Annotated in this window: 36 protein-coding genes and 1 tRNA gene; 28 read left to right on the top strand and 9 right to left on the bottom strand. The window is 74.3% G+C overall.

Features of this window, described 5'->3' with window-relative positions; genetic code table 11:
* Positions 1 to 207 (bottom strand): hypothetical protein (locus Y09_RS17990; RefSeq protein WP_234695749.1); only part of this gene is annotated, 207 nt, incomplete at its 3' end.
* A gap of 80 nt (positions 208 to 287) precedes the next feature.
* Here Y09_RS17990 and Y09_RS14035 point away from each other — a divergent pair.
* The 3 genes from Y09_RS14035 to Y09_RS14045 all read left to right on the top strand — a co-directional run bounded on the left by Y09_RS14035 (position 288) and on the right by Y09_RS14045 (position 2,814).
* On the top strand, positions 288 to 1,064 hold the full coding sequence (locus Y09_RS14035) for an ABC transporter ATP-binding protein (RefSeq protein ID WP_053918299.1): 777 nt from the start codon (positions 288 to 290) through the stop codon (positions 1,062 to 1,064).
* Entirely contained in the window at positions 1,061 to 2,422 is a 1,362-nt protein-coding gene (locus Y09_RS14040; protein WP_053918300.1) for an FtsX-like permease family protein, read from the top strand. The genes Y09_RS14035 and Y09_RS14040 overlap by 4 nt, the downstream gene beginning before the upstream one ends.
* Positions 2,423 to 2,487: 65 nt before the next feature.
* Positions 2,488 to 2,814 carry a rhodanese-like domain-containing protein gene (locus Y09_RS14045; RefSeq protein WP_010549566.1) on the top strand — a complete coding sequence of 109 codons (327 nt, stop codon included), beginning with the start codon at positions 2,488 to 2,490 and terminating at the stop codon, positions 2,812 to 2,814.
* 10 nt (positions 2,815 to 2,824) lie between these two features.
* On the opposite strand, the gene Y09_RS14050 is transcribed toward Y09_RS14045, so the two are convergent.
* A complete protein-coding gene (locus Y09_RS14050) occupies positions 2,825 to 3,592 on the bottom strand; it encodes a CPBP family intramembrane glutamic endopeptidase (RefSeq protein ID WP_053918302.1) in 768 nt (255 codons plus the stop codon).
* A 36-nt stretch (positions 3,593 to 3,628) separates the two neighbouring features.
* Between Y09_RS14050 and Y09_RS14055 the strand changes: the two genes are divergently transcribed.
* Positions 3,629 to 4,354 (top strand): SDR family oxidoreductase, encoded by a 726-nt coding sequence (locus tag Y09_RS14055; protein WP_010549568.1) that lies wholly within the window; start codon positions 3,629 to 3,631, stop codon positions 4,352 to 4,354.
* A 106-nt stretch (positions 4,355 to 4,460) separates the two neighbouring features.
* On the opposite strand, the gene purB is transcribed toward Y09_RS14055, so the two are convergent.
* Both purB and Y09_RS14065 read right to left on the bottom strand, forming a co-directional pair.
* A complete protein-coding gene (purB, locus tag Y09_RS14060) occupies positions 4,461 to 5,876 on the bottom strand; it encodes an adenylosuccinate lyase (RefSeq protein ID WP_053918304.1) in 1,416 nt (471 codons plus the stop codon).
* 148 nt (positions 5,877 to 6,024) lie between these two features.
* Positions 6,025 to 6,423 carry a phage holin family protein gene (locus Y09_RS14065; RefSeq protein ID WP_053918306.1) on the bottom strand — a complete coding sequence of 133 codons (399 nt, stop codon included), beginning with the start codon at positions 6,421 to 6,423 and terminating at the stop codon, positions 6,025 to 6,027.
* A 118-nt stretch (positions 6,424 to 6,541) separates the two neighbouring features.
* Between Y09_RS14065 and Y09_RS14070 the strand changes: the two genes are divergently transcribed.
* On the top strand, positions 6,542 to 7,651 hold the full coding sequence (locus tag Y09_RS14070; protein WP_053918308.1) for a histidinol-phosphate transaminase: 1,110 nt from the start codon (positions 6,542 to 6,544) through the stop codon (positions 7,649 to 7,651).
* A gap of 168 nt (positions 7,652 to 7,819) precedes the next feature.
* Here Y09_RS14070 and trpB read toward each other — a convergent pair whose 3' ends face one another.
* Complete coding sequence (trpB, locus tag Y09_RS14075) at positions 7,820 to 9,124, bottom strand: tryptophan synthase subunit beta (RefSeq protein WP_053918309.1); 1,305 nt, start codon at positions 9,122 to 9,124, stop codon at positions 7,820 to 7,822.
* Positions 9,125 to 9,495: 371 nt separating this feature from the next.
* Between trpB and Y09_RS14080 the strand changes: the two genes are divergently transcribed.
* The 14 genes from Y09_RS14080 to Y09_RS14145 all read left to right on the top strand — a co-directional run bounded on the left by Y09_RS14080 (position 9,496) and on the right by Y09_RS14145 (position 25,844).
* The gene (locus Y09_RS14080; RefSeq protein ID WP_053918311.1) at positions 9,496 to 10,830 is read left to right on the top strand and encodes a nitrate/nitrite transporter; all 1,335 of its coding nucleotides are present in this window, start codon (positions 9,496 to 9,498) and stop codon (positions 10,828 to 10,830) included.
* 74 nt (positions 10,831 to 10,904) lie between these two features.
* Complete coding sequence (locus Y09_RS14085) at positions 10,905 to 12,200, top strand: Gfo/Idh/MocA family protein (RefSeq protein WP_053918313.1); 1,296 nt, start codon at positions 10,905 to 10,907, stop codon at positions 12,198 to 12,200.
* A 413-nt stretch (positions 12,201 to 12,613) separates the two neighbouring features.
* Positions 12,614 to 13,906 (top strand): sugar ABC transporter substrate-binding protein, encoded by a 1,293-nt coding sequence (locus Y09_RS14090; protein ID WP_053918315.1) that lies wholly within the window; start codon positions 12,614 to 12,616, stop codon positions 13,904 to 13,906.
* Positions 13,903 to 14,877 (top strand): carbohydrate ABC transporter permease, encoded by a 975-nt coding sequence (locus Y09_RS14095; protein ID WP_010550570.1) that lies wholly within the window; start codon positions 13,903 to 13,905, stop codon positions 14,875 to 14,877. Before Y09_RS14090 ends, Y09_RS14095 begins: the two co-directional genes overlap by 4 nt.
* Positions 14,874 to 15,701, top strand: a complete 828-nt coding sequence (locus Y09_RS14100) for a carbohydrate ABC transporter permease (RefSeq protein ID WP_053918317.1) — start codon at positions 14,874 to 14,876, stop codon at positions 15,699 to 15,701. The genes Y09_RS14095 and Y09_RS14100 overlap by 4 nt, the downstream gene beginning before the upstream one ends.
* Before the next feature lie 3 nt (positions 15,702 to 15,704).
* On the top strand, positions 15,705 to 17,294 hold the full coding sequence (locus tag Y09_RS14105; RefSeq protein WP_053918320.1) for a glycoside hydrolase family 3 N-terminal domain-containing protein: 1,590 nt from the start codon (positions 15,705 to 15,707) through the stop codon (positions 17,292 to 17,294).
* An 11-nt stretch (positions 17,295 to 17,305) separates the two neighbouring features.
* Positions 17,306 to 18,496, top strand: coding sequence for an anhydro-N-acetylmuramic acid kinase (locus Y09_RS14110; RefSeq protein ID WP_234695750.1), 1,191 nt, complete (start codon positions 17,306 to 17,308; stop codon positions 18,494 to 18,496).
* On the top strand, positions 18,493 to 19,353 hold the full coding sequence (locus Y09_RS14115; RefSeq protein WP_053918322.1) for a MurR/RpiR family transcriptional regulator: 861 nt from the start codon (positions 18,493 to 18,495) through the stop codon (positions 19,351 to 19,353). Before Y09_RS14110 ends, Y09_RS14115 begins: the two co-directional genes overlap by 4 nt.
* A 106-nt stretch (positions 19,354 to 19,459) precedes the next feature.
* Complete coding sequence (locus Y09_RS14120) at positions 19,460 to 20,566, top strand: thiamine pyrophosphate-dependent dehydrogenase E1 component subunit alpha (protein WP_053918357.1); 1,107 nt, start codon at positions 19,460 to 19,462, stop codon at positions 20,564 to 20,566.
* On the top strand, positions 20,563 to 21,564 hold the full coding sequence (locus Y09_RS14125; protein ID WP_053918324.1) for an alpha-ketoacid dehydrogenase subunit beta: 1,002 nt from the start codon (positions 20,563 to 20,565) through the stop codon (positions 21,562 to 21,564). The genes Y09_RS14120 and Y09_RS14125 overlap by 4 nt, the downstream gene beginning before the upstream one ends.
* A 33-nt stretch (positions 21,565 to 21,597) precedes the next feature.
* Positions 21,598 to 23,088 (top strand): dihydrolipoamide acetyltransferase family protein, encoded by a 1,491-nt coding sequence (locus Y09_RS14130; RefSeq protein ID WP_053918325.1) that lies wholly within the window; start codon positions 21,598 to 21,600, stop codon positions 23,086 to 23,088.
* Positions 23,089 to 23,122: 34 nt separating this feature from the next.
* On the top strand, positions 23,123 to 23,686 hold the full coding sequence (locus Y09_RS14135; protein WP_234695751.1) for a CrcB family protein: 564 nt from the start codon (positions 23,123 to 23,125) through the stop codon (positions 23,684 to 23,686).
* Positions 23,683 to 24,093, top strand: coding sequence for a CrcB family protein (locus Y09_RS14140; protein WP_053918329.1), 411 nt, complete (start codon positions 23,683 to 23,685; stop codon positions 24,091 to 24,093). The genes Y09_RS14135 and Y09_RS14140 overlap by 4 nt, the downstream gene beginning before the upstream one ends.
* Complete coding sequence (locus tag Y09_RS14145; protein WP_053918331.1) at positions 24,090 to 25,844, top strand: cytochrome c oxidase assembly protein; 1,755 nt, start codon at positions 24,090 to 24,092, stop codon at positions 25,842 to 25,844. The genes Y09_RS14140 and Y09_RS14145 overlap by 4 nt, the downstream gene beginning before the upstream one ends.
* Before the next feature lie 79 nt (positions 25,845 to 25,923).
* On the opposite strand, the gene Y09_RS14150 is transcribed toward Y09_RS14145, so the two are convergent.
* Positions 25,924 to 27,351 (bottom strand): NAD(P)/FAD-dependent oxidoreductase, encoded by a 1,428-nt coding sequence (locus Y09_RS14150; RefSeq protein WP_053918333.1) that lies wholly within the window; start codon positions 27,349 to 27,351, stop codon positions 25,924 to 25,926.
* 173 nt (positions 27,352 to 27,524) lie between these two features.
* Entirely contained in the window at positions 27,525 to 28,559 is a 1,035-nt protein-coding gene (locus Y09_RS14155; protein ID WP_053918335.1) for an N-acetylglucosamine kinase, read from the bottom strand.
* A 108-nt stretch (positions 28,560 to 28,667) separates the two neighbouring features.
* Here Y09_RS14155 and Y09_RS14160 point away from each other — a divergent pair, with 108 nt between their 5' ends.
* From Y09_RS14160 to Y09_RS14190, 7 genes are all read left to right on the top strand, one after another.
* On the top strand, positions 28,668 to 29,636 hold the full coding sequence (locus Y09_RS14160; protein WP_053918338.1) for an N-acetylmuramic acid 6-phosphate etherase: 969 nt from the start codon (positions 28,668 to 28,670) through the stop codon (positions 29,634 to 29,636).
* Positions 29,637 to 29,733: 97 nt separating this feature from the next.
* Entirely contained in the window at positions 29,734 to 31,437 is a 1,704-nt protein-coding gene (locus Y09_RS14165) for an ABC-F family ATP-binding cassette domain-containing protein (protein WP_053918340.1), read from the top strand.
* A 33-nt stretch (positions 31,438 to 31,470) separates the two neighbouring features.
* Entirely contained in the window at positions 31,471 to 32,760 is a 1,290-nt protein-coding gene (locus tag Y09_RS14170; RefSeq protein ID WP_053918342.1) for an O-acetylhomoserine aminocarboxypropyltransferase/cysteine synthase family protein, read from the top strand.
* A gap of 64 nt (positions 32,761 to 32,824) precedes the next feature.
* Positions 32,825 to 33,538 carry an HAD family phosphatase gene (locus Y09_RS14175; RefSeq protein ID WP_053918344.1) on the top strand — a complete coding sequence of 238 codons (714 nt, stop codon included), beginning with the start codon at positions 32,825 to 32,827 and terminating at the stop codon, positions 33,536 to 33,538.
* Positions 33,535 to 34,212: an HAD family phosphatase gene (locus Y09_RS14180; RefSeq protein ID WP_053918346.1), complete on the top strand. Its 678-nt coding sequence runs from the start codon at positions 33,535 to 33,537 to the stop codon at positions 34,210 to 34,212. Before Y09_RS14175 ends, Y09_RS14180 begins: the two co-directional genes overlap by 4 nt.
* A gap of 80 nt (positions 34,213 to 34,292) precedes the next feature.
* Positions 34,293 to 36,197, top strand: coding sequence for an NHL domain-containing thioredoxin family protein (locus Y09_RS14185; RefSeq protein WP_053918349.1), 1,905 nt, complete (start codon positions 34,293 to 34,295; stop codon positions 36,195 to 36,197).
* A 32-nt stretch (positions 36,198 to 36,229) separates the two neighbouring features.
* A complete protein-coding gene (locus Y09_RS14190; RefSeq protein WP_053918351.1) occupies positions 36,230 to 38,683 on the top strand; it encodes a hypothetical protein in 2,454 nt (817 codons plus the stop codon).
* Between the two features lie 145 nt (positions 38,684 to 38,828).
* Here the strand turns inward: Y09_RS14190 and Y09_RS14195 are convergent, their stop codons facing one another.
* Entirely contained in the window at positions 38,829 to 39,404 is a 576-nt protein-coding gene (locus tag Y09_RS14195) for a TetR/AcrR family transcriptional regulator (protein WP_053918353.1), read from the bottom strand.
* A 215-nt stretch (positions 39,405 to 39,619) separates the two neighbouring features.
* A tRNA-Gly gene (locus tag Y09_RS14200) sits at positions 39,620 to 39,690 on the bottom strand.
* A gap of 141 nt (positions 39,691 to 39,831) precedes the next feature.
* On the opposite strand from Y09_RS14200, the gene dcd reads away from it, so the two are divergent.
* Positions 39,832 to 40,428 carry a dCTP deaminase gene (gene dcd / locus Y09_RS14205; RefSeq protein ID WP_010550549.1) on the top strand — a complete coding sequence of 199 codons (597 nt, stop codon included), beginning with the start codon at positions 39,832 to 39,834 and terminating at the stop codon, positions 40,426 to 40,428.
* Positions 40,425 to 41,231, top strand: a complete 807-nt coding sequence (locus Y09_RS14210) for a hypothetical protein (protein WP_053918356.1) — start codon at positions 40,425 to 40,427, stop codon at positions 41,229 to 41,231. Before dcd ends, Y09_RS14210 begins: the two co-directional genes overlap by 4 nt.
* The last annotated feature ends 216 nt before the right edge of the window (positions 41,232 to 41,447 follow it).

Genomic DNA, 41,447 nt, shown 5'->3' on the forward strand with positions numbered 1-41,447 from the left:
GACGTACTGGCGAGGAACGAGCCGGTAGGAGTTCAGCCAGGTGGACGGAGTCTGATCGACGTACTGGCGAGGAACGAGCCGGTAGGAGTTCAGCCAGGTGGACGGAGTCTGATCGACGTACTGGCGAGGAGCGCCGGGACCCTGGGCCGAGTGCCCGGGTCCCGGCGCTCCGTCGTCCCGGGGCCGACGGTCGCATCCGGGCGTCATCCCACGGTCTGACGCCGCCTGTGCGGAACCGATCCCCGGGTGGACGCGGTGGGAGCGGCCCGCGGCGGATCGTGGGGGACATGAACTTCGCACCCCCTGCCTCCCACCCCTCCGCCGCCTCGTCGGCGCCCGCCCATCCCACGCCGATCCTCTCCGCCCGCGGGCTCGTGCGCACCTACGGCAGCGACCAGACCGCCACCCGCGCCCTGGACGGCGTGGACCTCGACATCGCCCGCGCCGACTCCCTCGCCGTGATGGGCCCCTCCGGCTGCGGCAAGACCACCCTGCTGCACGTGCTCGCCGGCATCCTCGCCCCGACCTCCGGGACGGTGCGCCTGGACGGCGAGGCCCTCGCCGAGCTCGGGGACCGCCGGCGCACCCTGCTGCGCCGCAGCGAGTACGGCTTCGTCTTCCAGGACGGCCAGCTGCTGCCCGAGCTGACCGCGGTCGAGAACGTGATCCTCCCGCGCATGCTCGGCGGCACCTCGCGCCGTGCCGCGACCGCCGAGGCCACCGCCTGGCTGGACCGGCTCGGCCTCGCCGGGATGCACCACCGCCGTCCGACCCAGCTCTCCGGTGGTCAGGCCCAGCGCGTCGCGGTCGCCCGCGCGCTCGCGGGGCGTCCGTCGGTCGTCTTCGCCGACGAGCCCACCGGCGCCCTGGACCAGGAGACCGGACAGTCCGTCCTCGCGACGCTCGTCGACGCGTGTGCCAAGACCGGCGCGAGCCTGGTCATGGTCACCCACGACGCCAAGGTCGCCGCGGCCTGCCGGCGCACCGTCGCGATGCGCGACGGCCGGATCGCCCGCGAGTACGTGCGTCCCGAGGGCGCGCAGGGCACGGGGGACGCCCGATGAAGGCCCTGCTCGCCTCCGCCCCGCTCCTGCTGCGCCGTCGCGGCGCCCTCGCCGACGTCCTGTCCGTGATCGCCTTCGCCGCGGCGACCGCGATCACCGGGACCGTGCTCGGCGGCGCCGCCGCCTTCGTCGGCCGCCTCCCCTCCGATGGCGAGGTCGCCTTCGAGGGGGAGGCCTCGCTGATCCCCTTCCTGGTCTCCTGCGCGATGGTCGCCTCGGTGCTGCTGATCCCGAGCGCCGTGGGCCTCGGCGGCTCCGCGGCGCGGCTCTCGCTCGCCCGGCGCGAGCAGGACCTCGCCTCGATCCGTCTCGTCGGCGGCACCGCCGGTCAGGTCGGCGCCGTGGCGGTCCTCGACGTCGCCGCGCAGGCGGTGCTCGGCGGGCTGCTCGGCGTGGTGCTGCACCTGGTCGTGACCCCGCCCCTGACCGCGCTCGACTTCGGGATCGCCCCGTTCACCACCGCGGACCTGCTGATGCCGTGGTGGGCGTATCCGCTGCTGGTGATCGGCATGGTCCTGCTCGCCGCGGGCTCCGCCGCCGTCTCCCTCACCGCAGTGGTGCTCAGCCCCCTCGGCGTCGCCCGCGACTCCCGCACCGTGCGGATGTCCGTGCTCCGACTGGGGATCTGGGCGGCGCTGATCCTCGGCTTCCTCGTGTTCATGCAGGTGGGCGGCGCGATCTTCGGCGGTGTCGCCGACGGGATGCTGTTCCTCGGGATCATGATCGTGTTCATCGGCGCGGTCGTCGCCGGGGTGAACGTGGTCGGCCCGTTCCTCGTCTGGGGAGTCGCGCTGCTCGCGGCGCGCACGGCCCCGACCCCTGCGCTGATGGTCGGCGCGAGGCGCCTCGCCGCGGACCCGAAGTCCGGCTGGAGGGCCGTCTCAGGGATCACCTTCGCCCTGGTCATCGCAGGCTTCCTCACCACGCTCGCCACGATCGTCCCGGCCGACGGGGCCCGTGCGGTCGAGGACCGGATGATGGCCACCGCCATGTCCACCGGCGGTCTGCTCACCCTCGGCATCGCGGCAGTCCTGGCCGCGGTCAGCACCGGCGTCACGCAGACCGCGCGGGTGATCGACCAGGCCCCGGTGCTGCGCGCCCAGCACATCGCCGGCGCCGAGGTGGGTCAGCTGCACCGGGCCCGCATCGCGGAGATCACGCTGCCGGTGCTGCTGAGCTCGGTGCTGGCGACCTTCACCGCCCTGCTCGTCGTGCTGTCGGTGCTGGGGTCCGGCGCCGCCGATCCGAGTGCGGCGGTGCGCTACCTGGTCAGCGTCGCCGGGGCCTACGCCCTGGTGATCCTCGCCGTGCTCGTCGCCTCCCCGCTCGTGCGCCGGTACGCGATGCGCACCGCCTGAGCGGCACCTCCGCGTGCCCCGCCCCGCCTTCCCGTGGGGCGGGGCACGGCCGTTAGGCTGGGGCGATGGACATGCAGACCGTCGCCCCGCAGGACGTGCCCGAGGGTGCGCATCTCATCGACGTGCGCGAGCAGGCCGAATGGGATGCCGGGCACGCCCCCACCGCCCAGCACCTCCCGGCGAGCACGCTCCTGCAGAACCTCGAGCAGCTCCCGGAGACGGACGAGGACCTGTACATCGTCTGCCGCAGCGGCGGACGCTCCTTCCAGGTCGCGCAGTGGCTGAACGCCAACGGGTTCGACGCGATCAACGTCGGCGGCGGCATGGACCAGTGGTTCGAGTCCGGGCTGCCGATCGAGTCCGACGGCGAGGGCGAGGCCTTCATCCTCTGAGGCGCCTCCCTCAGAGCGGCAGCACGTCCTTCAGCAGCGCGTAGCCCACGAACGCGGCCACGTCGAGGAGGGTGTGCGCCACGACCAGCGGCATCGTCCGACGGGTGCGTCGGTACCACTCGCCGAACACCAGCCCCATCACCAGGTTCGCGAGCCCCGGACCCACCCCCTGATAGGTGTGGTATGCGCCGCGCAGCAGGGCCGAGGCGAGCAGGATACGACCCGGCGACCAGCCGAGCCGTTCGAGGCGCTGGTAGAGGTAGCCGACCACGATCACCTCCTCGAGCAGCGCGTTCTTCAGCGCGTGGAGGATCAGCACCGTAGTGGTCCACCAGTGGGTCGCGAGCGCCGCCGGGATCACCTCCACGGTCGCGCCCAGAGCCCGGCCCAGGTAGTAGACGGCCAGCCCCGGCACCCCGATCGCGGCGGTGAGCAGCAGCCCGTGGCCCAGGTCCCGCAGCGGCCTGGCGAGGTCCAGCCCGAGGTCGCCGAGCGCCTGGCGCAGCGAGCCCGCGGTCGCCGCCAGCAGCAGCACCACCAGCACGACCGGCACCAGGGCGAAGGCGATCGAGAGCAGCTGGTACAGCAGGTCCAGCCACGCATCCTCCCGCAGCGAGGAGTTCAGTGAGGTCGACTGGCCGGAGAGGGGGCCGGCGGCGAGGGCCTGGGCCAGCGCGATCAGCGAGTACACGGCGCTGCGCCCCAGCGAGAGCGCCAGCACGATCAGCACCTCGGCGCGCAGCCAGGCCGGGCTCGGTCTCCACGTCTCCACGCGCACATGCTCTCACCCCGGCTCCGTGCCAGACTCGATCCCATGACTGCCTCGCATCCCGCTGCCCGCACCTCCCGTCCCGTCGTCCTGGTCACGGGCGCGAACCGGGGGATCGGCCGCGCCGTCGCGCACGAGCTGGCCGCCGACCACCACCTGCTGCTGGGCGGGCGGGACGAGCAGGCGCTCGCCGCGCTCGCCGCCGAGCTCCCGTCGGCCGAGCCCTTCGTCGCCGAGCTCACCGACCCCGCCGATCTCGACCGGGCGCTGACCGGCCTCGCCCTCGAGGAAGGACTCGCGGGCCTCGTCCACTCAGCGGGGATCCTGGTCAACGGCTCCGTCGAGGAGCTGACGCCCGCGGACTGGGAGCGGAACTTCGCGGTCAACGTCACCGCCGTCTCGGAGCTGACCCGGCGCCTGCTGCCCGCGCTGCGCGCTGCGCGCGGCACCGTCGTCGCCGTGAACTCGGGCTCCGGCTACGCCGCGAAGGGGGACCGCGGCGCCTACTCCGCCTCGAAGTTCGCGCTGCGCGCCTGGGCCGACGCGCTGCGCCAGGAGGAGCTCGCCGCGGGCGTGCGGGTCAGCTCGGTCCACCCCGGCCGGGTCGACACCGACATGCAGCACGAGCTGCGCGCCGCCGAGCAGGGCGCCTACGAGGCCGAGCAGTACCTGCGCCCGGCCACGGTCGCCGCGGCGATCGGCTTCGTGCTGCGCGCCCCGGAGGACGCAGTGGTGACGAGCCTGGACCTGCGCCCCCGCGCGATCGGCTGACCCGGCGCGGCCGACGGGCCGGCCCGACCCGGGCCCCGTCCGCCGGAACCAGGACGACCCCTCCAGCTCGCCCGAGCAGGAGGGGTCGTCGGCCGTGCGGGGCGCGTCAGCCGCGCTGGTCGTCCAGGTGGCCGACGAGCTCGGCGGCGAGGCCCACGTAGGTCTGCGGGGTCAGGGCCAGCAGCCGCTCCTGCTCCGCCTCGGGAAGGCCGAGCGAGGAGATGAACTCGCGCATCCCCTCCCCGTCGACGCGGTGGCCGCGGGTGAGGTCCTTCAGCCGCTCGTAGGGGTTGTCCAGTCCCTCGTGGCCCTGCACGCCCAGGGTGCGCATCACGGACTGCACCGCCTCGCCGAGCACCTCCCAGTTGCCCTCGAGGTCCGCGGCCATCGCGTCGGCGTCGACGTCCAGGCCCGCCAGGCCCTTGCGGATGTTCGCGATCGCGAGCAGCGAGTGGCCCAGCGCCGGGCCGACGTTGCGCTGCGTGGTCGAGTCGGTGAGGTCGCGCTGCAGGCGCGAGGTGACCAGGGTCTGGGAGAGCACGTCCAGCAGCGCGCCGGAGACCTCGAGGTTCGCCTCCGCGTTCTCGAAGCGGATGGGGTTGACCTTGTGGGGCATGGTCGAGGAGCCGGTGCCGCCCTGCGCGGACAGGCGCTGGCGGAAGTAGCCCAGCGAGATGTAGGTCCACACGTCGGTGGCGAGGTTGTGCAGGATCCGGCCGGCGCGGGCGATGTCGGCGTAGATCTCGGCCTGCCAGTCGTGGGACTCGATCTGCGTGGTCAGGGGGTTCCAGGTCAGGCCCAGGTGCTCCACGAAGGTGCGCGCGATGCGCTCCCAGTCCGCGCCCGGCACGGACACGGCGTGCGCGGCGTAGGTGCCGGTCGCGCCGTTGATCTTGCCGAGCGTCTGGTTCGCGGGGATGCGGCGGGCCTGCCGTCCCAGGCGGTGCGCGAAGACCGCGATCTCCTTGCCGAGGGTGGTGGGGGTCGCGGCCTGGCCGTGGGTGCGCGAGAGCATCGGCACCTCGGCGGTCTCGCGGGCGAGGCCCTCGAGGTCGCCGATCAGCGCCTCGAAGGCGGGCAGCCACACCTCGTTCACGGCTCCGCGGATCATCAGCGCATAGGCGAGGTTGTTGACGTCCTCGCTGGTGCAGTAGATGTGCACGACCTCGGCGAGCGGCTCGAGGGAGGTGCCGGCCAGGCGGCGCTTGATGTAGTACTCGATCGCCTTGACGTCATGGACGGTCTCCCGCTCGATCTCGGCGTGCTCGGCGATGCCGTCGGCGCCGAAGTCCTCCGGGATCGCGCGCAGCAGCGCCCGCTCCTCGTCGGTCAGGGTGCGCAGGCCGGGGATCACCTCGCCGTCCAGCAGGTGGATCATCCACTCGGTCTCCACCACCAGGCGCGAGCGGTTCAGCGCCGCCTCGGAGAGGTGGTCGACCAGCGGCGCGACCTGGCCGCGGTAGCGGCCGTCGAGCGGGGTGAGGGCGATCGGGGGAGTGATGTCCGCGAAGGAGTGAGCCATGGCGGTCATTCTCCCAGAATCGCGCGCGCCCGCGCCGCCGGGGCCGACGGGCGGGCGCGGGGCCGGGTCGGGCGCGCGGCATCCGGTGCGGGGCCGACGGACGGCGGGCGCACCGGTCGGCCGCCGGCGCGACGGGCGCGATCCGGGATCAGGCCCGCTCGCGGTCTCCCTCGCCGAGCCCGGTGACGGCCTCGACGATCCCCGACAGGATCCCGATGATCACGCCAGCCAGTAGCGCCCACCAGAAGGTGTCGAACTCGAGGGTCAGGCCCACCAGTCCCGACACCCAACCGGCCAGCAGCAGCATCAGCGTGTTGATCACCAGCTGGAACAGCCCCAGCGTCAGGCAGGTGATGGGGAAGGCCAGGAACGACAGCAGGGGCTTCACGATGGTGTTGATCAGCGCGAGGATGAGCGCGATCGCGCCGATGGTGAGAACCTGGCTGAGCAGGGTCGCCGAGTCGTCGCCCAGATGCATGCCGGGCAGGATCAGGGCCGTGACCCACAGCGCGAGGCCGGTGACGATGAGGTGTCCGAGGAATCGCATGGGGCCATTGTCCTCGCGGGGCGCTGTGCGCGCATGGGGGAAAGCCCCTGGATGTCGAGGTGGGGACGCCCTCGGACTCCGCCGCGCCGGTGACGACGTCCGGCATACCCTGGACGGCATGTCCGACCCCGCAGCTCGACTCGACCAGCCCGCCGAGAGCATCCGTCTGCGCCCCGCGCTCGAGAACCTGCCCGCCTACATCGCCGGGAAGCCCGCGGCCGACGACGGGATCCACCGCTACAAGGTCTCCTCGAACGAGTCGCACCTGCCGCCGATCCCCTCGGTACGCGATGCCGCGGTCGCCGCGATGGAGTCCTCGAACCGCTACCCCGACGCCTCCGCGCAGCAGCTGCGCGCCGCGCTCGGGCAGAAGCACGGCGTGGACCCGGCACAGATCGCGCTGTCCACCGGCTCCGTCGCGGTCTCCGGCGATCTCGTGCGCGCGGTGGTCGGCGAGGGGGACGAGGTCGTCTTCGCCTGGCGCTCCTTCGAGGCGTACCCGATCCTCGTCGGCTCCCACGGAGGCACCCCCGTGCCCGTGCCGCTGACCGCGGCGGGCGAGCACGACCTCGAGGCGATGGCCGCGGCGATCACCGAGCGCACCCGCCTGGTGCTGCTGTGCACCCCGAACAACCCCACCGGCCCGTCCATGTCCACCGAGCAGGTCGAGGACTTCCTCGCCCGTGTCCCCGAGGACGTCGTCGTCGCGATCGACGAGGCCTACCGCGAGTTCCACGACCCCGCGACCGTGCTCGGCACCGCCGGGATCTTCCGCCGCCACGGCAACGTGGTGCTGCTGCGCACCTTCTCGAAGCTCCAGGGCCTGGCCGGGCTGCGCATCGGCTACGCCGTCGCCCATCCGCGGCTCGCCCGGGCGCTCGGTCAGGTCACCGTGCCCTTCGGCGCCGGGGCCCCCGCCCAGGCCGCGGCGCTCGCCTCGCTCGCCCCGGAGGCGGCCGAGGAGCTGGAGCGCCGCGCGGAGCAGATCCGCTCCGAGCGCTCGCGAGTGATGGCCGGACTGCGCGAGCAGGGCTGGGAGCTGCCCGCGGGCCAGGGCAACTTCGTCTACTTCCCGCTCGGGGAGCGCTCGGGGGAGTTCGCCGAGTTCGCCGACGCCCGCGGCCTCGTGCTGCGTGCCTACGGCACCGACGGGGTGCGCGCCACCATCGCGGAGGAGGAGGCGAACGACCGCCTGCTCGCCATCGCGGGGGAGTGGATCGCGGGCTGAGCCTCCGCCGGGCGCGCGCGGCCCGGCCACACCGCACTCGGCAGCTCGGGGGAGCGGCGCTTCAGGCGCCGACGGGCCAGGCAGCGGCGCCTCGCGAGGGGGTGCATGCCCACGAGCCGAGCACCGCCGCGGCCCGGCGGCAAGGGGACATCCTCGGTGACCAGCGGGTCACCGCACGAAGGCGTCGGCCTCCCCGGTCATCCCGATCTGCTCGGCGACGTAGTCGATGTCCTTGTCGCCGCGCCCGGAGAGGTTCACCAGCAGGTGCGCCTCACGGCCCAGCGTCGGCGCGATCCGGATCGCATGGGCGAGGGCATGGGCGGACTCGAGCGCGGGGATGATCCCCTCGGTGTGGCTGAGCAGGCGGAAGGCATCGAGCACCGCCTCGTCTCCCTCGCGCACGTACTCGACCCGGCCCAGCTCCCGCAGATGCACGTGCTGCGGTCCGACGCCGGGGTAGTCCAGGCCCGAGGCGATCGAGTGGACCTCGCCGGGCTCGCCGTCCTCGTCCTGCAGGACGAGGGTCTCCATCCCGTGCAGCATGCCGGGGCGGCCGAAGGTCATCGTCGCGGCGTGGCGGCCCGGCTCGTCGCCCTGCCCGCCGGGCTCGACCCCGATCAGCCGCACCTCCTCGTCCTCGAGATAGGCGGCGAAGGCGCCGATCGCGTTCGAGCCGCCGCCCACGCAGGCGATGACCGCGCCCGGCAGGCGGCCGTGCGCGGCGAGGTGCTGGGCACGGGACTCGCGCCCCACGACGGACTGGAAGTCGCGCACCATGTCCGGGAAGGGCGCCGGGCCCACCACGGACCCGATCGCGAAGAGGTACCGCTCGGGATCCGCGGCGTAGACGTCGAAGGCGGAGTCGACCGCCTCCTTCAGGGTGGCCTGGCCCGTCTCCACCGCGACCACCTTCGCGCCCAGCAGGCGCATGCGCACCACGTTCGGGCGCTGCTTGGCGACGTCGACCGCGCCCATATGGATCTCGCACTCCAGGCCGACGAGCGCCGCGGCGGTCGCGAGCGCGACCCCGTGCTGGCCGGCACCGGTCTCGGCGATCAGGGTGCGCTTGCCCATCCGCTTCGCCAGCAGCGCCTCGCCGATCGTGTGGTTGATCTTGTGGGCGCCGGTGTGGTTGAGGTCCTCGCGCTTGAGCAGGATCCGGGCCCCGCCGAGCTGGTCGGAGAGCCGGTCAGCGCTCGTGATCGGGGAGGGTCGGCCGACGACCTCGCGCAGCAGGCGCGAGTACTCCGCGAAGAACTCCTCGTCGTGCCGGGCCTCCTCGTAGGCGGCGGCGACCTCCGCCATCGGCTCCACGAGCGGCGGCGGCAGGATCGCGCCGCCGTGGTCGCCGAAGCGACCGCCGGTGTTCCCGGCGAAGGCGGGGGAGCGGGTGAGCGCCGCGGCCTCGGCGAGGGTGCGCGGGGCGGGAGCCCCGTCGACGACAGGGGCGGCGGGTGCGGTGGTGCTGGGCATGGGAACCTCCCGTGATCGGGCCCGGACCGGGAGGCTCGCAGAGACGAGAAGCCGCCCGGGTGACGGGCGGCTTCGGTGTCAGCGCATGCGACAGGGGACCGCCCTCAGGCGGCCCACCAGCTGATCGTCGCGGCGCGCATGGCGGCACCATAGCCCAGCCCCGGCCGTGCTGCGCGGCACGTCCGGCCGGCGACCCAGGACCGGCCGACGGACGCCCCCGGTGATGCGGGGGAGGGGTGGACATCACTACCGGCCCCGCGGTCGCCGCCGATAGTCTTGAGAGCGGTCGGGCCCCTGCCGCTGCGGGACGGGCGCCCGAGGCGTCCGGTCCGACTGCACGTCGCCCCGCATTTCCTCGCACGAAGGACCCCATGGCCGCCCCCGCCGCCCCTGTCCCCGCTCCCGCCCTCGGCGGCCCCCGCGCCTACGCGGTCTGGATCGTGGCGGTCACCGCCTACTCGATCGCCGTGCTGCAGCGCACCACGATGGGCGTCGCCGGGCTCGAGGCCGCGGACCGCTTCGGGGCCTCGGCGACCATCGTGTCGACCTTCGTGGTGCTCCAGCTCGGCGTCTACGCCCTCGCCCAGATCCCCGCCGGCGTGCTGCTGGACCGCTACGGCTCCCGCGTCACCCTCACCGCCGGCGCCGTGCTGATGGCGCTCGGCCAGGTGCTCATGTCCCAGACCGAGACCGTGGGCGTGGCGATGATCGCCCGCATCGTGCTCGGCGCGGGCGATGCGCTGACCTTCGCGAGCGCGATCCGGCTGGTCCCGGCCTGGTTCCCGCCCGGGCGCGTGCCGCTGCTGACACAGCTCACCGGCATCCTCGGCCAGGTCGGGCAGATCCTCTCCGCCGTCCCCTTCGTGGCCGTGCTGAGCGTGGCCGGCTGGACGCCCGCCTTCTCCTCCGCCGCGGCGCTCAGCGCGATCGCCGCCGTGCTGGTGCTGCTCGTCGTCCGCGCGACGCCGCCGGGGATCCCCCGGCCGACGGTGAAGCAGGACCTGCGACGGATCCCCGTGGTGCTGGGGCGGATCGTGCGCCACCCCTCGACGCAGCTGGGCTTCTTCACCCACTTCACGGCCGGGTTCCCCGGCATCGCGTTCTCGATGATGTGGGGCTACCCGTATCTCACCGCGGGGGAGGGGCTCAGCCGCCCCGCCGCCTCCGCGGTGATGACCGTGCTGGTGGTCGTCGCGATCGTCGGCGGCCCGCTGATCGGTGCGCTCACCCAGCGCCACCCGCTGCGCCGCTCCACGCTGGTGCTGCTGATCGTCGCGACGATCGTGGTGCCGCTGCTCGCGCTCGTGCTGTGGCCGGGCAACGCCCCGATGTGGCTGCTGATCGTGCTGGTCTCGGGGTATTCCATCGGCGGACCCGCCAGCTCCGTCGGCTTCGACTTCCCGCGCACGGACCTGGCCAAGCACCGTCTCGGCACCGCGACCGGCGCCGTGATCATGGGCGGGTTCATCGGCGCCCTCATCGCGATCCTCCTGATCGGCGTGGTGCTGGACCTGCTGCGCCCCGACGGGGACTACGACCTGGCCTCCTTCCGCCTCGCCTTCGCCGTGCAGCTCCCGCTGCTCGCGATCGGGGTGGTCGGGATGCTGGTGACCCGTCGGAACCTGCGCCGACGGATGGCCGTGCAGGGCCGCGAGGTCCCGCCGTGGCGCGAGGTGCGGCGCTCGGGACGCTGGCGCCAGCTCTGAGCCCCGGGCCGGGCTTGCCGCCGCCCCCGGCGTGCCGTAGCGTTCCTCCCAGCACTTACTTTCAAGGAGGAAATATGTCGTTCACGCTGGGCATCGTCGGGATCGGCCAGTTCGGGTCCCACTTCGCGGAGCTCTTCGCCGCCCATCCCGACATCGACGCGCTCTACGCCGTCGACTCCGTCCCTGAGCGGATCGACGCCGTCGAGGCGCGCGGGGTCGCCTTCGCCGGCCGGTTCGAGACCCTCGAGGACCTGCTCGCGTCCGACGTCGACGCGGTCGCGATCTTCACCCAGCGCTGGACCCACGGGCGGCACGCCCTGGCCGCCCTGCGCGCCGGCAAGCACGTCTACTCCGCGGTGCCGATGGCCATCGAGGAGGACGAGATCCGCCAGATCACCGAGGAGGTGCAGCGCACGGGACTCGTCTACATGATGGGCGAGACCAGCCAGTACAACGCCGCCGTCGTCCTCGCCCGGCGCATCCACCGCTCCGGCGCCTTCGGCGAGGTGTTCTACGCCGAGGGCGACTACGTCCATGACATGGACCTCGGCTTCTACGACGCCTACAGGTACTCCGGCGGAGAGCAGTGGAAGTCCACCGCCTCCTACCCGCCGCTGCTCTACCCCACCCACTCCATCGGCGGGATCCTCGGCGTGCTGGGGGAGCGGCACGCCGTCTCCGTCTCGGCGCTGGGCCGCCCCGACACCCGCGGCGACGGCGTCTTCGACAAGGACGTCTCGATGTTCGGCAACGACGTCTCCAACGCCTTCGCCCTGTTCGGGATGGACAACGGCGGCGCCTTCCGCACCAACGAGCTGCGCCGCGTGGGCTACCCCTCCCACAGGCGCGAGAGCCGCTTCCGCTTCTTCGGCGAGGACTCCTCCTTCGAGGAGACCATCGACGTCACCTACTGGCACGACAAGAAGGATGTGCTCGAGGTGACGGACCTGATCCGCACCGATCGCACCATGAGCCTGGACGACCCGCGGCTCGCGGACGTCTCGCCCACCCTGCGCGACGCCTTCGTCGCCGGCGCCTCCCGCGCCCACCACCAGGAGCGCCTGCCCGAGGAGTTCCAGGGCATGCCCAACGGGCACGAGGGCGCCCACCACTTCCTCGTCGACGACTTCGCGCGCGCCGTGGTCGCCGGCCACCAGCCCGTGGTCAACGCGTGGCAGGCCGCCCGCTACACGCTGCCCGGCGTCATCGCCCACCAGTCGATGAACCGCGGCGGCGAGCGGCTCGAGATCCACGACCTCGGCGACTGCCCGCTGCCCGTGGTCGACCTCGACGCCGAGCAGGAGCCGCTGGATCCGCAGGCGCTCGCCGCCGCGATCGAGAAGGCCTCCGCGGTCGCCGCCGGCGCCTGACCGCCCGGTCCTGCCCGGCGTCGCCCGCCCGACGGCGCCTGACCGCCCGGTCCTGCCCGGCGTCGCCCGGCCGACGGCGCCCGGCGGCCGGTCCTGCTCGGCGTCGCCCGCCCGACGGTGCCGGGCGGCCGGTCCTGCTCGGCGGCGCCGGCTGCGGGAGTCTGACGGCGGGACCTGCCCGGATCTGCTCCGCTCGCCCCGGTTGTTCGACGGGAGGTGCCAGAAAAGTGGTACCGGATGTCGAACAACCGAGGCGGCGTCGTGTTCGGCCGCCTGTGCCCCTGTCGGAGGGCCGGCGGCGCCGCGCCGCGACGGGGTGTTCCACCTCACTCCTGACGTGGTAACTTCACTCAAACATGGCCACGCAGTGAAGTTTTCTCACCGGTGGGTGGGAGCCGACGAAGGAGTCCCTCATGATCGCTCGACGACACGTCCTGGCCGCCGGTGCCGCAGGCTCGGCAGCCCTCGCCCTCGCCGCCTGCGGCGGGGACTCCGGAGGATCCGGCGGAGAGGCCGACGGGGAGGGCAAGACCCTCACTTTCTGGCTGATGGAGGGCACCAACGCCTCCGCCGACGCCTACATCGAGGAGCTCAAGACCGCGTTCACCGAGGCCACGGGCGCCACCCTCGACGTCCAGGTCCAGCCCTGGGACGGCGCGCACGACAAGTTCGTCACCGCCATGGCCGGCGGCACCGGCCCCGACGTCGCCGAGGTCGGCACCACCTGGGTGCCCGAGTTCGCCGATGCGGGCGGCATCGACGACCTGTCCGAGGACATCGAGGCCGCCGGCCTCGCCGACGGCCTCGTCGAGGGGCTCGTCGAGGCGGGCAGCCTCGACGGCGGGACCTACGGCATGCCCTGGTACGCGGGCGTCCGCTCGATCCTCGCCAACCGCGAGATGCTCGAGGCGGCAGGGGTCGCCGAGCAGCCCCAGAGCTGGGACGACCTGCTCACCATGATCACCACGCTCAAGGAGCACGACCCGGACTGGATCCCCTTCCCGGTCGCCGGCGGCAGCATCTTCTCCGCCATGCCCTTCGTCTGGGGCGCCGGCGGCGAGATCGCCACGCAGGAGGGCGAGACCTGGACCGCGGCGATCAACAGCCCCGAGGCCGTCGAGGGCCTGACCTGGTACACCGACCTCGCGCTGAAGCATGACGCCTCGACCTCCGCGGCCACCACCTGGCTGGAGACCGACTCGCTGGCCGCCTTCCTCCAGGAGACGGTGCCGATGTTCATCACCGGCTCCTGGGTGCCCGCCACCATCGAGGCCGAGAACCCCGAGCTCGCCGAGAAGCTCGTCGCCTTCACGATCCCGGCGAAGGACTCCGCGGTCGCGCCGTCCTTCCTCGGAGGCTCGCTGATGTGCCGCTTCACCGAGACCGCGGAGCCCGAGCTCGCCTTCGAGCTCATCAAGCTCGTCACCACGGGCGACTTCGCCACCCGCTGGGCCGAGGAGACCAACTACTTCCCCGGCACCACCGCGGCGCTGGACGAGGTGGTCGCCGGCGGCGACGAGATCACCAAGGTCTTCGCCACCCAGATGACCGAGGGCGGCAAGTCCGTGCCCGTCACCCCGGCCTGGGGCAAGATCGAGGGCGCCAAGACGCTCGGGACGATGATCTCCTCCGTCCTGGACGGCACCGCGGTCCAGGACGCGGCCGACACCGCCGCCGAGGAGATGGACGGCTTCTTCTCCGAATGAGCACCGCCGCCCCCGACCTCCGCGACCGGCAGGACGGAGCGGCGCCGCTCGAGCGCCGCGCCGTCCCGCCGGGCCGCCGTCTGCGCCGCGGCCTCGCCCCCTGGCTGCTGCTCGCCCCCGCCCTGATCGTGCTGGGCGTGCTGCTGCTGTGGCCGATGGTGCGCGTGCTGAACCTGTCCCTGCAGGACTACGAGCTGAAGAACCTCCTGCGCGGGGACAGCAACTACGTGGGGCTGGACAACTACGTCCAGGTCCTCACCGACCCGTTCCTGTGGCAGATCGTGCTGCCCAACACGGTCGGGTTCGCGATCGTGTGCGTCGTGCTGACCATGGCCGTCGGCACCGTGGTGGCGCTGTTCCTGAACACGCTGGGCACCGCCTGGCGGTCGATCTGCACCACCGCGATCATGGTCGCCTGGGCGGTGCCGGCGCTGACCGGCACCTACATCTTCGTCTGGCTCTTCGACCCCCAGTCCGGGCTCGTGATCTCGGCCCTCGACGGGCTGGGGCTGATGGAGGCCGGCAGCGTCAACTGGTTCACGAACCGGTGGAGCTTCTACGCGATCGCGACGCTGAACGTCGTCTACCACGGCTTCCCGTTCATCGCCGTGACGATGCTCGCGGGGCTGACCACCGTGCCGGACGAGCTGTACGAGGCGGCGGCGCTGGACGGGGCGAGCGCCTGGACCCGCTTCTGGCAGGTCACGGTGCCCACCCTGCGGCCGATCATCGCGGTGTGCGTCATCCTCTCGACGATCTGGGACTTCAAGGTGTTCGTCCAGATCTTCCTGATGCCCGGCGGCGACGGCTCCACCCGCGAGGTCATGAACCTCGGCGTCTGGTCGTACACCCAGTCCTTCGCCCAGGGCGAGTACGGGATGGGCTCCACCATCGCGGTGCTGCTGACCGCGCTGCTGATGGTGATCTCCGTGGTCTACATCCGCACCCTGATGAAGGAGGAGGAGCTGTGAACCGTCGGACCCCCGCCACCACCGCGGCCCGGGCGATCGGCGTCGTCGTGCTGCTGGCGCTGACCCTCTTCCCCTTCTACTGGATGCTCTCCACCGCCGTGGACACCAGCCCGCTCTCCCGCGGGGCGAGCCTGCTGCCCAGCGGCCTCACCCTCGAGCACTTCGAGCACGTGCTGGTCGACGCCGGGTTCCTGCGCTACGTGCGGGTCTCCCTGGTCGTCGCCCTGGGCACCGTCGTGCTCTCGGGCGCGGTGGCGCTGCTGGCCGCCGTCGCGGTCGCCCGCTTCCGCTTCCGGCTGCGCACCCAGGTGCTGGTGATGGTCCTGATGGTGCAGATGGTGCCGCTCGAGGCTCTCGTGATCCCGCTGTTCCTGCAGGCACGGACCCTCGGCATGCTCAACTCGCTGCTGGGCCTGACCATCGTCTACCTCGGCTTCTCCCTCGCCTTCGCGATCTGGAACCTGCGCGGCTTCGTCGCCGCGGTGCCGCGCGAGCTCGAGGAGGCCGCCTACGTGGACGGGGCGAGCTGGTGGCGGATGTTCCGCTCGATCCTGCTGCCGCTGGTCGCCCCGGGCCTGGTGGCGACCTCGGTGTTCTCCTTCATCACCGCCTGGAACGAGTTCATCTTCGCGCTCACCTTCATGCAGGACAGCTCGAAGTACACCGTGGGCGTGGGCCTGCGGACCTTCTTCACCCAGAACACCGCGGACTGGGGCTCGGTGATGGCCGCCTCGACGATCATCGCCCTGCCGGTGGTGCTCTTCTTCGTGCTCGTCCAGCGGAACCTCGCCAAGGGCATCACCTCCGGCGCTGTGAAGGGCTGAGGCATGACCAGGATCCCCTCCGGGCCGGGCGCCGCAGATCCCCGGCCCCGCCACGACGCCGACGTGCTCGGCGTGCTGATGGCCCCCTTCACCGGCACCGAGGTGCCCGCCTGGCTCGACGGAGCGCTCGAGGACGGTCTCGCCTCCGTGATCCTCTTCGGGCACAACACCCCCGATCCCGCGACGGCGCGGGAGCTCTCCCGCGCCCTCCACGCCCGGTTCGAGGACTGCGTCGTCGCGATCGACGAGGAGGGCGGGGACGTCACCCGGCTGCAGGCGCGGACCGGCTCGTCCCTGCCCACGGCCTGGGCGCTCGGAGAGGCCGACGACCCCGAGCTCACCCGGGACGCCGGGCGCGCCCTCGGCGACCTCCTCGCCGCCTGCGACATCGACCTGGACCTCGCCCCGGTGCTCGACGTCTCCACCGATCCCGCGAACCCCGTGATCGGCACCCGCGCCTACGGCGACGAGCCCGACCGGGTCGCCCTGCACGCCCGCGCCTTCGCGACCGGGCTGATCGACGCCGGGATCGGCACCTGCGCGAAGCACTTCCCCGGACACGGCGCGACCGCCACCGACTCCCACACCGCACTGCCGCGGATCGACCTCGGCCCGGCGCAGTTCGAGGCCGAGCACCTCGCACCCTGGCGGATCGCGCCCTGGCTCGACGCAGTGATGACCGCGCACGTGCTGGTCCCCGCGCTCGGGGACGGGCCCGCCTCGATCGCGGCCTGGTCCCGGCCGCTGCTGGACCGCGCCGTCGGAGGCACCTTCCACGGCCTGGTCATCACCGACGCGCTCGACATGGCCGCCGTCGCCGAGGACCCCGGGTACGGGGAGGCGGCGGTCCGGGCCCTCGAGGCGGGCGCGGACCTGCTGTGCCTGGGGACCTCGCTGCGCCGGGACGACGAGCAGATGCTCCGCGAGGCCCACGACGCGATCCTCGCCGCGGTCGAGTCGGGACGGATCCCGCGCAGAGCGCTGCACGAGCGCGCCGAGCGCACCCGGGAGCGGCTGCGCAGCCTGCGCACCCGGCGCCGCTTCGTCCCGGCCCCCGAGCTCGAGGACGCCCTCGCGCACGGGGAGGCCCTCGGCGCGGAGGCGGCCGCGCGCGCCGTCCGCTCCCGCCACGGCCACGCCCGCCTCGAGGGGCGGCCCGTGGTGGTGCTCGACCTGCGCCACCGGGCCCAGCACGCCTCCGGTGCCCGGACCCAGCAGCTGGTCGCGGCGCTGCGCGAGCGCGGGACCGACGCGTCCGACCCCGCGGAGCCGGGCGGGCCCGAGCAGTACCGGTACCCCGAGCCGCCCTCGCCCCACGGAGCATCGGATCTCCCGCCGCGGTCGTCTGATGGCGATCCGTCCGCGCAGGTGCTCGCGGTGACCCGTCTGCCTCGCAGCGATGCCGAGGAGGGCCGACGCCTCGCCGCGCTCCTCGCGCAGCGTCCCGACACGATCGTGGTGCACACCGGCGTGCCGACCGCCGCCCCCGACCATCGCCTGCTCGTCCTCGCCCACGGCGGCGGCCGCACGATGATGCGCGCCGTCGTCGACCTGCTCCTGCAGGGCGGCGCCTCCGACGAGGGAGCGCGATGAGGGTGCTCGGCATGATGTCCGGCACCAGCCTGGACGCGATCGACGTAGCGCTGGTGGACTTCGCCCGCGACAGCGAGGATCCCTCCGTGCTCGAGGGGCGGCTCCTCCACCTCGGCGAGGAACCCTGGCCCGAGGAGACCCGGGACGCCCTGCGCGCCGCGCTGCCCCCGGCCCCCGCCGGCGTCGCGACCTGGAACCGCCTGCACGCCGCGGTCGGCGACGCCTTCGCCGCGGCCGCCGCACGGGTCCTCGCCGCCCACGGCGGCGCCGACCTGATCGCGACCCACGGCCAGACCCTCCACCACGACGTGCGCGAGGACGGCAGCGTCGGCGCGACCCTCCAGATCGGCGACGCCTCCCGCCTCGCCGCCGCCACGGGCCTGCCCGTCCTGCACGACCTGCGCGCCGCCGACGTCGCCGCCGGCGGCCAGGGCGCACCGCTCGCCCCGCTGCTGGACCAGCTGCTGCTGGGTCATGAGGAGCCGACGGCGGCGCTGAACATCGGCGGGATCGCGAACCTCACCCTGGTCGGCGGCGAGGAGCTCGTCGCCGGAGACGCCGGACCCGGCAACGCGCTGCTCGACGCCGCCGTCCACGCCGCGACCGGCGCCCCCGCCGACCACGACGCCGCCCTCGCCCGCCAGGGCGCGGTCGACCCCGCAGCCCTCGCACGGCTGCTGGACGCCGAGCCCTTCTACTCCCGCCCCCTCCCGCGCTCGACCGGACGGGAGTACTTCGACGCCGGCTACGTGCGACGCGTGCTGGGCGACGAGGCGCTCGCCGCGCTCCCGCTGCCGGACCTGCTGGCGACCTTCGTCGAGCTCACCGCCGTGACGATCGCCCGGGCCGTCGCCCCGCTCGGAGCCCGCCGCGTGGTCGCCTCCGGCGGCGGGATCCGCAACCCGCTGCTGCGCGCACGGCTCGCGGCCCACCTGGAGCCCCTCCCGCTGCTCGACGCCGACCAGCTCGGCATCCCCGCCGACGGCAAGGAGGCCCTGCTGATCGCGCTGCTGGGCCATCACGGCGCCCACGGACTGCCCGGCACGCTCGCCCTCCCGGGCGGCACCGCGCACACCGGCGCCCGCGCCCCCGTCGTGCTCGGCTCCCTCACCCCGCCGCACCGCAGCCCGGCCGCCCACGCCGCGCCCGTCGAGGGCCTGCCCGTCCGCCGTCTCCGCCTCGTCCCGGGGGAGGCGCGGTGAGCGCCGCGCTGCTGCAGGACCTCCGCGGCCGGCTCGACGACCTCCGCCCCGTCCAGCGCCGCATCGCGGAGGTGATCCTCGCCGATCCCCTCGCCGCGGGGACGATGACCATCGACCAGCTCGCCGGTGCGGCCGGCTGCGCGCAGTCCTCCGTGGTGAACCTCGCCCGCGAGCTCGGGCTGACCGGCTACCGGGAGCTGCGCGCCGCGCTCGTCGCCGAGACGGCCCGCGCGGTCGGGGACCAGGGCCACCTGGCCTTCCCCCTGGAGATCGACCCGGGCGACCCGCTGTCCGTCTCGGTCGAGCGGATCGCCGCGGCGGATGCCCGCGCCGTGCGGGACACCGTGCGACTGCTCGACCTGGAGCAGCTCGCGAGGATCGCCGCCCGCCTCGCCGCGGCGCGGCGGATCCTGCTGATCGGGGTGGGCGCCTCCGGGCTCGCAGCGCTGGACCTGCAGTACAAGCTCACCCGCCTCGGCCTCTCCGCCCACGCCCTGACCAGCGCGCACGACGCCCTGCCCGCCGTCGTCGGGCTCGGCGAGGAGGACCTGCTGGTGGCGATCTCGGACTCCGGGCGCACCATCGACGTGCTCGACGCGCTCGAGCTCGCCGGCGCCGCCGGCGCCGGTACCCTCGCCGTCACCGGCGCCCCGGCGAGCCCGCTCGCGCGCGGCGCGGACGAGGTGCTTCTCACGGCCTCGCGCGAGCCGTCCTTCCGCGCCGGCGCGACCTCCTCCCGCATCGCCCAGCTCGCGATCGCGGACTGCCTGCTCATCGCGCTCGCGGCGGCCCTCCCGGACGCGGGGGAGGGGGCGCTGCGCCGCTCCCGCGCCGCCCTCGGCACCCGGCGGCGCTGAGGCGGGGAGGGTCGTCCCCTCCTTGGAACTTACGGCACCGTAGGTTACGCTCGCCCCCGTGAGCGTCTTCCGATCCACGATCCCCGACGTCGCGGCCGAGGAGCCGATGGTCCAGCTCCTGGGGCCCGACGGCACCCGCACCCCGCACGAGCAGCTCGACGCCGTGCTCGAGGAGGCGGGGCTCGCCACCCCCGAGCGGCTGCGCGGCTACTACCGCGACATGGTGATGATCCGCGCCGCGGACCTCGAGGCGACGAGCCTGCAGCGCCAGGGCCAGCTCGGCCTGTGGGCGAGCGCGCTCGGCCAGGAGGCCGCGCAGATCGGGGCCGGCCACGCCTCCCGCGAGCAGGACTACCTCGTGCCCACCTATCGCGAGCACGGCGTCGCCTGGGCCCGCGGCATCGAGCCGTGGCGCCTGCTGGAGATGTTCCGCGGCGTCAGCCACGGCGGCTGGGACCCCAACGAGCTGCGCACCCACCCGTACATGATCGTGCTCGGCTCCCAGGCCCCGCACGCGGTCGGCTACGCGATGGGCCTGCAGCGCGACGGCGTCGTCGGCACCGGCGACAGCGCCACCGACACCGCGGTCCTCGCCCTCTTCGGCGACGGCGCCTCGAGCGAGGGGGAGGTCGCCGAGTCCCTCACCTTCGCCGCGTCCTTCCAGGCCCCCGTCGTGTTCTACACGCAGAACAACCAGTGGGCGATCTCCGTGCCCACCTCCGTCCAGACCCGCGTCCCCCTCGCCCAGCGCTCCCGCGGCTGGGGCATCCCCTCGGTGCGCGTGGACGGCAACGACGTCCTGGCCGTGCTCGGCGCCGTGCGCACCGCCCTGGACTCGGCCCGCTCCGGCGGCGGCCCCGTCTTCGTCGAGGCCCTCACCTACCGCATGGCCGCCCACACCACCAGCGACGACGCCTCCCGCTACCGGCCGGCCGCGGAGGAGCAGGAGTGGGCGGAGAAGGACCCGATCCTGCGCCTGCGCCGCCACCTCGAGCAGCTCGGCGAGATCGACGAGGCCTTCGTCGCCCGCTGCGACGAGGAGGCGCACGACCTCGCGATGCAGCTCCACCATCACATCCACGGCATGGAGGACCCCGACCCGGTGCGCATGTTCGACCATCCCTACGCCGAGCCCCATCCGATCGTCGACGCCGAGCGCGAGGAGTACCTCGCCTACGTCGCCCAGTTCGAGGACGAGGAGGGGGACGCATGAACGCCCCCTCCACCCCGTCCACCACGACCCTCCCGATCGCGAAGGCCATCACCGCGGGCCTCCGCGACGCGATGACCGCCGACGACAAGGTCCTGCTGATGGGCGAGGACATCGGCGTGCTCGGGGGCGTCTTCCGCGTCACCGACGGGCTCCACGCCGAGTTCGGCTCCCAGCGCGTGGTCGACACCCCGCTCGCGGAGGCCGGGATCGTCGGCACCGCCGTGGGCCTGGCCCTGCGCGGCTACCGGCCCGTGGTCGAGATCCAGTTCGACGGATTCGTCTTCCCCGCCTTCAACCAGATCACCACCCAGGTCGCGAAGATGCACAACCGCACCTCGGGCCGGGTGAACATGCCGATGGTGATCCGGATCCCGCACGGCGGCGGCATCGGCGCGGTCGAGCACCACTCCGAGAGCCCCGAGGCGCTCTTCGCCCACACCGCGGGCCTGCGCATCCTCGCCCCCTCCACCGCGCAGGACGCGTACTGGATGACCCGCCAGGCGATCGAGTCCGAGGATCCCGTGATCATGCTCGAGCCCAAGCGGCGCTACTGGGTCAAGGGCGACGTCGAGCCCGACCACCGCCCCGAGCTCTCGCCCTGGCAGGCGCAGGTGGTGCGCTCCGGCACCGACGCGACGGTGCTCGCCTGGGGGCCGAGCATGCCCGTCGTCCTCGAGAGCGCCGAGGCCGCCGCGGCCGACGGCCTCGACCTCGAGGTGATCGACGCCCGCTCCCTCGCCCCCGTCGACTACCCCACGATCGCGGACTCGGTGCGGCGCACCGGGCGCCTGCTGATCGTCCACGAGGCCCCCGTGCTCGGCGGGCTCGGCGGCGAGATCGCCGCCCGCATCTCCGAGCAGTGCTTCTACCACCTCGAGGCGCCGGTGCTGCGCGTGGGCGGCTACCACCTGCCCTATCCGCCCTCCCGCATGGAGCACGCCTATCTCCCCGACCTCGACCGGGTGCTGGACGGCGTGGACCGTCTGCTCGAGCACTGACCCGCGCGCCCGCCGCGTGAAAGGATCACGACCATGAACGCCTCCTCGATCGTCACGATCGCCCTCACCGATCCCGGCGAGGGCCTCACCGAGGCCGAGATCCTCGAGATCAAGGTCGCCGTCGGCGACCGCCTGGAGATCAACGACCCCGTCGTCGAGGTCGAGACCGCCAAGAGCGCCGTCGAGCTGCCCAGCCACGTCGCCGGCACCGTCGTGGAGATTCTCGTCGCCGTCGGCGAGGAGGTGCCCGTCGGCGCCCCGCTGATGCGCGTGGACACCACCGGCGGCGCCGTCCCGTCCCCGGCGCCCGCCGCCCCCGCCGCGGCGGCGGAGGCGGACCCGTCGGCCGCCGAGCTCTCCGCCCAGGCGACGGAGCAGGCCGCCGAGCAGGCCGAGGGGCAGGCGGAGCAGCCCGCCGCCCCGAGCGAGGGCGAGGGCGCGCCGGCCGCGCAGGAGCCGAAGAACCTCGTCGGCTACGGGGAGCGGGCCACGGGCACGCGCCGCCGCCGACGCCGGGCCCAGCCCGCGCAGCCCGCCGCGGAGCAGCAGGTCCCCATCGACCGGATCCTCGCCAAGCCGCCGGTGCGCAAGCTCGCCCGCGACCTCGGGATCGCGCTGCACGACGTGCTCGCCACCGGGCCCGAGGGCACCGTCACCCGGCAGGACGTGCTCAACGCCCAGCAGCGCGCCTACGGCGCGGAGCGCGCCGCTCCCGACGGCGCTGGTGCGTACTTCCCCGAGGAGTCCCCGCAGGCGCCCGAGCACCTCGGCGACGTCATGAAGACCACCCGTGACCAGCCCTTCTCCGGCGTCACGAGCGACGAGCGCACCACCCGCGTCCCGATCCGCTCCGTCCGCAAGCGCACCGCCGAGGCGATGGTGGCCTCCGCCTTCACCGCTCCGCACGTCACGGTGTTCAACGAGATCGACATGACCGGCGTGACGCGGATCGTCTCCCAGCTGCGCGCCTCGCGCGAATGGGCCGACGTGAAGGTCAGCCCCCTGGCCGTGATCGCGAAGGCGCTGCTGGTCGCGATCCGCCGCAATCCCGAGGTCAACGCCTCCTGGGACGAGGACGCCCAGGAGATCGTCTACAAGCACTACGTCAACCTCGGCATCGCCGCGGCGACCCCGCGCGGCCTCATCGTCCCGAACCTGAAGGACGCGCACCTGATGACGCTGCGGGAGCTCGCCGAGGGGATCGGGGAGCTCGCCCGCACCGCGAGGGCCGGGCGCACCTCGCTGCGCGACACCCGCGACGGCACCATCACCATCACCAACTACGGCGTCTTCGACATCGACTCCGGCACCCCGATCCTGAACCCGGGGGAGTCCGCCATCCTCGGCGTCGGCGCGATCAAGGAGAAGCCGTGGGTGGTGGACGGTCGGATCGAGCCGCGCCGGGTCGCGACCCTCTCGCTGAGCTTCGACCACCGCCTGATCGACGGGGCGCTCGGCGCGGAGCTGCTGCGCGACGTCTCCGCCGTGCTCGAGGACCCCTCCCTGGGCCTGGTCTGGGGCTGAGAGGCGAGAGGTCGCTCCTTAGTACCCTTGTGCGGTGACCTCGAGCCCGCCCACTTCCCCGCCGCCGCGGCGCGACGACCCCCGCATGCACACCGTGGAGATGACGGCCCTGCGCGACGTGGACGTCGCCGACTCCGAGACCCTCGTCTCGGGCCCGGTCCGTCCGGCGCCGGCGACCTGGCGGATCGCCCTGCTCGTCGCCGCCGGCGGGGCGCTCGGGGCGATGCTCCGCTTCCTGCTGACCGTGCTCGACCCCGCCGTGACCACCCCCACCCTGGTCGAGGTGCCGTGGGCGACCCTCACCGTGAACGTGCTGGGCTCCCTCGGGCTCGGCGCGCTCAACGGCGTGCTCGAGGTGCGCGAAGGACGGCCGTGGATGCGCCCGCTGCTGGGCACCGGGCTGTGCGGCGGCTTCACGACCATGTCCACCGTGGTGCTCGGGGGCTCGGCGATGATCGGCGCGGACTTCCCTCTGCTGGCCCTGCTGTACGCCGCGCTGACCCTCGCGCTGTGCCTCGGCGCGATCGTCCTCGGTCTGCTGCTGGGCAACCGCCTCGGCGCCCGAGGGCTCGAGGCGACGGACGGAGGGGCGGCATGACGGCGCTGCAGCTCGTCCTCAGCCTCGCCGTGGTCTGCGTGGGCGGCGGCCTCGGGGCGGTCGCCCGCTGGGGCGTGCAGACCGCCGGCACCCGCATGATCGCCGCCCGCGGCATCGAGAACTCGGAGCAGCTCGTGCCCTGGCTGACCTTCCTGGTCAACGTCGCGGCCTGCTTCCTGCTCGGCATCGTCGTGGCGCGGCTCGGCTCCGCCACCGGTGCGGGCGGCGTGTTCTACGTGCTGCTCGGCGGCGGCTTCTGCGGCGGGCTCTCCACCCTCTCCACCGCCGCGCACGACATCGTCGTGCTCGTCCGCGGCGGCGCCTACTCGATCGCGCTGGCCTACCTGATGCTCAGCGTCGGCACCGGCATGGGCGCCCTCTGGGTGGGACTGGTGATCGCCTCATGACGCTGCGCCGCACCCTCCTCGCCCTCCTGCCCGCCCTCGCGGTGCTGAGCCTGCTCGCCGTCCTCGCGGCCGAGGCCGCCGGCGGCGACAACCTCGTGCTGCTGGACGCGGGTCCCCTCGCCCGGATCGGCGCCCCGGTCGCCGCGAACCTCGCCGACCTCGCCGCCGCACTGACCCTCGGCGGCGCCGTGGTCGCCGGCTGGCTCCTGCGCGAGGAGGCCGACCGCACCCGCGCCCTCGGCATCGTCGCGGGCGCCGCCGCGGCCACCACCCTCGCCCGCGGCGCCTCCCTCACGTTCTCCTACGCGATCGCGACCGGGCAGCCCGTCGGCTCGCCGCGCTTCGGCTCCGACCTCGGGGTGTTCCTCGCCACGGAGCTCGGCGTCTGGCTCCTGTGCGGGCTGCTGGCCGCCGCGGCGACCACCACCGTCGCCGTGCTCGGCACCTCCGCCGCTCTCGCCCGCGCCGTCGCGGTCCTCTCCTCCGTCGTCGCCTTCTCCGCCGCGATGACCGGGCACGCCGCGGGCGACGAGACCCACGAGATCGCCACCTCCACGATGCTCGTGCACCTGCTGGCGGTGGGGATCTGGCTGGGCGGCCTCGCCGTGCTGCAGGTGCTCACCGATCGCAGCCGCGACGACGTGCGCGTGCTGCGCGGCTACTCCCATCTCGCGCTGATCTGCTGGATCGCCCTGGCGCTGAGCGGGGTGCTCGCGCTCGTGGTGCGCATGAACACCCCCGCGGAGCTCCTCACCAGCGCGTACGTGCAGATCGGGCTCGGCAAGGCCGTGGTGCTGCTGCTCCTGGGCCTGCTCGGCGCGCTCCAGCGCCGCCAGCTCGCCACCGGGCTCGGCACGGACTCCGAGGGGCGCCGGGCGCTGGGGACCTACCGGCGACTCGCCCTGCTCGAGCTGGCGCTGATGGGGCTCGCCGTCGCGCTCGCCGCGGCGATGAGCTCCTCCCCGCCGCCCGAGGAGGAGGGCACCCCGCCGGCGGGCACCGCCGGCACGCTCACCGGCTACCCCCTGCCTCCCGCCCCGGACCTCGTCACCGTGCTCGGGCAGTGGCGACCGGACCCCTTCGGGGCGGCGCTCGCCTGCGTCCTGCTGCTGCTGTGGTGGAGGCCGAGCGCCCCGCCGCGTCCGCGTGGACGCAGCCTGCAGCTCCTGCTCGGGGCCGCCGCGCTCGTGCTGCTGACCTCGGGCCCTCTGAACGTGTACGGCAAGGTGCTCGTCTCCGCCCACGTCCTCCAGCACGTGCTGCTGCTCGTGCCCGCCGGGGTGCTGCTGGGCTGCGCGATGACGATCCCGCCGCGTCTGCGCACCCTGCTGGAGGGGCGCTGGCCGCTCGCGGCGCTGCTCGCCGCGGCCGGGCCGCTGCTGCTCGCCGCCTGCTACATCAGCCCGCCGCTGCTCCGCGCCGCCCTGGACAGCCACGCCGCCCATCTCGCGCTGCAGCTGCTGGCTCTCGCCGCCGGTGCGCTGATCGCGCTCGCCGTCAGGCTCGCGCCCGCGCCGCGTCGGGCCTGGGTCGCGGCGGTCCCGCTGCTGCTGGGCGCTGCCGGGGGGATCGCGCTGCGCAGCACGGAGCGGCTCCTGGCGGCGAGCTGGTTCGGCGCGACCGGCCGCACCTGGCGGGCCGACGCGCTCGCCGATCAGCAGTCCGCGGGCACGCTCGTGCTCGTCGTCGTGGTGCTCATCGCGCTCGTGGCCGGCGGGGCGGCGCTGCGGAACCGCGGGCGCCGCGGCTGACCGCACGACGAGGGGCCCGCGCCGCTGCGCGGGCCCCTTCGTCGGAGCGTGCGGCGGGGCGTCGACCCCCGGGGACCGCTCAGCCGAAGAGGCTGCGCACCGAGCGGAGCCGCGCGAGCTGGGTCTCGCGGTCCACGGCGGGGACCAGGCCCTCCCGGGCGCCGGCGCCGGAGGGGACCTCGCGCGGGGTGACGCGGCGGGCGCCGACGGCGGTCTCGAGCCGGCCGCGCAGACCGCCGGAGGCGGGGGCGGGACGGGCCGGGATCGCGGCCTCGGCGCCGCCGCGCACGCGACGGAACTGCTCGAGCGCGGGAGAGGTGCCGCCGTCGCGGGTCGCGGCGAGCACGTAGGCGGCGATGTCGGCCTGCTCGACGAGGAGCGGCAGCACGCCGCCGGAGACCCGCTGCTGGCCGAGGATCACGAGGTCGTCGCGGCCGCGGGCGAAGGCGCCGAGGAAGAGGTCGCTCTCGCCGCTCGCGGTGCGGGGCACGAGGTCCTCGGGGAGGTGGTCGGCCCCGGTCTCGTAGCCGGTGGCCAGCACGATCAGGTCCGCACGGTAGGTGTCGGTGCCGAAGGCGTCGCGGCCGCGGGCGTGCGTGACCACGCCCTCGGCGTCCACGCCCTGGACCTCGCCGGCGGGGGTGATGCGCCCCTCGCGGACCCGCTGCAGCAGGTCGTCGGAGACGATCACGCGGTCCTCGAGCAGGGGCTGCGCCGGGCGGGGCAGACCGGCCTCGACCGGGTCGCCGACGGTGCGTCGCACCACGGTCTCGGCGATCCTCGCGTTCAGCCCGCCGAGCATCGCGGGCTCGCGCGCGGAGGCGACGTCGCCGGGGATCCCGGCGATGCGGCGCGGCACCACCCAGTGGCCGGTGCGCATCGACCAGCGCACCTCGAGCGCGCGACGGGCGGCGTCGACCGCGATGTCCGCGGCGGACTGGCCGGAGCCGACGACCAGCACCCGCCTGCCCTCGAGACCGTCGGCGCCGGTCCACTCCGAGGAGTGCATGACCTGCACCGTGCTCGGGACGTCGGCGGCCCAGTCGGGGCGGTGGGGGCGCTGCGAGATGCCGTGCGCGGAGATCACTGCGCGGTAGATCCCGATCTCGCCGGTGGAGAGCTCCACCTCCCACACGCCCTCCTCGAAGGGGCGTGCGGCGCGCACGGCGGTGCGCGGGCGGAAGTGGTCGGTGATCCCGTGGCGGGAGGCGTAGGCGCGCAGGTACTTCGCCATGTGCGCGGGGGTGAGGAACTCGGGGAAGGAGACCGGCTGCAGGAGGTCCTCGTACTGGGTCTGCTCCCGCGAGGAGATCATCTCCATCGCCGGCCAGATCGGGGAGTCCTCCCGCTCGGGGTCCCAGATGCCGCCGACGTGGTCGGCGCGGTCCACGATGTCGAAGGGCACCTCGAGCGCCTTCAGCGACGCCGCGGCGGCGAGGCCGGCGGGGCCGGCGCCGATGATCAGCACCTTCTCACGGGTGGGGATCTGGTCGTGGAGCTCGGGCATCGAAAGGAGCCTTCTTCCGGGTGGACGGCGCGCTGACGCCCGCCATCCTAGTCTCCGCGCGGGGGCGGTTCAGGCGACCGCGGTGATCACCGCGAAGACGCCGAGCGTGGTGATGGGCGTCGTCACGACACGGGCGAGGACCACCTGGTGGCGCACCAGGCGACGTGCGCGGGTCATCCGGCGACCCGCCCCGCGAGCTCGCGGGCGAGCAGCAGCGCGCCCGGCAGCCCGTCGGGCGCGGGGCTCACGGAGCGGCGACGGTCCTGCAGCGAGGCCGTCACCTCGTCATGGATCGGGCCCGGGCCGGTGAGCACGGAGCCGGCGAGCACCACGGGCAGCACCGCCTCCGGATCCAGCGCCTGAACCGTGTCCAGCACGTGCTCGATCACGGCGGCGAGGATGCCGCGGGCGACCGGGTCCTCCCGCACCCGGGCGGGCAGCGGCGCGAAGCGTCCCAGCGCCGCCGGCGCCCCGGCGGGCAGGTGCTCGTCGAGCGCGCGGATCAGGTCCTGGCGCGGGTCGCCGGTGGGTGAGAGCGGGCGGAGCCCCTCGCGCAGGTCCAGGCCCAGCGCGGCGCCGACCTCCTCGGTCAGCAGGGTGCGGGGGCCGCGTGCGTCGAGGTCCGCGGCGACCGCCTCGAGGGTGCGCCGCCCCAGCCACACCGCGGAGCCGACATCGCCCAGCAGCCAGCCCATCCCGTCGCGGCGGGCGATCGCCTCCCGGTCACGGAAGCGGACCGCGACCGCGCCGGTCCCGGCGAGCACCAGCAGGCCGTCGTCGCCCACCCCACCCGAGAGGAAGGCGGTGTGCAGGTCGTCGGTGACCAGGAGGCGCTCGGCGGGGATCCCGAGCGGGTCGAGGCGCTCGCCGACCGCGGCGCGGACCTCCGCCGCACGCGCCGGCCCCGCCCCGGAGATGCCGAGCGCGACCGCCGCGACCTCGGCGGCGGGGGCGTCGGCGAGCGGGCCGGCGGGCCCGTCGGAGGTGTCGTCGTCGACGTCCGCGTCGGCGGCGCGCAGTGCGAGCCGCGCCTGCTCGAGCACCTCGGCGATCGTGGCCGCGAGCGCGTCGAAGGCCGCCGGACCCGAGGAGCGGAGGTTCGCTCCCGGCCCCTCGACCTGCGCGAGGAGCCCGCCGCCCACCGACGCGGCGACCAGCCGCGAGCGCGTCCCCCCGACATCCCCGGCGAGCACCAGGTGCTGGCGCATAGGGCTCCCTCCTCCAGCGTTCCCCGTCGAGCGTCCCCCACATCGTAGGGGCCGCGCCCGCCTGTCCTACGCTGTCCCGTGCGACGCCCACCGATCATTGGAGACCACGTGAGCAACCCCCGCAGGGACCCGAGCCGCCTCGACGTCGACCTGGTGGGGCTCGCCTCGCCCACCGAGGAGCGCAATCCCGCCAGCGCCGAGCTGGACACCCTCGACGCCCACGGGATGGTCGACGTGATCCTCGGCGAGGACGCGACCGTCGCCGCGGCGGTCCAGGCGCGCTCCGCCGAGATCGCCGCGCTGGTGGAGACGTGCGTGGCGGCGATCGCGGACGGCGGCACCGTCCACTACCTCGGGGCCGGCACCTCGGGCCGGCTCGCGGTGCTGGACGCGGTCGAGCTCGCCCCGACCTTCGACGCCGACGAGTCGATGGTCACCGCCCATCTCGCGGGCGGGCCCGGCGCCTTCCTCACCGCGGTCGAGGGCGCCGAGGACTCCGCCGCGCAGGGCGCACAGCTGGTGCGCGAGCAGTGCCGTGAGGGCGATGTCGTGATCGGCCTCGCCGCGAGCGGCCGCACCCCCTTCGTGGCCGGCGCGCTCGAGGCCGCCCGCGCCGCGGGGATGCCCACCGCGCTGATCTCCGCGAACCCCGCCGCTCCGCTCGCCCCGCTCGCGGACCATGCGATCCTCCTCGACGTCGGCCCCGAGGTGGTCACCGGCTCCACCCGCATGAAGGCCGGGACCGCGCAGAAGCTCACCCTCAACGCCCTCTCCACCGCGACGATGGTCCGGCTCGGGACCACCTTCGGGAACCTGATGATCCAGGTGCGGCCCACGAACGAGAAGCTCGTCGCCCGCACCGTGCGGATGCTCGTCCAGGCCAGCGGCGCCGAGCCCGAGGAGGCGGCGCGGGTGCTCGAGGACGCGGGTGGCAGCGTGCGCGTCGCGCTGGTCGCGCTGCTGTCCGGGACGGACGCCCGGGCGTCGGCCGCCGCGCTCGAGGACTTCCCCCGGGACCCCCGCCGGATCGGCGACCCCGCCGGGATCCGCTCCGCGGTCGCGGCGCTGGGCGGGTAATTCCCTCGACGGCGCCGGGGCGCGGCCCCTACCGTGGTCGCCATGCGTCTGTGATCAGCCCCGCGCCCGCCGTCCCTCCGCGCCGAGAAGCTGATCCATGCCCTCCTACACCCCGTCCGCCGCCCCCGCGGCCGCCGACCCCTCCCTGCACCTGCGGGCCGACGGGATCTCCTTCACCTATCCCGGCCTCGCCGCCGACCGCCGCGTCCTGACCGACGTGAGCCTCGTCGTGCCCGCCGGGCGCCCCACCGGGCTGCTCGGCGAGAACGGCAGCGGCAAGTCCACCCTGCTGCGGGTCCTCGCCGAGGACCTCCACCCCGACGCCGGCACCTGCGAGGTGCCCGGCCCCGTCGGGATGCTGCGCCAGGAGCTGCTCTTCGGTGCCCGCACCCCGCTCGCCGAGGTCGTCGCCGAGGCGCTCGAGCGCTCCCGGCGCCTCGAGCGGGAGCTGATCACGGCGGGGGAGGAGCTCGCCGGCGGCACCGCCGCGGCCGCCGCCCGCTACGACCACGTCCTCGCCGAGGCGACCCTCGCCGACGTCTGGAACGCGCCGCGCCGCGCCGAGGAGACCCTTGCCGGACTCGGCCTCGCGGACCTGCCCGGCGACACCCCGCTCGGGGAGATCAGCGGCGGTCAGCGCGAACGGCTCGCGCTCGCGCACCTGCTGATCGCCCGTCCCACCAGCTGGCTGCTCGACGAGCCGACGAATCATCTCGACGACGAGGCCGCCGCCTTCGTCGCGGGTGCGATCGCCGCCCATCCCGGCCCCGTGCTCATCGCCAGCCACGACCGCGCCTTCCTCGACGACGCGACCTCCGCCCAGCTCGACCTCGACCCCGCCGAGTCGCCGCTCGGCGAGGAGCCCGGCGGTCTGCGCGCCTTCACCGGCACCTTCAGCGACTACCTGCTGGCCCGCTACGAGGCCCGCGACCGGTGGGAGCACCGCTATCGCACCGAGCAGGAGGAGCTGAACCGGCTGCGGGAGGTCGCCAGGGATGCTCACACCCTGGGGCGCGAGTCCCGCAGCCGGGCGGAGGTGAAGATCGCCCGGAAGTTCTTCGCCGACCGCAACGCCGTGCGCGTCTCCCGGCACGTGCGCGACGCCGAGCAGCGCCTCGCCCAGCTCGAGCAGGACCAGGTCAGGAAGCCTCCGGCCGAGCTCGAGCTCACCCACCTGCCCGACGCCCCGCGCGGTGCCGGCCAGGTCCAGCTCGCCCTGGCGGAGGTCGCCGTCGCGGACCGGCTCGCACCGGTCTCCCTCGCCCTCTCGGCAGGGGAGCACCTGCTGGTCACCGGCGCGAACGGCAGCGGGAAGTCGACCCTGCTCGACGTGGTGGCGGGCCGGCTCGCGCCGACCTCCGGCACTGTGAGCCGGCCCCGCTCGCTGCGGATCGGGCACCTCCGCCAGGACGACGAGCCCGTGCCCGGCCGGACCGTCGGCGCCCATCTGCGCCGCGCCGCCGGCCTCGAGGAGGACGAGCAGCCGGAGCTGTTCGGTCTCGTCCATCCCCGCGACCTCGCCCGCCCCCTGGAGACCCTCTCCCGCGGGCAGCTGCGCCGCGTCATGCTCGCCGCGGTGCTGCTGGACCCGCCCGAGCTGCTGATCCTGGACGAGCCCACCAACCATCTGGCCCTGGTCACCGCGACCCGGCTCGAGGCCGCGCTCGCGGACTGGGGCGGGACCGTGCTGATCGCCTCCCACGACCGCTGGCTGCGCCGCCGCTGGGACGGGGAGCTGCTCGAGCTCGGCGACACAGACGTTCACAGTCCTCGCCCCGCCGGCGCGCGGCGGACAGGCTGAGCGCAGCCCCCGACGCCCAGGAGGAGCGCAGCCATGACGCAGCAGGACCAGAAGTTCGAGACCCTCGCCGTCCACGCCGGCCAGACCCCCGACACCGACGCGGGCTCGCGCGCCCTGCCCATCCACCAGACGACCAGCTTCGTCTTCCCCTCGGCGCAGTCCGCCGCGGACCGCTTCGCGCTCGCCGAGGCCGCCCCGATCTACACCCGCATCACCAACCCCACCCAGGCCGCGGTCGAGGACCGCATCGCCGCGCTCGAGGGCGGCGTGGCCGGGCTCCTGCTCGCCTCCGGGCAGAGCGCCATCACGCTGTCGATCCTGAACCTCGCCGGGGCGGGCGACTCGATCGCCGTCTCCCCGAGCCTGTACGGCGGCTCCTTCAACCTCTTCAAGCACACCCTCACCCGCCTCGGCATCACCCCGCAGTGGATCGAGGACCCGACCGATCCCGCCTCCTGGCGCGCCGCCGTGGACGAAACCACCCGCGCCTTCTTCGTGGAGTCGATCCCGAACCCCCAGCAGGACATCCCGGACCTGCGCGCCCTCGCCGACGTCGCCCACGAGGTCGGCGTCCCGCTGATCGTCGACAACACCGTCGCGACGCCCTACCTGCTGCGCCCCCTCGAGCACGGCGCGGACGTGGTCGTCCACTCCGCGACCAAGTTCCTCGGCGGGCACGGCACCTCGATCGCCGGCGCGATCGTGGACGGCGGCAGCTTCGACTTCACCGCCCACGCCGAGAAGTACCCCCAGTTCACCGAGCCCGACGAGTCCTACAACGGCCTCGTCTTCGCCGGCGTGCCCGGCCCCTTCGCGACCCGCGCCCGCACCAACCTGCTGCGCGACCTGGGCCCGGCCGTCTCCCCGTTCAACGCCTTCCTCATCGGGCAGGGCCTCGAGACGCTGCCGCTGCGGATGGAGCGCCACCTGGAGAACACCCGCCGCGTCGCCGACTTCCTCGAGGCCGACGAGCGGGTGGGCACGGTCACCTGGGCCTCCCTGCCCTCCTCCCCGCACCACGAGCGGGCCCAGCGCTATCTCCCGAAGGGCTCCGGCAGCGTGCTCGGCTTCGAGCTGCCCGGCGGCCTCGAGGCCGGGCGCCGCTTCGTGGACGCCCTCACCCTCCACTCGCACGTGGCGAACGTCGGCGACGTGCGCAGCCTCGTCATCCACCCCGCCTCGACCACCCACTCGCAGCTGACCGAGGAGGAGCTGCGCGCCGCCGGCGTCGCCCCCGGCTTCGTGCGCCTCTCCGTGGGCATCGAGCACATCGACGACATCCTCGCCGACCTCGAGCAGGGGCTCGCGGCGGTGTCGGCCTGAGCGGCCGCGCCGCGGGCAGGAGCGCGCTGGACGCCGGGGTCGCGGTGATCGTTAGGCTGGGGCCATGAGCGATGCGAGCGACCCCGGCGCCCTCCTGGCACCCTCCCCGCTGGAGACGTGGCCGCCCGCGTGGTCCCCGGCCGCCGTGGTGGTGGACTGCGACGGGCTGCTGGTGGACACCGAGGGGCGCTGGCTCGCGCTGCAGGAGGACTATCTCGCCGACCACGGCGCCTCCCTCGACCCGGAGGCGCGCCGCGCCCTGACCGGCCAGCCGATCGAGGTCGTGGTCACCGCGATCGCCGCGGCCATCGGCAAGGACCCGCACCGCGCCGGGGCGGAGCTCATGGCCGCCCACCAGGAGCGTCTGGAGGAGCCGCTCGTGCCGCTGCCCGGGGCGGTCAGGACCGTCCGGGCGGTCGCCGCGGTGCGCCCCGTCGCCGTCGCCTCGAACTCTCCCCGGGACCTGCTCGAGCGGACCCTCGACGCGCTCGGCCTCACGGGCGCCTTCGACGCCCGGGTCTCCCTCGACGACGTCGCCGCCGGGAAGCCGGCCCCCGACCTCTACCTCGCCGCCGCCGCGGCGCTCGGCGCCGACCCCGCCGACTGCCTGGCGCTGGAGGACTCGGAGACCGGCGCCCGGGCCGCCCTCGCCGCCGGGATGCAGCTCATCGCGGTGCCGTCGATCCCCGGGCAGGACCCCGTCGCGCCGCGCCGGCTCGACTCCCTCGAGGACCCCGTCCTCGCCGACTGGATCTCGAGCTGGGAGGCCCGCCGGTGAGCACCTCGCCCGACCGCTTCGCCCGCGCCTTCGGCGACTGGACCCCGCGCGCCGTCGTCTTCGACTGCGACGGCCTGCTGCTGGACACCGAGTCGGTGTGGCAGCGCGCCCAGGACACGGTCGTCGCCGCGCGCGGCGCGGTCCTGGACCCCGAGGACGACGCCGTACTGCACGGCTCGACGATCGAGGTCGCCGCCGAGCTGATCGCCCGCCGCTCCGGCCACACCGAGGCCGAGGTCCTCGCCGACCTGCACCGCGAGTTCGACCACGAGCTCTCCGGCGGGGTGCGCACCCTGCCCGGCGCGGCCGAGGTGCTGCGGGCGGCGGCGGCCCGGGTGCCGCTGGGCTGCGCCTCGAACTCCTGGCTCGAGGCGCTGGACCACAAGCTCGTCGCCGGCGGCCTGCGGGAGCACTTCACCGTCCTGGAGGCCTCGGACACCGTCGAGGACCCCAAGCCGGCCCCCGACATGTACGCCGCGGCGGCCCGCGCCCTGGGCCAGCGGCCCGAGGACTGTCTGGCCCTGGAGGACTCCGGGACCGGTGCCCGCGCCGCCCGCGACGCGGGGCTGCGCCTCATCGCGGTCCCCGCGCCCGGGCACCCCGTCCCGCCCGCGGACCTCGCCCTCACCTCCCTCACCGATCCCGAGCTCGGGGCCTGGATCGCGACCTGGTGACCCGGGAGTGATCCGGCGCGGATGTCCGCGCTGTCACCCGAGTTGGCCCCCGGGCGTCGATCCGGTGTTCACTGGACCCCATGACCACTTCGTCGGACCCCTCCGCGCCCCTGACCTCCCGCGCCCACGGCTCGCCGCTGCGCGGCCGCGGCTGGCTGAACACCGGCGGCGCCGAGCTGGACCTCGAGACGCTGCGCGGGAAGATCGTGCTGCTGGACTTCTGGACGTTCTGCTGCGTGAACTGTCTGCACGTCCTGGACGAGCTGCGCCCCCTCGAGGAGAAGTGGGCCGATGAGCTCGTCGTCATCGGCGTGCACTCCCCGAAGTTCGAGTTCGAGAAGGACCCCGAGGCGCTGCAGGCCAACATCGAGCGCTACGAGGTCTCCCACCCCGTGATCGACGATCCGGAGCTGGAGACCTGGAGCGCCTACGGCGCCCGCGCCTGGCCCACCCTGATGGTCCTGGACACCCACGGCCGGATCGCCGGCAACCTCTCCGGCGAGGGCCATGCCGCGAACCTCGACCGCCTGGTCGCCGAGCTCGTCGCCGAGGGCGAGGCCGACGGCTCGCTGCGCCGCGGCCCCGCGCCGACCGTCCTCGCCGAGCGGTCCGAGCAGACCCTCCGCTTCCCCTCGAAGCTCGCCGTCCTGCGCGACGGCCGGCTGGTGGTCTCCGACGCGGGCCAGCACCGCCTGGTCGTCTTCCAGGCCGACGGCGCGACGGTCGACGCGATCATCGGCACCGGGGAGCGCGGCCATGCCGACGGCGACGAGGACACCGCCCAGTTCGCCGAGCCCAACGGCGTCCTCGCCCTGCCCGCCGAGGTCGCCCAGGAGGTGGGCTACGACCTCCTGGTCGCCGACACCGCCGGGCACCGCCTGCGCGGCGTGAAGATCGGGCAGGACCGCCTGCTGCGCTCCCGCACCACGACCGAGGTCGTCACCGTCGCCGGCACCGGCGAGCAGTGGATGCAGGGCGAGCCGCTGCCGCGCGGCGAGGGCGATGCCCGCACCTACAGCCTCTCCACCCCCTGGGACCTCACCTGGAGCCACTCCCTGAACCGGGCCGTGATCGCCATGGCCGGGATCCACCAGCTGTGGACCTATGATCCCGTCACCGGCGCCCTGCTGGTCCTCGCGGGCACCACCCAGGAGGGCCTGGTCGACGGCCCCGCCGTCACCTCCTGGTGGGCCCAGCCCTCGGGCCTGGACGAGATGCCCGACGGCCGGATCGTGATCGCGGACTCCGAGTCCTCCGCGGTGCGGCTCCTGGACCCGCAGACCATGCAGGTCAGCACGCTGGTGGGCAAGGGCCTGTTCGACTTCGGCCATGTGGACGGACCGCTCGACCGGGCCCGCCTCCAGCACCCGCTCGGCGTGACCGCCCTGCCCGACGGGCGCATCGCGATCGCCGACACCTACAACGGCGCGATCCGCCTCCTGGACGAGGAGACCGGCGAGGTCGTCACCGTCGCGACCGACCTCAAGGAGCCCTCCGACGCGATCGTCGGCCCGCCCGTGGACGGGATCGGCCAGCTGATCGTCGTCGAGTCCGGCGCGCACCGCATCACCTGGGTGCCGGTCGCGAAGGCCGCCGAGCGCGTGATCGACGAGGGCGCCCAGCGCTCCGAGCGGCCCGCGACCGAGGTGGGTCCCGGCCCGCTCACCGTGCGGGTGCTGTTCACGCCGCCGCCCGGGCACAAGCTCGACGACTCCCTCGGGCCGTCCACGCAGGTCACGATCGCGACCACCCCCACCTCGATGCTGACCGGCGGGGGAGGGGTGGACACCGCGCTCGAGCGCACCGTCACCCTCGACCCCGCGTACACCGAGGGCGTCCTCCACGTCAGCGCCCGCGCCGCCTCCTGCGACGCGGACCCGGCCGTGGAGTTCCCCGCCTGCCACATGCACCAGCAGGATTGGGGGGTCCCGATCCGAGTCGTCGAGGGCGGCCCGGATCATCTGGACCTCTCCCTGCTCGCCTGACCTCTGACGCCGACGGAAGCTGAAGCCGACCCGTGGATCTGATCACGCAATTCCCCCTCGGCGACGATCTCGCCGTCACTCTGCTCGTCCTCGGCCTACTGTCCGTGGCCGCGCTCGTCGCCGGGGCGGTCGTGCCCACCCGGCTGCGGCGCGACGAGGACAGCGCCGAGGTGGACCCGACGCTCGGACGGCGGCTCGGCGCGCCGCTGCTGTCCTCCGCCTCGATCCTGCTGTGGGTGGGGCTGCCGCTCGCCGTGGTGGTGTACCTGGCCCCCGGCGGGACCGACGACCGCATCCTGCGCTCGGCGATGCTGCTGGTCGGGCTCGCGCTCGGCCCGCTCGCGGCCTGGCGGGGCCTGGCGATCCAGCTCGCCGCGCTCGGCGTCGATCCCGAGCGGCGCGGGGCGATGGTCCCGCGTCTGGGGGCGCTCACGGTCGCCGGCGCGCTCGCGCTCGCCGCGCTGCCCGTGGTGATCGCGGTGTGGTTCCTGCAGACCACGGCCGGGCCGGCGCTCATCGCCCTCGCCGCGGGCGCCGCGATCTCCGCCCTCGTAGTGCGTGCCAGCGCGGCCCCGGTCGAGGCGGGAGCGGCCGCGGCCGCGGTGCTGGTCGGCACCGACGAGCACGAGCTCGACGTCGACGACGAGGAGAACCTCGGCGGCCCCCACCTGCGCAGCGCCCGCATGGTGCGCCGCGGCGGGGCCCTCGGCGCCGACCTCGTCGCCGTCGCGACCGCCGGCGCCGCCCTCGGCGTGCTGCTCGGCGTGCCCGTCCTCGCGGCCGAGGGCTTCGTCGTCACGCTGCTGGCGCTGGGCACCGCGCTGCTCGCCGCGGGCGTCGCCGCCGTCGTCCCCCATGCGGGCCGCGAGGGCCACGAGCGCGGTGCGCTGCAGCTGGGCGGACTGGTCCCCTCCGTGCTCGGCGCCGCCGGCGCGGTCGCCGCTGCGGCGCTGTGGATCCCCTCCCAGTACAAGGACCTCCGCTTCGAGGACGTCGGGCTCGAGAACTTCACCGACCCCGCGATCACCGGCGGCACCGATACGCCGCGCGAGCAGCTCGAGCCGCAGATCGAGGAGCTCGGCGGCGACCTGAGCCAGTTCATCTCCCAGACGGACGACTCGCAGTACGCCTCCGCCTTCCTCGACATGCTCGCCCTCTACGGCATCACCCCGAACGTCGTGGTCGCCGCGGCGCTCGGCCTCGGCGCCCTCGCCGCGCTCGCGACGGTGCTGCTGCTGGGCGGCACCGGCCACCGCCTGGGCGGCTCCGTGCTGCGCGCCGCCCGCACCTCCCGCACCGGCGGGGCGCTCGGCCTCACCGCCGGCCTGGGCTCCTCGGCGCTGACCGCCGCCGGGGCGCTCGCCCTCGTGGTCCTCATCGCCGCCGTGCTCTCCGTGCTCGCAGCCGGTGTGCCCTCCCTCGCCCTGACCCTCGCGGTCCACGCCGGCCTCGGCGCGCTGATCGTGGTCGCCGGTCATTCGGGGCCGCTGCTGGCCTCCACGCTGCTGGACCGCGCCGGGGCGGAGAGCGGCTCGCGCCGCGCCGCGGGCGGCATCGCGACCGGTCCGCTCGGCGCGCTGCTGCTCGCCGCAGTGCTGATCGGCCTCGGCGCCCTCGGCCCCGTCGTCTCCGCGCTGCAGCTCGCCCCGCGCGCCGCGACCGTGTGGGAGGACCGGGCCCTGCACCTGGCGACCCCCGCCTCGCTCACCCTGCTCGGCGGCGTCGCCCTCGGCGTGGTGACCGTCCTGCTGATGACCTCCTCGCTCCTGGACGGCGCCCGCCGGCTCGGCGCGAACGCGGTCGTGGAGACCCGCGCGGCGATGCTCGAGGGCCGTGACGGCGCGGAGCTGCCCGAGCTGCCCGAGATGGTGCGCCGGGCTGCGCTGACCCCAGTGGTCGTCTCGGTGCTCGCCCCGGTGGTGGCCGGCTTCGGGCTCGGCCCGGCCGCCCTGCCGGGCCTCGTCGTCGGCGTGGTGCTGACCGCGGCGGGCCTGGGGCTGTGGACCCTCGGCTCCGCCTCGACCCTCGCCGGCGCCTCCGCCGTGATCGGCTCCGGCCGCTACGGCGGCCCCGGCTCCTGGGGGCACTCCGGCGCGCTCGGCGGGGCGGTGCTCACCGGCATCCTGCGCTCCGTGATCGGCTCGGTGGCGCTGCCGCTGGTGCTGACCGCCTCTCTGCTCTCCGCGCTCGCGGTGAGCGCCGTGGTGGGGATGAGCACCGACGGCACCAGCTCCTATCTCCGCTGGGGCATCGCCGTGGTCGCGATCATCATCGCGCTGACCTGCTGGGTCATCACCGCCACCGCGCCAGAGGTGGACCTCGAGGACGAGCACGAGGAGCTGTCCCGTCCGCTCTTCTCCCGCACTGCGGAGGAGGCCCCGGAGGACTCCCTGGACGCGATGGACTGGGAGGTCGACGAGGAGGACCGCCACGAGGTCACCGTCACCGCCCGGCCCACCCGCAGGAAGCGCAAGGGCAAGGGCTGAGAGGACCGGGCGCCGAGCACCCGGACCGGACAGAGGGCCCGGCCCGCCTCTCCAGGGAGGCGGGCCGGGCCCTCTGTCACGACTGCGCGCTCACGACGACGCGGTCACGAAAGCGCGCTCATCACCGCGCCGCTCACGACCGCGCTCAGACGGTCGCGCCGAGCCCCTGCAGCACGAAGCGCTCCAGCGCCTCGCGCGGGTAGCGCTTCGCGGAGGAGCCGACGAGCAGGCCGTTGATGATCCGGACGGTGCCGGTCACGTCGAGGTCGGCGGAGAAGTCGCCCGCCGCGATCCCGGCCTCCACGATCGTGCTGAGCACCTCCTCGATCAGCACCACGTGCTCGCGCATCCGCGAGGCCGCGTCGGGGGTGAGGGAGGCCCGGCCCGCGGCCTGCGGGACGTGGAAGGAGACGGTGAGCTCCAGCTGGGTGCGCACGTAGGCGATGACCGCCTCGCGCGGGGTCGCCGAGTCGCTGACCCCGGCCCGCAGCTGGGTGATGTAGTCCGTCGTCTCGTGGATCGCGTACTCGATCAGGAGGGTCTCGCGGTCGGGGAAGTGGTTGTACATCGCGGTGCGGCCCACGCCGGCCGCGGCCGCGATGCGGGAGAAGGTGATGGTCTCGAACTCCTGGGTCTCCAGCAGCTCGGCCAGGGCGGCGAAGATCTTCTCCCGCGTGCGTTCGCGGTGCTCCTCGAGCGACCCTCCGATGATCTTGGGCATGCCGCATTCTTACACTCACCGGGACGTTCGACAGAACCCGTGTGCCGCAGACCCCTGCGCGGCGGGGATCGGAACGCGTCACGCCGCGGCGGGGAGCGAGGCGGGAGAAGGGCGCGGGCCCACTCGGACGTGATCCTGGACTTCGACCCCTGACATGACCCCGACATGACGGAGCCGCGACCTCCGGGGACGGAGATCGCGGCTCTGGTCGCGAGAGCGGGTGACGGGAATCGAACCCGCGCTGTCAGCTTGGGAAGCTGAAGTTCTACCATTGAACTACACCCGCGAAACTGTGCCCGGCCGGTGCAGGAGGCCTGCCGTCCGAGCGAACGGGAGACAGCATACCCCCTCTCCGGAGTGGTCCGCGAACCGGGACGATTCGGGACGAGCTCTCGCACAGCGCCGGTGGGGGACTAGTCTGGTCGCCGTGCTGCTGAGCGATCGAGACATCCGGGCCGAGATCGAGGCCGGACGGGTGCGGCTGTCCCCCTTCGACGAGGCGATGATCCAGCCCGCCTCCGTGGACGTGCGGATCGACCGCTTCTTCCGCCTCTTCGACAACCACAAGCATGCCCTGATCGATCCCTCGATCGAGCAGGCGGACCTCACGCGCGAGGTCGCCGTCGATCCCGACGAGGCGTACATGCTGCACCCGGGGGAGTTCGTGCTCGCCTCGACCTACGAGCAGATCACCCTGCCGGGCGACGTCGCCGCCCGGCTGGAGGGCAAGAGCTCGCTGGGCCGGCTGGGGCTGCTGACCCATTCGACCGCCGGGTTCATCGACCCCGGCTTCGACGGGCACATCACCCTGGAGCTGTCGAACATGGCGACCCTCCCGGTGGCGCTGTGGCCCGGCATGAAGATCGGCCAGCTGTGCTTCTTCCGCCTCTCCAGCCCGTCGCAGAACCCCTACGGCAGCGCCGGGAACCTCAACCGCTATCTCGGCCAGCGCGGGCCCACGCCCTCCCGCTCGGCGCAGAACTTCCATCGCACCCGGATCCCCCTCCAGGAGGAGCAGCAGTGACCGAGCCGGTCCGCACCAGCCATCGTCTCCAGCTGCCGCGGGACACCGACCCCGCCGAGGTGCTCACGATGATCCTCAACGTCCGCCCCACCGCCCGGGAGGACGAGGACGGGGCGATCGAGATCGGGGACGACGTCCGCCTGGTCCCCGACCGGACGCCGCGCGGCGCGGGACGCTGGACCCTGGAGACCCCATGGGTGCGCGAGGACCCCGTCCCCGAGGGCATGGTCGACTCCCACGGCTACGGCCGCGCCTTCCCCAAGGGGCTGCCCTTCGGCGTGGAGCGGGAGAGCCTCGACCTGGCCTGGGCGCTCGCACGGCGTATGTACGGCGCTGTCGTCACCGACGACCACGTCCGCCTCGAGCCGCATCCGTACCACGTGCGGGACCTGACGGTCACGAGCCCCCACGCCCTCGCGCCGGAGTCCCTCGCCCAGCTGCTCGCGCCGCTCGAGCCGGAGGCGGAGCTGGACCGCGCCCCCGAGGAGACCTCCCGCACCGGCTACGGGCTCACCGCGCCGCTGCCCGGCGGTGACGTGATCGAGGTGCGGGTGGGGCGCAGCGCCCGCCCCGTCGCCCTCAGTGCCCTCGAATGGCTGGGCGATGCCGTGGACTACCAGCTCGTCCACGTCACCGCCGATCCGGAGGAGGACGCGATCGAGACGCCGGACGCCCCGACGGCGGAGCGGTGGCAGGAGGCGTACCGGCGCATCGGGGTGATCGCCGGGCTGATCGCCGAGAGCGTCGGCGGCTACGTCCTGGACCTCGACGGCCTCCTGGTGGACCCCGCCGACCTCGCCTGATCCCCTTCCGCCGCCCGGCTCCTCGCCTCCCGCTGCCGGCCCGCTCGACCTGCCGACGCCGGCCTGTCGCTGTCCGACCCTCCGGCGTCGCCGCGGCGCTGTCCGACGGTCCGGCACCGCCCTGTCGCCACGGGGCCGTGTCGGCTCGTGGCGTGTGGCGTTCCTCTGCGCCACATAGGCGGTTTCAGATGATCACTGCATCGGTGGTGATGATCT

It is taken from the genome of Brachybacterium sp. SW0106-09 (assembly GCF_001293905.1).
GTDB lineage: Bacteria > Actinomycetota > Actinomycetes > Actinomycetales > Dermabacteraceae > Brachybacterium > Brachybacterium conglomeratum.

Excerpts from the sequence above, each read along its gene's own strand:
- Y09_RS14035 (WP_053918299.1), top strand. The coding sequence starts at position 288 with ATGAACTTCGCACCCCCTGCCTCCCACCCCTCCGCCGCCTCGTCGGCG.
- Y09_RS14040 (WP_053918300.1), top strand. The coding sequence starts at position 1,061 with ATGAAGGCCCTGCTCGCCTCCGCCCCGCTCCTGCTGCGCCGTCGCGGC.
- Y09_RS14045 (WP_010549566.1), top strand. The coding sequence starts at position 2,488 with ATGGACATGCAGACCGTCGCCCCGCAGGACGTGCCCGAGGGTGCGCAT.
- Y09_RS14055 (WP_010549568.1), top strand. The coding sequence starts at position 3,629 with ATGACTGCCTCGCATCCCGCTGCCCGCACCTCCCGTCCCGTCGTCCTG.
- purB (WP_053918304.1), bottom strand. The coding sequence starts at position 5,876 with ATGGCTCACTCCTTCGCGGACATCACTCCCCCGATCGCCCTCACCCCG.
- Y09_RS14065 (WP_053918306.1), bottom strand. The coding sequence starts at position 6,423 with ATGCGATTCCTCGGACACCTCATCGTCACCGGCCTCGCGCTGTGGGTC.
- Y09_RS14070 (WP_053918308.1), top strand. The coding sequence starts at position 6,542 with ATGTCCGACCCCGCAGCTCGACTCGACCAGCCCGCCGAGAGCATCCGT.
- trpB (WP_053918309.1), bottom strand. The coding sequence starts at position 9,124 with ATGCCCAGCACCACCGCACCCGCCGCCCCTGTCGTCGACGGGGCTCCC.
- Y09_RS14080 (WP_053918311.1), top strand. The coding sequence starts at position 9,496 with ATGGCCGCCCCCGCCGCCCCTGTCCCCGCTCCCGCCCTCGGCGGCCCC.
- Y09_RS14085 (WP_053918313.1), top strand. The coding sequence starts at position 10,905 with ATGTCGTTCACGCTGGGCATCGTCGGGATCGGCCAGTTCGGGTCCCAC.
- Y09_RS14090 (WP_053918315.1), top strand. The coding sequence starts at position 12,614 with ATGATCGCTCGACGACACGTCCTGGCCGCCGGTGCCGCAGGCTCGGCA.
- Y09_RS14095 (WP_010550570.1), top strand. The coding sequence starts at position 13,903 with ATGAGCACCGCCGCCCCCGACCTCCGCGACCGGCAGGACGGAGCGGCG.
- Y09_RS14105 (WP_053918320.1), top strand. The coding sequence starts at position 15,705 with ATGACCAGGATCCCCTCCGGGCCGGGCGCCGCAGATCCCCGGCCCCGC.
- Y09_RS14110 (WP_234695750.1), top strand. The coding sequence starts at position 17,306 with ATGATGTCCGGCACCAGCCTGGACGCGATCGACGTAGCGCTGGTGGAC.
- Y09_RS14120 (WP_053918357.1), top strand. The coding sequence starts at position 19,460 with ATGGTCCAGCTCCTGGGGCCCGACGGCACCCGCACCCCGCACGAGCAG.
- Y09_RS14125 (WP_053918324.1), top strand. The coding sequence starts at position 20,563 with ATGAACGCCCCCTCCACCCCGTCCACCACGACCCTCCCGATCGCGAAG.
- Y09_RS14130 (WP_053918325.1), top strand. The coding sequence starts at position 21,598 with ATGAACGCCTCCTCGATCGTCACGATCGCCCTCACCGATCCCGGCGAG.
- Y09_RS14140 (WP_053918329.1), top strand. The coding sequence starts at position 23,683 with ATGACGGCGCTGCAGCTCGTCCTCAGCCTCGCCGTGGTCTGCGTGGGC.
- Y09_RS14145 (WP_053918331.1), top strand. The coding sequence starts at position 24,090 with ATGACGCTGCGCCGCACCCTCCTCGCCCTCCTGCCCGCCCTCGCGGTG.
- Y09_RS14150 (WP_053918333.1), bottom strand. The coding sequence starts at position 27,351 with ATGCCCGAGCTCCACGACCAGATCCCCACCCGTGAGAAGGTGCTGATC.
- Y09_RS14155 (WP_053918335.1), bottom strand. The coding sequence starts at position 28,559 with ATGCGCCAGCACCTGGTGCTCGCCGGGGATGTCGGGGGGACGCGCTCG.
- Y09_RS14165 (WP_053918340.1), top strand. The coding sequence starts at position 29,734 with ATGCCCTCCTACACCCCGTCCGCCGCCCCCGCGGCCGCCGACCCCTCC.
- Y09_RS14170 (WP_053918342.1), top strand. The coding sequence starts at position 31,471 with ATGACGCAGCAGGACCAGAAGTTCGAGACCCTCGCCGTCCACGCCGGC.
- Y09_RS14175 (WP_053918344.1), top strand. The coding sequence starts at position 32,825 with ATGAGCGATGCGAGCGACCCCGGCGCCCTCCTGGCACCCTCCCCGCTG.
- Y09_RS14185 (WP_053918349.1), top strand. The coding sequence starts at position 34,293 with ATGACCACTTCGTCGGACCCCTCCGCGCCCCTGACCTCCCGCGCCCAC.
- Y09_RS14195 (WP_053918353.1), bottom strand. The coding sequence starts at position 39,404 with ATGCCCAAGATCATCGGAGGGTCGCTCGAGGAGCACCGCGAACGCACG.